39 protein-coding genes, 1 tRNA gene and 1 pseudogene (2 of these 41 running past the window's edge) are annotated in these 57,671 nt (G+C 45.0%); 25 read left to right on the top strand and 16 right to left on the bottom strand.

Translation table 11 applies throughout. The features are described from left to right. The 5 genes from OZ401_RS09200 to OZ401_RS09220 form a co-directional block, all read right to left on the bottom strand. Window positions 1–486, bottom strand: the beginning of a protein-coding gene (locus tag OZ401_RS09200) for a peptide ABC transporter substrate-binding protein (protein ID WP_341467935.1). It extends 1,260 nt beyond the left edge of the window; 486 of the gene's 1,746 nt are visible here — the first part of the coding sequence; its start codon is at window positions 484–486; the stop codon falls past the left edge of the window. Window positions 487–500: 14 nt separating this feature from the next. After that, on the bottom strand, window positions 501–2,894 hold the full coding sequence (locus tag OZ401_RS09205) for a GAF domain-containing protein (protein ID WP_341467936.1): 2,394 nt from the start codon (window positions 2,892–2,894) through the stop codon (window positions 501–503). A 65-nt stretch (window positions 2,895–2,959) separates the two neighbouring features. Beyond that, window positions 2,960–3,994, bottom strand: coding sequence for a glycosyltransferase family 4 protein (locus OZ401_RS09210; RefSeq protein WP_341467937.1), 1,035 nt, complete (start codon window positions 3,992–3,994; stop codon window positions 2,960–2,962). Then, the gene (locus tag OZ401_RS09215; protein ID WP_341467938.1) at window positions 3,991–4,383 is read right to left on the bottom strand and encodes a hypothetical protein; all 393 of its coding nucleotides are present in this window, start codon (window positions 4,381–4,383) and stop codon (window positions 3,991–3,993) included. Before OZ401_RS09215 ends, OZ401_RS09210 begins: the two co-directional genes overlap by 4 nt. A 53-nt stretch (window positions 4,384–4,436) precedes the next feature. Continuing rightward, window positions 4,437–4,509, bottom strand: a tRNA-Gly gene (locus OZ401_RS09220). 266 nt (window positions 4,510–4,775) lie between these two features. On the opposite strand from OZ401_RS09220, the gene OZ401_RS09225 reads away from it, so the two are divergent. The 3 genes from OZ401_RS09225 to OZ401_RS09235 are packed head-to-tail and all read left to right on the top strand — an operon-like array spanning window position 4,776 to window position 8,288. Then, a complete protein-coding gene (locus OZ401_RS09225; protein ID WP_341467939.1) occupies window positions 4,776–5,276 on the top strand; it encodes an HNH endonuclease in 501 nt (166 codons plus the stop codon). A 59-nt stretch (window positions 5,277–5,335) separates the two neighbouring features. Beyond that, complete coding sequence (locus OZ401_RS09230) at window positions 5,336–6,274, top strand: ABC transporter ATP-binding protein (RefSeq protein ID WP_341467940.1); 939 nt, start codon at window positions 5,336–5,338, stop codon at window positions 6,272–6,274. A 10-nt stretch (window positions 6,275–6,284) separates the two neighbouring features. Beyond that, window positions 6,285–8,288, top strand: coding sequence for a PAS domain-containing sensor histidine kinase (locus OZ401_RS09235; RefSeq protein ID WP_341467941.1), 2,004 nt, complete (start codon window positions 6,285–6,287; stop codon window positions 8,286–8,288). On the opposite strand, the gene OZ401_RS09240 is transcribed toward OZ401_RS09235, so the two are convergent. Both OZ401_RS09240 and OZ401_RS09245 read right to left on the bottom strand, forming a co-directional pair. Beyond that, window positions 8,285–11,284 carry a DEAD/DEAH box helicase gene (locus OZ401_RS09240; RefSeq protein WP_341467942.1) on the bottom strand — a complete coding sequence of 1,000 codons (3,000 nt, stop codon included), beginning with the start codon at window positions 11,282–11,284 and terminating at the stop codon, window positions 8,285–8,287. The two genes, OZ401_RS09235 and OZ401_RS09240, sit on opposite strands and share 4 nt — an antisense overlap. A gap of 163 nt (window positions 11,285–11,447) precedes the next feature. Further along, window positions 11,448–11,738 (bottom strand): hypothetical protein, encoded by a 291-nt coding sequence (locus tag OZ401_RS09245; RefSeq protein ID WP_341467943.1) that lies wholly within the window; start codon window positions 11,736–11,738, stop codon window positions 11,448–11,450. A gap of 263 nt (window positions 11,739–12,001) precedes the next feature. Between OZ401_RS09245 and OZ401_RS09250 the strand changes: the two genes are divergently transcribed. The 4 genes from OZ401_RS09250 (at window position 12,002) to OZ401_RS09265 (ending at window position 18,931) form a co-directional block, all read left to right on the top strand. Beyond that, window positions 12,002–15,115 carry a hypothetical protein gene (locus OZ401_RS09250; RefSeq protein ID WP_341467944.1) on the top strand — a complete coding sequence of 1,038 codons (3,114 nt, stop codon included), beginning with the start codon at window positions 12,002–12,004 and terminating at the stop codon, window positions 15,113–15,115. Between the two features lie 152 nt (window positions 15,116–15,267). Then, window positions 15,268–16,776 (top strand): FTR1 family iron permease, encoded by a 1,509-nt coding sequence (locus OZ401_RS09255; protein WP_341467945.1) that lies wholly within the window; start codon window positions 15,268–15,270, stop codon window positions 16,774–16,776. Between the two features lie 218 nt (window positions 16,777–16,994). Next, complete coding sequence (locus OZ401_RS09260; RefSeq protein WP_341467946.1) at window positions 16,995–17,753, top strand: hypothetical protein; 759 nt, start codon at window positions 16,995–16,997, stop codon at window positions 17,751–17,753. A gap of 17 nt (window positions 17,754–17,770) precedes the next feature. Further along, entirely contained in the window at window positions 17,771–18,931 is a 1,161-nt protein-coding gene (locus tag OZ401_RS09265; protein WP_341467947.1) for a hypothetical protein, read from the top strand. A gap of 48 nt (window positions 18,932–18,979) precedes the next feature. On the opposite strand, the gene thrB is transcribed toward OZ401_RS09265, so the two are convergent. Further along, window positions 18,980–20,014 carry a homoserine kinase gene (thrB, locus tag OZ401_RS09270; RefSeq protein ID WP_341467948.1) on the bottom strand — a complete coding sequence of 345 codons (1,035 nt, stop codon included), beginning with the start codon at window positions 20,012–20,014 and terminating at the stop codon, window positions 18,980–18,982. Window positions 20,015–20,164: 150 nt separating this feature from the next. On the opposite strand from thrB, the gene OZ401_RS09275 reads away from it, so the two are divergent. The 10 genes from OZ401_RS09275 (at window position 20,165) to OZ401_RS09320 (ending at window position 34,281) form a co-directional block, all read left to right on the top strand. Further along, entirely contained in the window at window positions 20,165–21,172 is a 1,008-nt protein-coding gene (locus OZ401_RS09275; protein WP_341467949.1) for an NAD-dependent epimerase/dehydratase family protein, read from the top strand. 23 nt (window positions 21,173–21,195) lie between these two features. Then, window positions 21,196–22,320, top strand: coding sequence for a DegT/DnrJ/EryC1/StrS family aminotransferase (locus OZ401_RS09280; RefSeq protein WP_341467950.1), 1,125 nt, complete (start codon window positions 21,196–21,198; stop codon window positions 22,318–22,320). Window positions 22,321–22,602: 282 nt separating this feature from the next. Next, a complete protein-coding gene (locus OZ401_RS09285) occupies window positions 22,603–23,664 on the top strand; it encodes a GNAT family N-acetyltransferase (protein ID WP_341467951.1) in 1,062 nt (353 codons plus the stop codon). 98 nt (window positions 23,665–23,762) lie between these two features. Then, window positions 23,763–24,821 carry a GNAT family N-acetyltransferase gene (locus OZ401_RS09290; RefSeq protein ID WP_341467952.1) on the top strand — a complete coding sequence of 353 codons (1,059 nt, stop codon included), beginning with the start codon at window positions 23,763–23,765 and terminating at the stop codon, window positions 24,819–24,821. A 139-nt stretch (window positions 24,822–24,960) separates the two neighbouring features. Then, window positions 24,961–26,001, top strand: a complete 1,041-nt coding sequence (locus OZ401_RS09295) for a GNAT family N-acetyltransferase (RefSeq protein ID WP_341467953.1) — start codon at window positions 24,961–24,963, stop codon at window positions 25,999–26,001. A gap of 197 nt (window positions 26,002–26,198) precedes the next feature. Beyond that, entirely contained in the window at window positions 26,199–27,296 is a 1,098-nt protein-coding gene (locus tag OZ401_RS09300) for a GNAT family N-acetyltransferase (RefSeq protein WP_341467954.1), read from the top strand. 46 nt (window positions 27,297–27,342) lie between these two features. Beyond that, window positions 27,343–29,211, top strand: a complete 1,869-nt coding sequence (gene glmS / locus OZ401_RS09305) for a glutamine--fructose-6-phosphate transaminase (isomerizing) (protein WP_341467955.1) — start codon at window positions 27,343–27,345, stop codon at window positions 29,209–29,211. Window positions 29,212–29,470: 259 nt separating this feature from the next. After that, window positions 29,471–30,670 (top strand): TIGR04053 family radical SAM/SPASM domain-containing protein, encoded by a 1,200-nt coding sequence (locus OZ401_RS09310; protein WP_341469870.1) that lies wholly within the window; start codon window positions 29,471–29,473, stop codon window positions 30,668–30,670. Window positions 30,671–30,979: 309 nt separating this feature from the next. After that, a complete protein-coding gene (hemG, locus tag OZ401_RS09315; RefSeq protein ID WP_341467956.1) occupies window positions 30,980–32,356 on the top strand; it encodes a protoporphyrinogen oxidase in 1,377 nt (458 codons plus the stop codon). 95 nt (window positions 32,357–32,451) lie between these two features. After that, window positions 32,452–34,281, top strand: a complete 1,830-nt coding sequence (locus tag OZ401_RS09320) for a peptide ABC transporter substrate-binding protein (RefSeq protein ID WP_341467957.1) — start codon at window positions 32,452–32,454, stop codon at window positions 34,279–34,281. A 92-nt stretch (window positions 34,282–34,373) separates the two neighbouring features. Here OZ401_RS09320 and OZ401_RS09325 read toward each other — a convergent pair whose 3' ends face one another. From OZ401_RS09325 to glgB, 3 genes are all read right to left on the bottom strand, one after another. After that, a complete protein-coding gene (locus OZ401_RS09325; RefSeq protein WP_341467958.1) occupies window positions 34,374–34,817 on the bottom strand; it encodes a cupin domain-containing protein in 444 nt (147 codons plus the stop codon). Window positions 34,818–34,839: 22 nt separating this feature from the next. Beyond that, window positions 34,840–36,015 (bottom strand): RuBisCO large subunit C-terminal-like domain-containing protein, encoded by a 1,176-nt coding sequence (locus OZ401_RS09330; protein ID WP_341467959.1) that lies wholly within the window; start codon window positions 36,013–36,015, stop codon window positions 34,840–34,842. Between the two features lie 107 nt (window positions 36,016–36,122). After that, on the bottom strand, window positions 36,123–38,072 hold the full coding sequence (glgB, locus tag OZ401_RS09335) for a 1,4-alpha-glucan branching protein GlgB (RefSeq protein ID WP_341467960.1): 1,950 nt from the start codon (window positions 38,070–38,072) through the stop codon (window positions 36,123–36,125). A gap of 1,277 nt (window positions 38,073–39,349) precedes the next feature. Here glgB and istA point away from each other — a divergent pair. Both istA and istB read left to right on the top strand, forming a co-directional pair. Continuing rightward, window positions 39,350–40,873, top strand: coding sequence for an IS21 family transposase (gene istA / locus OZ401_RS09340; protein ID WP_341467827.1), 1,524 nt, complete (start codon window positions 39,350–39,352; stop codon window positions 40,871–40,873). Beyond that, window positions 40,870–41,667, top strand: a complete 798-nt coding sequence (gene istB, locus OZ401_RS09345; RefSeq protein ID WP_341467826.1) for an IS21-like element helper ATPase IstB — start codon at window positions 40,870–40,872, stop codon at window positions 41,665–41,667. The genes istA and istB overlap by 4 nt, the downstream gene beginning before the upstream one ends. 175 nt (window positions 41,668–41,842) lie before the next feature. Here istB and OZ401_RS09350 read toward each other — a convergent pair whose 3' ends face one another. Beyond that, window positions 41,843–44,692 (bottom strand): Tn3 family transposase, encoded by a 2,850-nt coding sequence (locus tag OZ401_RS09350; RefSeq protein WP_486599296.1) that lies wholly within the window; start codon window positions 44,690–44,692, stop codon window positions 41,843–41,845. A 248-nt stretch (window positions 44,693–44,940) separates the two neighbouring features. Here OZ401_RS09350 and OZ401_RS09355 point away from each other — a divergent pair. The 5 genes and pseudogenes from OZ401_RS09355 to OZ401_RS09380 all read left to right on the top strand — a co-directional run bounded on the left by OZ401_RS09355 (window position 44,941) and on the right by OZ401_RS09380 (window position 51,940). Next, a pseudogene (locus OZ401_RS09355) lies at window positions 44,941–46,115 on the top strand (IS256 family transposase). Between the two features lie 508 nt (window positions 46,116–46,623). Further along, the gene (locus tag OZ401_RS09365) at window positions 46,624–47,718 is read left to right on the top strand and encodes a hypothetical protein (protein ID WP_341467962.1); all 1,095 of its coding nucleotides are present in this window, start codon (window positions 46,624–46,626) and stop codon (window positions 47,716–47,718) included. Between the two features lie 112 nt (window positions 47,719–47,830). Continuing rightward, window positions 47,831–49,069 carry a glycosyltransferase family 4 protein gene (locus tag OZ401_RS09370; protein ID WP_341467963.1) on the top strand — a complete coding sequence of 413 codons (1,239 nt, stop codon included), beginning with the start codon at window positions 47,831–47,833 and terminating at the stop codon, window positions 49,067–49,069. Window positions 49,070–49,083: 14 nt separating this feature from the next. Then, the gene (locus OZ401_RS09375; protein ID WP_341467964.1) at window positions 49,084–50,340 is read left to right on the top strand and encodes a glycosyltransferase family 2 protein; all 1,257 of its coding nucleotides are present in this window, start codon (window positions 49,084–49,086) and stop codon (window positions 50,338–50,340) included. Window positions 50,341–50,509: 169 nt separating this feature from the next. Further along, complete coding sequence (locus OZ401_RS09380) at window positions 50,510–51,940, top strand: B12-binding domain-containing radical SAM protein (RefSeq protein ID WP_341467965.1); 1,431 nt, start codon at window positions 50,510–50,512, stop codon at window positions 51,938–51,940. A gap of 138 nt (window positions 51,941–52,078) precedes the next feature. On the opposite strand, the gene OZ401_RS09385 is transcribed toward OZ401_RS09380, so the two are convergent. From OZ401_RS09385 to OZ401_RS09400, 4 genes are all read right to left on the bottom strand, one after another. Next, window positions 52,079–52,387: a hypothetical protein gene (locus OZ401_RS09385; RefSeq protein WP_341467966.1), complete on the bottom strand. Its 309-nt coding sequence runs from the start codon at window positions 52,385–52,387 to the stop codon at window positions 52,079–52,081. Between the two features lie 4 nt (window positions 52,388–52,391). Further along, complete coding sequence (locus tag OZ401_RS09390; RefSeq protein ID WP_486599297.1) at window positions 52,392–54,059, bottom strand: ribonuclease J; 1,668 nt, start codon at window positions 54,057–54,059, stop codon at window positions 52,392–52,394. Window positions 54,060–54,177: 118 nt separating this feature from the next. Next, on the bottom strand, window positions 54,178–54,846 hold the full coding sequence (locus tag OZ401_RS09395) for a hypothetical protein (protein WP_341467968.1): 669 nt from the start codon (window positions 54,844–54,846) through the stop codon (window positions 54,178–54,180). 18 nt (window positions 54,847–54,864) lie between these two features. Continuing rightward, a complete protein-coding gene (locus OZ401_RS09400) occupies window positions 54,865–55,647 on the bottom strand; it encodes a uracil-DNA glycosylase (RefSeq protein ID WP_341467969.1) in 783 nt (260 codons plus the stop codon). 322 nt (window positions 55,648–55,969) lie between these two features. On the opposite strand from OZ401_RS09400, the gene OZ401_RS09405 reads away from it, so the two are divergent. Further along, window positions 55,970–57,671: the 5' portion of a RelA/SpoT family protein gene (locus OZ401_RS09405; protein ID WP_341467970.1), read on the top strand. The gene runs 641 nt beyond the window's last position; only the first 1,702 of its 2,343 coding nucleotides appear in the window; its start codon is at window positions 55,970–55,972; its stop codon lies beyond the right edge, outside the window.

The following is a 57,671-nucleotide window of genomic DNA, read 5'->3' on the forward strand; positions in this document are numbered from 1 at the left end:
CGGTGCGCCACTGTGGAATTTCAAGCCGGGACGTAACCGGAAAGTAAAGACAGTTCCATCCGCGCTGACATCCGGCATAGCGAGGGCAAGGTCGGGAACCGGATTCATATCTTTATCGAGTGTTAGTAGCCCACTAAAAATCTGGCGTGTAAAGAAACTAGAAACAGTATCGCCCGCAAGCGCCGGATCAAGGGTGCTAATATTCCCACCGATCAAGGTCAAAGTCTGGTTTGATGTTACCAAATTAGGCGGGGATGTAGGAGTCGGCACAGCAACGTTAGTGGTGCGTGGTGGTGTAGCTGTAGCAGCGGTTGTTGCAGCGGTATTTTTTACACCACTGGTAGATGCAGTCACCGGAGCGGTTATGCCCGGTGTTACCGCTTTGTTATCTTCTCCGCAAGCCAGCAATAATTGTGACAATACCAATAAGATCAGAAGCCAGCCCACAGACTTTTTTAAGCTGAGACGTAGTCGCGCAGGTCTCATCTTGTCAAACTTCCTCATGCAATTAATCCGGTATCAATCTCATTATCATTAATGAGACCATAAACACTATTAAATGTGATAGTAGCGGTTGCCCACCCATTGATATTTTCCATTTGGAAAGTACCTTGTAGGTCTTTGGTTACAAGGGTGTGTACAATCTGCAAACCCAAACCGGATTTTGTGCCGGAAGGGTCAAATTCGGTGGGATAGCCTCTTCCATTATCACGGATGATGACGTGGGTACGCCCTTCGCTTATAAAAGAACTAATACGCACCTCACCCTCATTTTTGTCACGAAAACCATGGAAAATTGCATTGGAAATCAATTCCATCACCAGAATTGCGAGTAAGGTAGCTTCTTTACTGGCAATAGGCACTTTACTTTCATCTACTTTGAACCGGATGCGTTTATCCGGCTGCACAAGGCTGACGCTGGCAATATCGGTTATTTCTTTAGCAACCGCGTTTACTGTAGTTACGCCGATATCCTCGCGGCATAATAAATCATGAACTGCTGCAATGCTTTGAATACGCGCTACGCTCTCCGAAAGCGGTTGCACAACCTGTGGATCATGTACCCGGCGCATTTGCATCGAAAGTAATGCCGCTACTGTTTGCAGGTTGTTACGTACCCGATGGTGCATTTCCTGTAATAAAGCCGATTTGATGGTCAAACCGCGCTGGGCTTCCTCATAGAGACGTGCGTTCTGTATGGCGATTGAAGCTTGATCGGCAAAGGAAGAGATAATCTGGATTTGCTCCTCATTAAAATGACGCTGCTGCCGGGTATAAACGCAGATTACACCCAATATAACCTGTTCCGCTCCGACCAGCGGTACGCACATAGCAGCACGATATTGGTCATTAATCAGATATTCTTCGCCCGGATGCAATTCAAAGTGAGCATCCCACACATGTTCAGAGTGGTTGTATTCCGCAGCACGCCCCACGGGACCTTCGCCCAATTTTACCTGCATATTTTTAACATAATCACCGCTAAGCCCATGGCTGGCGACAATCGTTAGGTAATTGCTGCCTTCTTTTAGCTCATAGATGGAAGCCATTTCGGCTTTTACCAGTTCTGCCGCCTGTTGTACCATTAATTCCAGTACCGAGTTAATATCAAGCGTGGCGGCAATGAGTTTGGAAACCCTTTGCAAGGTGGAAAGTTCCTGTACTTTTTCGCGCAAACGCTCATCGGTTTGCTGATATAGTCGGGAGTTTTCGATTGCCAGCGCAATTTCGCCTGCAACCATTTCTAGAAAGCGCACTTCTTCGGTAGTCCAACTGCGATAAATGCGCGATTGAACTCCGATTACGCCTACTAATTTCTCACGGGTGTATAGGATGATAGGTACGCTCAACATTGAACGTGATGAGTCTTCCTCTAGTTGCGGAGAATATTGAAAGCGGCTATCTGCCCACATATCGTAAACCGATATTGGTCGCCCTTCTTTGGCAGCAATGCCCGTAATTCCTTCACCTAGCAATACTTCCATCGTGCCAATGCTACGCTGGTTAAGTCCATGCGCCGCCCGTAGCACCATTTTTTCCTGCCCACTTTGCGATTCACGTTCATAGACATAAATACTACAAATATCACAGCCCATTACTTCTGCAACTGCCTGCACGGTAAGATCAAGCACTGAATTTTGGTCAAGGCTACTATTTACGGCGTTATTAACTTTGTGAAGCGCTTCTAGTTCATCCAGTGAACGCCGCACTTGTTCTCGGAAACCGCCACCTGAACGAGATAAGGGGCTGGCGTTCAAGTCTTCCGCCGGAGAATGGTGGGAAGAAAGGGAACGCATTACCAAACGGTCATGCCCTTCCATATAACCCTTTAATAGGCTGGAATATACTTGGCGGTTAATTTTGTTCATTTGCCGAGTTAATTCCATTCGAGATTCGGCATCATATTCAAGAATAGTGCTGATAAGTAGTTCGGCGTTGATTTCCTGAAAATAGGAAAGTGCCTGTGAACTAAGATCATCTACCGGAATTTCTACCAGCGCCCATTTTGCTCCCTCCATGCTCATAAATTCGAGGAATCCTTCAAGGTCATCGGTTCGTAGCGCGTCGATTAGCTTGCTAAAATAACCGGGGTAAATATTATGCGCTGAAAAACTGACCGATGAATTTGAATTTTCTTCGCGAAGTTGAAGGGGATAGATAGGTCTTGGAATATTTTCGATGTAGGTAAGCGTGGCAATGCTCGCTTCACCCGGTATGTAATCTGTGCCTTCTAATTGGTAAGGTAGTTGACTTATATTGTGTGTTTTAGCTTTGGAAAAAGTTTGGGCGACTCCATTTTCCCATTCTTCACGCCAATGTTCCTCGACCTGAGCTTTTATAAGGTCTAAGGAAGTAACAAGCCTACTCACATTATCAACTTTGATTGATGTCATTTATAAAACTCCCTCGAAACTATTCCAGAGATTTGTAGAACATTATAGCATGTCGGGGAAGATTCTTAATTTATTTGGGTAAGAGTATTGGCAATTTGTATCCAAGTTGGAATCTGGCTTGAGGTTTTAAAGCCAGCCTCGCCCATTTTGGCAGCTAAACCCCGGTCTGAATATAAACGATCTAATTTGTCGGCAAATTCGATAGGGTTGCCACAAATATAACCGTTTATCTCATTTTCTACAAATTCCAGTACGCCGCCGCTATCGGGAGCAGTGAGTACCGGCTTATAACTACGCATTGCTTCAAGTGTGGCATAGCCATAATCTTCATCTAGCGGCGCATAATAAACTGCCAACGCCCCTGCATATAATTCCACCGCTTTTTCCTCGCTTATGCGCCCTGTAAATTCTATCCGATGGTTTATACCAAGTGCGTGCGCTTTCTCCTTCAGTTTTTGCGCATCTGGACCTGCTCCGCCGATAATAGCCCGAACTCCACTACGACTGCGCTTGATTGTTTCCAGCAAAATATCAAGCCGTTTTGCGCTATCCAGCCTGCTTAGCGAGAAAATGTAATCCCCATACCCACTATTATGGTAAAGGGTATGTTTAAGAGCGGGGTAGAGTGGTGTAGCAGACAACCCATTATAACGAAGCAATCGTTTTGCAACGTTTTTAGAAATGGTGAAAACGGCGTTGGCTTCTCCGATACCCAAGGAGTCAGTTTCCATTACTACTCGGCGAGCGCGCCTATCCTTATCACTCAAACCAAAATCACTTAAGGGTGTGCCATACCAGTCATAAGCTTGGCGATGCTGATGAACTAACCAAACAACTTTTCGAGGATGGCGTACTGCCCATGTAGGAAATTTAGTGCAGATAACTAGATCAACCACTCTGCCGTTTAGCTTTTCGAGGTCTAGAGTACGCCACAAAACAGGCTGGCGTTCAAGCTCATCTCGTGGATACCATTTGAAGGGTAGCGAGACAATTTCCACCCGGTGTCCGATTTCCCGCAACGCACTCGCCAGCCCATCCACCAATTCTTCTGCCCCACCACGCACAAAAGGAACTTGGCTGGCGCATATGACTATGTTCATGCTTTTTGCTTCAGTTGTTCTTCCAGTGAAGCAATTCGCTGTTCCATATCATGTCCCTCCCGCGTTAATTGCTCAAGATAGGCATTGAGTTGTAACAAAGCGCGGGTGGTAGCGGCATTGTAATTATTTTGTTGCTCTACGATGGGGTTAATATACCAGCGCAACAACAGGCGGGTTATGCGTTTGGCATATGCAATCGCCCGCCCGATTAGGGGTGGTGTGCCCCATGTAATGGGAAGATGGGCGCTGACATTCCAAAGCTCATTTGCTTGTTTTATCACGCTGCGTAGTTCGCTCAGTTCCGAACCGTGTAGCCTTTCGCGGCGTAAGCGTACTTCTTCTCGCAAGCGGTTCAATACTTCTGCTACATTCTCATCCGATGTTTGCAATTCTCCCCCTCCTGAAACAAAAAAACCCTTCCGGTTGGAAAGGTCTTAAGAAAAGCGGGAGACGAGACTCGAACTCGCGACATTCTGCTTGGGAAGCAGACACTCTACCGACTGAGTTACTCCCGCATGTAACTTTATGATTATAACAGAGCTATAAAAGCCAGTCAATTCTTTATCGGGAAATCGGAAACATTGCAACATAGTGTTGACAATAGCTAATTGGACTCATACAATATATAGGGGCAAATCAATATGGATTGCCCAATCTACAGCTCTTAAAAAAATGGGATACTTCATTGAAAGCCGGTAGTCATTGTAAGGCTTGCCGGTATAGTGATTACAACGCGATGCAACTGCCACTTGTAGGCGCGCTGAGTCAAGAAGGATAGCCAATGAGCAAGGTTTTAGTGCTGAATGCTACTTACGAGCCTATCAGTTTTGTTTCTTTAAGGCGAGCGGTCGTACTGCTGCTAAAAGAAAAAGCCGAAGTAATTGAGGCGAGTGTGGAGCGGCAACTAAGAGCGGAAAGAGCCTCTTTCCCTTATCCGCTGGTAATTCGTCTCGTGACTTATGTTCCGGTTCCTCGTTTCTTTAATCTCCCACTTTCCCGACGCAGCCTTCTATCACGTGATAACTATACTTGCCAGTACTGTGGGGTTGTGGATAATCAGCTTACTATTGACCATGTTTTACCCAAGTCGCGTGGTGGTAAAACCGAGTGGACAAATGTTGTTGCTGCCTGTGTAAACTGCAATCGGAAAAAGGGCAACAAGTTACCGGCAGAAGCAAAAATGTACCCCCGGGTTGCTCCCGTAAAACCGGCATATATTACAGTAGTTTTGTTAGGTCAAGCCAAAGGTAACGAGACCTGGGCTAGATATATAAGAACCTGATAACTTGGTCGGCGGGTTGTAACTTGTTCTGTTTATTGCCCGCTTATTTCTAAATCTCAATGATTAAAACCGAACGGCTCTCCAAGCGATTCGGCAGCTTAAATGCCGTCGAAAACCTGACAATTGAGGTAGCAGATGGCGAAATATTTGGTTTTCTAGGTCCAAACGGTGCTGGAAAAACTACTACTATTCGTTTGCTTTCCGGTTTAATCGAACCCAGTGGCGGTAAAGCATGGGTCAACGGCTTTGAGTTGGGTAGTCAAAACGATAAAATACGTGCTTCTATCGGTTTGCTCACTGAAACGCCCGGTTTGTACGAGCAATTATCCGCTTTAGATAATATGCTTTTCTATGCCGAGTTGTACACTCTTTCGAAAGCTGAGGCGCGACAGCGTGTACAGGAAGTGCTTGAATGGTTATCCTTGTGGAATAGGCGGGATGATCAGGTTATTACTTTTAGTAAAGGCATGAAACAAAAACTGGCAATCGGTAGAGCTTTATTACATCGTCCACAAATCTTGTTTCTGGATGAACCAACTGCCGGGTTGGATGCCGAATCTGCCAAAACTGTACGGGATGCGATTGTTACTTTAAAGAATACAAAACGCACGATTTTTCTTTCTACCCATAACATGGATGAAGCTGACAAGCTTTGTGAGCGCATTGGGATTTTCAAGAACCGCTTGATTCAAATCGATTCTCCTAGAAACCTTCGCCGTCGTTTTGGGGTCAATTCTCGAAGAGTTAGAGTACAATTGCGTTCGGAAGTTGCGGGGCTGCAATCAGAAGTTAGCAAATTACCATTTGTGCAGCAAGTAGCACTGGAATCTATTAATATAGATGCACAAAACGTTTATAATATGTACATATCGCTCGATGACCCTGATAATCAGAATCCACAATTGGTAAAATGTATTGTTGAATTTGGGGCTGAGATTCAGTATGTAGAAGAGCAAACGGCAACTCTAGAAGATGTCTATTTAGATCTAATACGTTAAAACACACTAGATGATTGATTCGTCCAAAACTATTCCACAATTAGATTTCCTCACTTTGCAGGCGCTCGTAATGCACGCTCCTATCGGGATGCTTGCCACTTTTGGTCCTGATCACCGAATTGTGGTTGGAAACGAAAAATATCTTAATTTAGTCTACTGGAGTACGCCGGAACAGATTATCGGTCATACAGTTGCTGAAATATATGGTTATCATACCGATTCTGAATCCCTTCTTGAAGCATTAGATTACATTTATCAAAATAATGAACCGCTGGATCTGCGTGATATTAACTACATGATACCGCAGACTGGTCAAAACCCTAAACCACTTTATTTATCTATACATATCTGCCCATATACCTCTCCTGATAATCCAGAGCAGGCAAACGGGTTAGTGCTTTATTTTATTGATACTACCAATGAAGTGCTAAGCAAGAAGCACCTCCAAGATGCTGCTTCGGCTGATTACGAAAAAGCACGAGAAATGGAAATTATTTTTAATAATATCAAAGACGGGGTGATGCTATCGAGTTCACATCGCACTATTATATGGATGAATCCTGAAGCCTATCGCTTGCTAGGAGTAGATAGAGATTACATTGCTATAGATCCCGGTCTTGAGGATAGCAGGTTTGTCCCTTATGCGTTGGATGGACAAAATGTAGATCAATATGACCTGCCTGCCCCTCGTGCGCTGCTTGAAAAACGTACAGTTGAGGGTGAACTTCTCTGGCAACGTACTGATGGCTCAAAAGTAGCTATGAACATGATTTCGGTTCCAATTATAGATGACGATGGTCAGTTAACGATGATAGTGTCCGTCTTCCGGGATATCGGACCACGTCTTGAGGCAGAACGCCTTCAAAAAGAACTGCTTCAAAATCTCGAAATGGAGCGCAGCCGTTTGGATGCCATCATAAATGACGTTGGCGCAGGGTTGGTGGTGGTTGGGCTGGATGGCAATATCATTTTAATTAATAAACGTATAACCAAACCAACGGGTCATTCCGGTAACTATTTTGTTGGAAAGCCACTTGAAGTTTTGGTGGACGAATTCAGCCCACTAATAAGTGATATAGAAGGCTTTAACATAAAAGTCAAAAAGATACTTTCTGCCCCTGAGAAAAGCCAAGAATTCGAAATCAGGATGCTTGAACCATTGGGAATGGATTTACAACTGGTTACATTCCCGATTATGGATAACAACCACGAAGTAATGGGTTGGGGTGCGCTTATTGAAAATATCACCAAACAAAAACAATTACAACGACTTAAAAGCCAATTTGTAGCTGCTGCCAGCCACGAATTACGTACTCCAATGACTGGGATTGTTGGTTTTGCCGAGTTGCTCTTAACTCGTGAAGTTGAACCTACTTTGCGCCGCAAATGGCTTCACAATATTTATCAAGAAAGCATGCGGGTAAGCAAAATAATTGAAAGTATGCTAAATATATCAAAAATTGAGGCAGGCGTACTTGAACTTACCCGAAACCACTTTAATCTTTATACCTTGCTACAAAGTGTTATTGAGAATGTTTTGGCTTCACATCCGGAGCGTAAAATTGACGTTACTTTGAGCAGTGCCAAAGTGTCAGAAGCCAGTATCCATGCTGATAGAGAAAAACTGAGTGATGCTCTAAATCGATTGATCAGTAATGCTCTTAAATTCAGTGACAAAAGTAAGCCAGTAGAAATAAGCGTATCTTGTTTAGTAGGCGAATATTTCGAGAATTTAGCTAATTTGCCCCAGTCCGTGTCCTCAGCGGCTTCTCAAAGCTCTTGGTTTATGGTGGCTATCCGCGACTTCGGAATCGGAATTGATCAAGAAGATTTACCCAATATTTTCGAGCCTTTTTACCGCACTAAAAATTCTTCCGAACTTGTACAGCGCGGTAGCGGGTTGGGCTTAGCGCTTACCAAGAAACTGATTGAACTACATAACGGGCATTTATGGGCTACCAGTAAACCGGGAATTGGCTCTACCTTTTTTATAATGTTACCGTCGTTCGATTAAGTCCGACGGTTTCGTTTGCGAGAGAAGCGACGACGGTTGGTAGTATCAACCGCTACTTCATCAGTTTCTTCGTCTTCCTCCTCAAGAAGTTGCATGAGCTTGGTTTGAGCTTCCACGCTATCGTCCTGTTTAGGTTGCTCATCATCATCTTGTGCTTCTAGCTCCTCTTTTACCACGCCAAAGCCGACATTATAAATTTGCTCGACAACACCCCTCCGCATCATATGGCGAGCTTCCGCCAACACTGGTATCAGATTGTTGTCCGGGTCGTGCATTCGCAGCATGTCCTGTACCTGACGCATCAAGTCAAGAGTCTTGTTAAAGGTAATAATGATATCGCCTTCTGCCAGTTGCATTTTTTCCAGAATACTGGTAAGGCTAACCCCTCTACACCATGCTCTTGCCGCCCCGAAGTAGTAAATATTATAGCCATTCGTGATTTGCAATTCATTCTGACGTTCAACGGCAAAAACTTCTCGTTCAAGCTCATCGAGTTTTTTACGCAATTCGTTTAGAGGTCTCGAAAGTACAAAGCGATTAAGAAATTCAAAATCACGGTCGTAGGCAAACCAGCTAAACACCTCAGCCAAGTCTTGCGGTTGTAACCCTTCCAGCCAACCCCGACTAACCATCTCGATTATTATTAAGCCATTGGTATCAAAAACATCTCTTAACCACAAACTTTTACTAGAGGGATAGCCTTCCTTATCTATAAAATTAAAGCGTTTAAGAACCGAAATCAAGCCCTTAAGCGTACCCCGCAGCCTACCTTCCTCGTAATGCTTGCGCTCATCGTAAAGTTTTTGGGCTTCGTCGCGTGCCAGCAATAATCGCGCCGAATCTTTTTGTAGCGAGCGGTGTTTTTTCCGTACATCGCAACTATGGCAAGGATGTTTTTGTTCTTGCTCTTTTAATTCCAAGCTTTGCTCTTTAGTCTGCTGAGCGCGATTCTGAACTTTTATAAGGGTCGGGGTATATTTATTTGAAGCTTCCTGACGGGCTTCTCGTAACCAAGTTGCCAGATCGGGCAGATTGATTTGGCGCAATTGCTCGGCAATTGCATTTAATTCCTCAGCCGTTGCACATTCAGATATGCTGAAATTTGAACGTTCGATTTTCAAGAGAGAATCAGGCAGGGTAATTTGGAAACGTTCGGGGGGCATATAATCAATTGTGCGATATTCTTCCAGTTTGACCGTTTTGTCCCCGAATATGAATAAGCCGATGCCACCTTCGCTGCTTCGCCCTAGGTATATGCCCCAGCCATTCTGCTCACAATGAATCAATGTACCCGGTTGGAGCGTGCGGAAAATTTGGCGAAGCGTTTCACGCATTGGGCGATGCCAAGGCGCTTCGTCTAATTTTTTTCTCAACCGGATTTCTTCTTCTATTGCCCGTCTTTCCTCATTGCGGTTTTCCTGAATTTTGTGTCCGAGACTGTCATATTCATGCAATAACTCTTCGCCTTCGGGTAAACCGATAAGGCAACCGACCTTTGCTAGATCATAAGTCTTTTGAGTATGTTGCACTTCTAGAGCTAATTCCCGTAAGCGTCTGCTCTGCTGAAATTCCATCAGACTATTGCGCAGGATTTGCAAAATGCGCTCACCGGCGGGAGGATCATACAGATTTAATACCGAGTTATAGCGTACAGAAAAAGCGCTTTCAATCGGTAATAACGGACCTGTGGCGATTAGAATCGTTTCTTCAAATGTAATCCAAGGGCTGTATGGTACTACAACGTGTCCTTGTATATCGAGTCCACGCCTACCGGCGCGACCCGCCATTTGCTGGAATTCGTTAGGTATAAGCGGGCGACGGGTTTGCCCATCAAACTTTGTTAGCCTGCCAATAACTACCGTTTTTGCCGGCATATTAACCCCTAATGCCAGTGTATCGGTAGCAAATACCACGTTCATCAAGCCCTTGCTGAATAATTCTTCTACAAGTTGCTTTAGGATCGGCAACAACCCCGCGTGATGAAAACCAAATCCGCGCCTTACCAACGTGATGATAGTCTTGACCTGTTGAATTTTGCGGTCTTCTTCTTCCAAATAATTGAGATAACGTGTACATACTTCATCAATTTGCGCTAGGGTTTTGGGGTCACGGGTGGAGCTATGTCGGTTTAGTGCCACTAACTCGGCAGCTACTTCGCAATCGTTTCGACTGAACATGAAATAGATCGCAGGCAACATTCCACCCTGTTCTAGGGCTTCAACTATGTCACGCTGGGTAGGTTCGGGGCGCTCACGTTTGCGTTCATCCGTTTCTGGGTCTCGTAAATCGCGAAGTCGGTTGCGGAATCCGCGCTTGGCTTCCCCACCTACGCCCTTGAAATCAACGACTTTCTTGCCTTCATTATTAATGATTTGATTTAGCTTGCCATCGAGGAAGTAATATAGGGCAAGCGGAATACTACGTTTGGAATGGCTTATCAGCCGAGTGGGTCGGTGGGTTTGGCTTATCCAACTTGCTACTTCCTGAGCATTGCTGATTGTAGCGGATAAACATACCAATTGAATGTTTTTAGGACAGAGGATAATAGACTCTTCCCAAGTTGTACCACGTTCGCTATCTGCAAGGTAATGTATTTCATCAAATACTACGCAGGTGGTATGCGTAAATTCCGAAGGTGATTGTAATAGCATGTTACGCATCACTTCGGTAGTCATAACAATAATGTGACCATTGGGGTTTTCAATAATATCGCCTGTCAGCAACCCAACTGCATCACCATATTGTTCACGCAAGTCCTTAAATTTTTGATTGCTGAGGGCTTTTATAGGGGTGGTATAGAATACACGTTTACGTTGAGTGTATGCTCGAAAGATACCAAATTCGGCAACAACTGTTTTTCCAGTACCGGTGGGGGCAGTTACCATTACCGACTCGCCTACTGCCAGTGCCTGGATCGCCTCTTCCTGAAATGGGTCAAGGGGGAAAGGATAACGCTTCCGAAATTGCGCTATCATCTCTTCACTTTCTACGTCCAAGTTATCCTCTTATCACGGACTTAATTAAGTCTCCTTTTTTATATTACTTCAAAACATGATAATAATGCTTCACAGGATAAATGTAAAGTGAAATTGGATTTCAGCTTACAATCCATTTGAAGAAACCTTATAAATTTATCAGAATTTGTTTAATATTATTTTTTTAGTTACCCGGACCAAACCCACCCCTAGTAATAAAATAGTAAATAAAAGCTGCCGTTACCCCTATTCCAAATACTAGCAGGCTGGCGGGAATAACTTTTGTTGAAACCGGATCAGCATAGGATGCTCTTGGGGGAAGGGGAGAAAGGTTGTTAATATCCCAATTTTCTTCCTCTTCATCCTTGCGCCTACTTGCTGGACTGTATTTAACGCCTAGCAAAATTACAACCGTTAAACCGGCGGCTATTAAACCAAAAAATACTAACTCGCTAATATTATTAACACTGGGCATACAACCCCTCCATTAGCAAAAGGTAAATAACAGGTAAATAATATTATAGCATAAAGCTCTTGGTAAGTGTCATGCAAATTACAGCTTAGTAATTGATTTTGTAGTATTTTGTAATAGTTACTTTACTAATCAAATCTATAATTAAGTGTACTGCTAATTAAGTGTAGGCGTATCAGAGTTTTGAGCATTACTGCATTTCTGAAACAGGCGTTATAGCATCATCCTAATATTGTAAATGTATATATCCGGGGGGTTTAAGAAAATTGAGTAGCTCTAAAATGTCCTTGCCTTTAAGTGGGTTAAGTAAACGGAAATGGTATATTGCAGGAGCGTTAGCTGTCGCCAGCCTCGTCAGCATTTTAATCATTACGTTAGCAGCCACTCTTTTCAAAGTTCCTGAAGTAATTGCAGCGCCTAGCGTTTCCTCAACCGCTAATCTAGTACTTGGTCAGACTGATTTTACTACCAGCAATCTTCTTAGCGCAGCGGGCATCTCCTCTCCCAGCGGACTCGTAATTGACACTCCCCACCACCGTCTATTTATTTCTGATACAGGCAATAATCGGGTTTTGGGTTGGAATATAAGCACTCCTATAGTAAGCGGCCGCATGGCAGATATTGTGCTTGGGCAAGCTAATTTTAGAAATAACCTTGCTCCTGCCCCAACTTCCTCAAGTATGAATGCCCCAACTGCGCTGGCGCTGGATTCATCCGGCAATCTCTATGTGGCGGATAGCGGAAATAACCGAGTTCTGGTATTTGCCTATAACAGTACATTTTCATCATATACCGGTAAAGCCGCCGGTTATGTACTAGGGCAAGGCGGCAGTTTTATCACCAAAGGTAGTGGCGCAACTGCCGATAATTTCTCCAATCCGAATGGGGTAGCAGTCGATTCGTCAGGGCATCTTTTTATAGCTGACTCAAGCAATAACCGTGTTCTGGAATATGATACCCCTTTGGTAGCTAGTCCTGCCGCCGACCGTGTTATTGGACAATCAGATCTTACTTCTAATTCAGCAAATCAAAGTGCTACTCCCGGAATAAATACTTTATCAAATCCGCGCGGTCTAGCTGTTAACGGTTCAGGCGTTTTGGCAGTTGCCGATAGCGATAATAACAGGATTTTACTTTATACCAGTCCTCTTTCAGCAACCTATAATCTCTCAGCTAATAATGTATTTGGTCAAGGAGGTTATTTTACCTCCAACTCTGCAACTAATCCCCCTACTAATAAGAGTTTAAACAGTCCTAACAGTGTTGCGTTTGATGCTAATACTCCTCAGAATTTGTATGTGGCAGATAAATTGAACCACCGCGTTTTAAAATTTAATAGCCCCTTCGCTGGCGACTCTCAAGCTAGTTTGGTTTTCGGGCAACAAGGAAGCTTTACTACCAAGACTTCCGGCACTGCAAATGATAGTATTTGGGGACCGCAAGATGTAAAAGTTGATGCTTCAGGCAACTTGTTTGTGATAGATACGGTAAATAATCGGATGCTGGAATATACCAGTCCCTCAACTGTACCGCCTGCTGCTGATTTTGTACTCGGTCAAACCACTTTTACATCTGGGGGTGCTAATGCACTTGCAGACTCTGCTATGCTAAAAACCCCCGGTGGCGTAGTTTATGACAAAGTACGAAATCGCCTCTATGTAGCCGATACCGCAAATCACCGGGTGCTGGGCTGGAACTCAAGTTCACTGGCAAATAATAACGCGCCTGCCGATATTGTAATCGGTCAGCCTAATTTTTGGAGCGTAGCTATGCCAGACCCTCCAACCGCCTCCTCCTTGAGTTTACCTAAGGGTCTTGCGGTAGATGTCGATGGCAACCTCTACGTAGCTGACAGCGGTAATAATAGAGTAGTGCTCTATCTGAATCCCTTTGCTACCGATACTATAGCCGATCGTGTCTTTGGACAACCGGACTTGACAACTTATAATGATAACTGGACACCCTCTCAAACTACTTTACGTAATCCGGGTTGGGTAGCTGTAGATTCTAGTGTAAACCCAAACCGTCTCTACATTTCTGATACCAAAAATCAACGGGTTTTAGCTTATCCTACTCCTAAGGTAAGCTCTGTTCCAAGTCTGGTAATAGGAAAAACCAGTTTTATTGATGCACCAATTCAATATTCTGACCCAAGCACTTCATCTAATACCTTTGAAACCAGCGGTATTGTGGTTGATGGGAAAGGTAACCTCTATGTAAATGATTATTATCGCCATCGCACTCTATTCTTCCCCACTCCTTTTGACTCAGGAGGAACAACCGCTACCAAAGTTTTGGGTCAACCTGATATGGTCTCTGCCACTGATTACCCGCTTAATGCGTATGCCGATACTATGTATTACCAACGCGGTATAGCTATTGATCCCAATGGTAATCTTTTTATCGCCGATAGCGGTAATGCGCGCGTACTGTATTGGAGTTACAAAGGCTCTGTGATTCCAGCTACCAATGGGCAAGCCGCCGATGGGGTTTTGGGACAATCAGATCTTACTTCCAAATCAGCAGGCTTGAGCAACAGTAAGTTTGGTCTGACTGATAAATTAACCAATGCTATGGAAGGTCTTGCAACCGACGCTTACGGTAGGTTGTATGTTGTGGATAGAAGCAATAATCGGGTATTGCGCTTTAGCACTAATCCGCCAAGCGATGTAAAATTTACGAGCCACCCCACCACAGTTCCTGCCGATGTTTATTCGACCGCAATACATGTTCAGTTGGTTGATGCTAATGGCAATCGGATGGTAAGTGATACCGATAGTATCGTTAATCTTACCAGTTCAAGTGGTACCGGTTCTTTCTTCACCCTTGCTAATGGTAGTTATTCTAGCATAGCCTCTGGCGCAGCCACCATTCCGGCGGGCACTGTCGGAATAGATGTTTATTATAAAGATTCCACTGCAAATGCTTCTGCTTATACCCTGACAGCAAAGCTCGGTAGTAGTACCGGAGATACTTTTTTAATGACGGTAAATGAAACACCGAAAACCTTAGTATATAAAAATACAGATGATGGTGCTAAAGGAACTTTCTCATACGCAATTGCTAACGCCAACTCCGGTGATACCATAACTTTTAGGCTTGAGGCTAACCAGCCGATTACATTTGTGTCCGGCAGTACTCTGCCTGTAATCAATAAGGAGCTTAAAATTGGAGAGTTAACCGATTGTATAAACGGGCCTAGTATTGTTATTGACGGTACAAACTTGACGAGTCATGCTCTGAGCACCCAGTATAGGCTGCAAATAATTGGAGTGAAGTTCAAAAAAATGAAGCTGGTGACTAATACCTTTGTAAATTCGGGTGGAACATTTGAAAACATATTCAAATGTACTTCATTTGATAATAGCAGTAGTAGCTAGGTTGTAGTAATCCCCAAAAGAGTAGCTAGAAATGAGCTTGCGATTATATGCAGGCTCATTTTATTGTTAGCCTTGACAATATAAAAACATTAGCATATACTAACAATGATTAATCCGGCTATTAACCAATAAATGTGTGGGAGCCAGACAAGATGAATTCCGCTATCTTTGTGAAACCTTCGAAAATCCGGTTGTGGGTACTAATATTATTGCCTGTTCTTCTTTTAAGTTTTCTTGCAATTCCGGTGCAAGCCGCCAGTCCAGAGGAAGAGCTTCAGCAGCTTAACACCAACGTAGAAACGGCGCTTTCACTGGCTAAGTCAGGAGATTTAGCGGCGGCGCAGAAAGCCTACAAGACTTTTGAAAGCTCATGGAGTACGGTTGAAGACGGGGTAAAGGAAAAATCCAGACAAACTTACCTTGATATTGAAAACAAAATGCGCGATATTACCGAAGCCTTTGCCACACAGAATGCCGCTAAAGTGGCTGAAACGCTGGACAATCTGTACGATATAAACATCGCCTTCATTCAGAGTAGCGCATCCGGTGATAGCGCCACAGCAGTTGATAGCACGCCTACGGTAAGCACTGTGCTGGGCAAGCTTGATGACGCTCGCAATTATGTTATCAGTGGTAACTATGCCTCTGCGCTAAACGAGGTAAAAGAGTTTCAGGTGGCATGGCTAGAGGTGGAGGGGCAAATAAAAACTCGCTCGGTAGAGGCATATACCGGTACTGAAAATGATATGAGCCTAGCTTTCAACTTGCTTTCTCAAAACTCACCTCAAGCTAAAGAAGTTTTGGATCGAATGTATGCGCGGCTGGAGCCATTTAACAATGCCGGGAACTATGGCATATTCGATGCGGTAGCAATAATTTTGCGGGAAGGTCTGGAAGCTCTGCTGGTTTTGGTTGCCTTACTGGCGTTCTTGCGAAAATCGGATAATAAAAGCGGACAGAAATGGGTTTGGAGCGGCGCTATAGGGGGGTTGGGAATAAGCATTGTGCTGGCGGTACTGATTCAGTTGATTTTCACCAACGCTTTTAGCGGCGGCAACCGGGAAGTAATGGAGGGCTTTGTCGGTTTATTTGCAGCGGCAATGCTCGTCTATGTTAGCTATTGGCTGCATAGCAAGTCTAACATAAGGGAATGGCAACGCTATATCAGTGCAAAAACCAGCAATGCGTTGGCAAAAGGTAGTTTGTTTGGTTTGGCTTTGCTGGCATTTTTGGCAGTGTTCCGGGAAGGCGCTGAAACCGTATTATTTTTGCTTGGCATGGCAGGCGCAATCAGTCTATTTGACCTGCTAGTCGGTTTGGGCATTGGGTTGGCAATTATGCTGGTAATTGGTATTTTAATAATGGTAGTGGGAGTACGAATACCTTTACGCCCATTCTTTATAGTAGCCAGTATTCTGGTTTTCTACCTTTGCTTCAAATTTTTAGGAACGGGTATCCACTCTTTGCAAGTAGCCAATGTTATATCGTCTAATACCAATACATTCTTGCCCACTAGTGACTTTTTTGGAATTTTCCCCACATGGGAAACCACCATCCCGCAATTACTTTTGCTCGGTGCAGGAGTTGGGTTCTGGTTTGCGGGAATACGCCGTTCCCGCTTGAATACCCTGAAACATGCTTCAATTCAGGCTTCGAAATAATATTTGCAATTGCTGCCCCTTCCAGTTGGTAAGGGGCATTTTTGTTGCTCGCCCCATGTATTTTGAGTTCCAAATTTACAAAAATAAGGTAAGAACCCTATATGAGTTCTTATAAAAATATGTTAAAATCTGGCTACCTCAACACCTGAGAACAGCAAAATTTCAACTTGCCCAAAGTCAACATATGAATTGGGTGACCTAACAAAAGGGTGCGAAATATGAATTTCACGGTGATACTTCCGCTGCTCGCCAGCATCGTTAGTTTCCTCTTTGCTTTGATGGTATTTGACCAGTTTATCCTGCGTCACCGGACATACCAGATCATTTGGACTATTGGTTTATTGTTGTTCTGCCTTGCTGCCTTTTCCCAATTTCTAGGATCTTCTAACGGTTGGATAGAATACACCAACTACTATCGGCTTTGGTATTTGGCAGGCGCGATGGGTACAAGCTCATTTCTTGGTATGGGTACAATCTTCCTGATTGCTTCTCGTAGAATTGCCCTTCCCGTTTTGGGTGTGCTGCTTATATGTTTCATTGCTGCGGGAGTGTTGGTATTTACAGCGCAGGTTGATGTATCTCAACTTCCAGTTAATTCAACCGATGAGATTACGGGTAAAGCCTTTCCCAGTTATGTTCGTGTACTGACTCCGTTCTTTAATATTTTCGGGGCAGGGTTTCTTTTATTTGGTGCAATCCAAAGTGCGTTCGTTTTCTGGCGTAAACGCATTAGATTTTACAGGGTATTGAGTAATATTTTTATTGCGTTGGGTGCTTTTGCTGCCAGTAGCGCCGGTGTTATAACTCGTTTTAACTTGAGTGGTTCTGATGCCTTTTCCTTGGCGACCTTGCTAGGTGTGACTTTTATATTTATAGGCTTTCTTATTAGCATTGAGGTTTTCGAGGAAGTACGCATTCCTTTCACCCGCATTCTACTCAAACGCCGTAGCGGTGTATTGCGCAGTTCAAAACAGTAAAAGGAAGCGCGAACTAAATGGATTCAGCTTACGAAGAATTTTGTCTAAACACCCTACGTGATTTAGTTTCTATCCCGACTGCCTCGTTTTTTGAAAATAATATCCTAGCTTATATCGAAGCTTTTCTAAAGCAATACAGTATTCCCTATACGGTTGACCGTTGGGGGAATATTCTGGCGCATTATTCTAAGGGTGAGAATATTCGCCCGCTAGCCCTGATGGCGCATACCGACCATCCCGCGTTTGAAATAACCGCAGCAAACGCTCCTGAAAGCCTTCCAACCGCAAACCTGACTGCTCTCTTGTTAGGTGGGGTTAATCCGCTTTGTTTTGAAGGAGCGCCGCAGGTTAAAATTTACAGCCTTGATTCTTCCCAGCCTTTTGTGGCAGGGAAAATAGTTGGCTACAAAGCTGAGGCTCTACCTCCTCGTAAGGTTGAATTGTATATTCACACTGAGATTGAACTACCGGAAGGCTATAAATTTGGGATTTGGGATTTACTTGATTTTCAAATTAGCGATGATTTTATTTATGCGCGGGTTATAGATGATTTGGTTGGTTGTGCCTCTGCTCTTTTAACTTTACATAAAGTTGCAACTGACGATGCTGAAGTCAATTTATACGGTGTTTTTACCCGAGCCGAAGAAGTGGGCTTAGTTGGCGCAGATATGGTTTTTCAATCCGGCGCTTTACCGCTAGATACTTTGGTAGTTTCGATTGAAGCCAGTAAGGCTTTGCCCGGTGCAATTCAAGGTGAAGGACCTGTAATCAGAACAGGTGATCGTTTTTCTACCTTTGATTCAGAAGCAGAGTTTGTTTTGAATCGAGCCGCTCTCAAGATGGGCTGTGATTTAGTGGCACGTGCCCCTCAACCTGTCAAAATCCAGCGACAGTTAATGACCGGGGGACGATGCGAAGCCAGTTCAGCTATTTTGAACGGTTATAAGGCAACCGGATTAGCTTTTCCATTGGGCAATTATCACAATGTCTCCGATGACTCACCGGGCAAGCCTTATCTTGCAACTGAAAATATCCACGTTCAGGATTATTTGACGGGGGTTAAATTGTTGCAACAGGCTGCGTTGCTTATGGTGGATTTACCGACTATGCGTGCTGAATATATCGCCAAAGAAAAGCCGGATTTTTCACTCGCCGCCCGTCTAGAAGAATTCTTGTAGTAGTAGAGGCACAATCTCATGCAGATAAGGTTGTGCCCACCCTTTTACCTATAGCTCGTACCCGATTAGCGGCCCACCCAGCGCAATTTCTAATTGTTCGGTACGCCCATTTAAACCCAATTCTCGTGCTGTTTTCAGAAAAGCCTCATGGATTTGCGGGACTCTTTCGCGAGTAGTAAAGGCTAACACCGCCGACCCCGCACCACTGAGTGCCGCGCCGTATGCACCCGCTCTTTGTGCGCCATCAATCAAAGCAGGAAGCTGCGGGAAAATTTGACCACGATAAGGCTGATGCAAGCGGTCATTCATTGCTTCTGCCAGCCATTCCAATTTTCCACCGGGAGCAGTGAAAGCGGCTATAAATAAGGCGGCTCGGCTGGAGTTGTGGGCAGCGTCTTGCATTGTAACGCTTGGCGGTAAAACAGCACGTGCTTCTTTGGTGCTCATTTCAAAAGACGGTATAAATACTACCGTTGTCAGATTTGCGGGAGTGGGAAGGGATACAACCAATGGGTTACGCCAAGCCGGACCACCATCGATGTTTTTAAATTCTGCGGGGGCTGTATCCTCATGCTCGTTATCACTGGCATTGGAACCAAAATATGGGGCAGCGGCGGCAGGCGCTGAAACCGCCAGTGTCAAACCGCCTAATAATGCTGCTGATACATTATCGGGATGACCTTCTATTTCCGTAGCGAGTCTAACCAGTTGGTTAGTGGAAGGGTAATTGATACCACCATAAGCGCGACGGCAAAGCGCATCTGCTCCAACCAACCCGCCTACGATGGCGGCGGCGCTACTTCCCAAACCCCTACCCAAAGGAATCCGGTTTTCAATTTCCAGCTTAAAACTGGGCACTTTATAACCGGTATAACCCTCGTAAACTCTAATTGCGTCATATACCAGCTTACAACGTTCTTTTAATAGTTTATCGGCTCCCTCGCCTCTTACAACCAACATCTCCCCTTCATGGGTTCCACTTTCAAATATAAAATCGGTGTATAGCGCCAATGCCAATCCAAAGGCATCGAATCCACAACCAAGATTTGCAGATGAGGCTGGAACTTTTACTCTGATACGCAATCGTTTTCTCCCTTTACCTTGCCAGGCTATTTCTAAATATAATGCTGAATTATGATAAAGCCGCGCTTGCAGCCTGTCAACAAGGCGGGTAATAGATGTTATATAATGGTTTAGATTAGCTACTGATTTTCTAACGAAAGGGGCTTTAATTTGCCGGATTTTAACCAACATAATTATCTGACCGCATATAAAGGCAGTAAAGTTCTCCTTACCGGGGGAGCGGGATTTCTTGGTTCAAACATGGCGCACCGCTTGGTGGAAATCGGAGCGTATGTAACCTTAGTTGATTCGATGATCCCAACCTATGGTGGGAATCTGTTTAATCTGAAAGATATTATCAGTAAGATTCACTTTAATATCTCGGATGTGCGCGATCAAAATTCCATGTCCTATTTGGTAAATGATATTGACTATATTTTTAATTTAGCAGGTCAGATTAGTCACCTCGATAGTATGTCTGACCCCTTTACCGATTTGGAAATAAATTGTCGCAGTCAGTTAGCTCTACTAGAAACTTGCCGCAAGATAAATCCCACCGTTAAAATAGTGTATGCGGGAACACGGCAGATTTATGGCAATCCAGATTATCTGCCGGTAGATGAAAATCATTTAGTTCGTCCTGTGGATGTAAATGGGATTAATAAAGCAGCAGGTGAGCGTTATCACTTGTTGTACCATAGCGTTTATGGGATGCGGACTGCCTCTCTACGCCTGACCAATTGCTATGGTCCCCGGCAGTGGATGAAAGATAATCGCTTGACCAGTCAGGGCTGGTTACTCCGATTGATACTGGAAAATAAGGAAACCCAGTTATTCGGAGATGGTTCTCAGCTTCGAGATTTGAATTATGTGGATGATGTGGTTGATGCTTTCTTAAGAGTCGGTGCGATAGAAGCAAGTAACGGTCATTTTTTTAATCTGGGTGGTGCCCCCTACTCTTTGCTGCAACAAGTAGAAACTATGATTGAGTTAGCAAAACGGGGCAGTTATCGGCTTGTACCTTGGCCGCCTGCGAAAAAAGCTATCTCGATTGGAGATTATTATGGCGACTATCGTAAAATAAAAGCAATGCTCGGTTGGGAACCCACTATCGATTTGCGTACCGGACTGAAGCACACTATAGAATATTATGATAAATACAAGGAATATTATTTTTAATAATACTCAGAGGAGTTATTAGTTTGGCTAATGTTGTAGGTAACATTCCAATATTTGAAACAAAAAGCCAGTATAACCTTTTGCGGAAGGAAATCGATACTGCAATCGAGCGGGTTTTAGAGCGCAGCTTTTTTGTTTTAGGCGAAGAGTGTAGCGCATTTGAAAAAGAATTTGCTGAATACCTTGGGGTAAAGCACGTATTCGGCGTTGCGAACGGTACAGATGCAATTCAGCTTGCCTTGATGGCTTGTGGCGTTGGTAGCGGTGATGAGGTAATTACCACCCCACAGACCGCCCTGTTTACTCTGCTGGCAATATCGGCTACCGGCGCAAAGCCGGTGCTGGTTGATATTGACCCTGATACAGGTTTGATAAATCCCGAATTAATCGAAGCTGCTATAACCCATCGCACGAAAGCCATCGTGCCGGTTCATTTGTACGGACAGTCCGCCGATCTCGATCCCATTGTGCAAATTGCAAATAACTATAGTCTCTTTATTGTTGAAGATAGCTGTCAGGCACACGGCACAACTTATAAAGGGAAATATACTGGCACAATTGGGCATGTCGGAACTTATAGTTTTTATCCTTCCAAGAATCTCGGCTGTTATGGTGATGGTGGCGCAGTTGTTACTAATGACTCGGAAATAGCCGATAGGTTGGTGCGTTTACGCAATGGGGGACAGCGCGAGCGCTATAACCATGAACTTATGGGTTTGAATAGTCGTTTGGATGAAATACAAGCGGCGATTTTGAGGGTGAAATTGCCTCATTTGAAGGCTTGGAACCTGGCACGGCGTGAGAGAGCCGCTCTTTATAACCGCCTTCTGGAAGGATTGCCCCTAGAAACCCCGCTCGAAAAAGGTTATGGGCAACATATCTATCATTTGTATGTATTAAAATTGTCATCTACTATTGTAAGAAATACATTTCAAATTTATCTAAAAGAACTTGGAATTGGCACAGGCATACACTATCCAATTCCGGCACACTTACAAATAGCCTATGAGTGGCTGGGTTTGGGTAAAGGCAGTTTACCGCAGGTTGAAGATACGGCTGACCGGATAATAAGCTTACCTATTTTCCCCGAATTGCCCCTTGAGCATGTAGAGTACATCGCCGAAAGCATTCAAAACTTCCCCTTTTAAGCTATTTATTTAAGAATCTGGTAAGGCTGTTTTACAGCCTTTATTGCCCTGCTCAAACTAAAATTACTATCTAGTAATTAAGTATTGCAGCCTAACAAAATTTAATGAGCAACTGCTATATTGCCATAAGTATACTTAGTGTATATCATATTTGTATATATGTCCTATAGGGCTTAGTCTTTAATAGCTTATGGTGAGTTTCATTTAATGTTCAACAGTTTAAAATCCATTGCCACTCCCTCTACAAAGAATATAGTTATCAGCTCAGGAGACACGTCCGAAATGAATAGCCTAAGAATTGCCACTATCTCTAAACCTACGCCCGAACAATGGGAAAGTATCGAAAACAACTGTGACTATGCTACTTTCTATCAAACCCATATGTGGCATAATGTACTCTGTTCAAATCCTAACCCCTATCGTGACAATCAAATTCCCGAAGATGCTTCTCAACTCATTCGCTTTAGCGATGGAGTAGAAATGCTGCTGCCTCTGGTTAGATACAAAAAGCTCAAAGGCATTTTTCACATGTATTCTATGTCACCAGATAATGTCAATAGTAGTTTTCTGAGCAAGGACGAGATAACAGCCGAACACGAACAGGTATTGGTTCAGCATCTACGCCGCTATAACCTCTCTTGGCGGCAGAACCCGTTCAAACCCTTGTCATTCTATTCTGGCTTTGATTGTGAGGAAGACAACATTTGGGTATTAGATATGCGTGGAGGGGTTGAAGAGCTTAGGAAAAGGTGGCAAACATCTCACAAAGATTTTCTAAAGCATGCGCGCCAAGCTTCCAACCGAGGTGTTACAGTAGGTAAAGCCGAAACACTAGAGCAATGGCGAGAGTTCTATGAGGTGTATCTGGAATCTACAAAACGCTGGGATTATCCCAAGATATACTCTTGGTCTGTATTTGAAGCATTTTACAATCAAGCTTCTGATAAAGTTCAGTTATGGGCAGCTTGGGCGGATGGCAAAATAATAGCAGGACAAATAGTCTTTTACCATAGTCGTACTGTTACTGCCTGGCTTAAAGGTGGGTTAAAGGAATATTTTCATCTCAAAGCCCCCAAGTATCTCGACCTACAACATTTAGAGTATTACGCCCAAGAAGGCTATTGGTGGTATGACATGGGTAGTGCAATCGACCCAGGTATTGCTGAGTATAAGGCTCGTACAGGGTGCGAGAAAATGGAAGGTGGATACCTAACCCATAAGAACCCCTCGTTGAAGGCATATGAGCGAGTACGGTGGGAATCAATTAGCAGATTACAACCCTTGAAAGGGCGTTTGCAGAAAGCTATTCCTGGTTACAAAAAATTAATCGGAGTTGGGTCATGACTACACTTTTGAGGATAACAACACAGCTCAGCAAGTTCAATGCTAAGAAGAGTTTATACAAGTTAAGGTCATATACCACTCTAGGAGACACGTCCGAAATGAATAGCCTAAGAATTGCCACTATCTCTAAACCTACGCCCGAACAATGGGAAAGTATCGAAAACAACTGTGACTATGCTACTTTCTATCAAACCCATATGTGGCATAATGTACTCTGTTCAAATCCTAACCCCTATTGTGACAATCAAATTCCCGAAGATGTTTCTCAACTCATTCGCTTTAGCGATGGAGTAGAAATGTTGCTACCTCTGGTCAGATATAAAAAGCTCAAAGGCATTTTCCACCTGTATTCTATGTCACCAGATAATAAATATGGTAATTTTCTAAGCAAGGACGAGATAACAGCCGAACACGAACAGGTATTGGTTCAGCATCTACGCCACTATAACCTCTCTTGGCGGCAGAACCCGTTCAAACCCTTGTCATTCTATTCTGGCTTTGATTGTGAGGAAGACAACATTTGGGTATTAGATATGCGTGGAGGGGTTGAAGAGCTTAGGAAAAAGTGGGAAACATCTCACAAGGGTTTTTTGAGGCATGCACGCCAATCCCCCAAACTTGGTGTTACAGTAGGTAAAGCCGAGACACTAGAGCAATGGCGAGAGTTCTATGAGGTGTATCTGGAATCTACAAAACGCTGGGATTATCCCAAGATATACTCTTGGTCTGTATTTGAAGCATTTTACAATCAAGCTTCTGATAAAGTTCAGTTATGGGCAGCTTGGGCGGATGGCAAAATAATAGCAGGAAATATTGTTTTTTGCCATAACCATACTGTTACTGGATGGATTCACGGTTCATTGAAGGAATATTTTCATCTCAAAGCCCCCAAGTATCTCGACTTACAACATTTAGAGTATTACGCCCAAGAAGGCTATTGGTGGTATGACATGGGTAGTGCAATCGACCCAGGTATAGTTGAGTATAAGGCTCGTTTAGGGTGCGAGAAAATGGAAATTAGCCATCTGATCCATAAGAACCCTTCATTGAAGGCATATGAGCGAGTACGGTGGGAATCAATTAGCAGATTACAACCCTTGAAAGGGCGTTTGCAGAAAGCTATGTCAGCCCGTCAGGAAAATAATGGTGGGAGCTAAATTCTAGCTCTCCTTTATGCTGATTTTAAATTATCTTTGCTAACTTCAAGGCTTATGACAAAAAATCGCATAATATTACTCAATTTCTTTATTTATTTGTTCTAAAAAGTCAACTAATTGCCTAGGAGATACATTCAAAATGAGTGTTCTAAGAATTGACAGTATTTCCAAACCTACTCCCGAACAATGGGAAAGAATTGAAAACAAATGCGACTATGCTACTTTCTACCAAACCCATATTTGGCATAAGGTTCTCTGTTCAAATCCCAATCCTCATTTTAATAATCTAGTTCCAGAAGATGCCTCTCAACTCCTTCGCTTTAGTGACGGAATAGAAATGCTACTGCCAATGGTGAAGTATAAAAAGTTCAAGGGAATTATTCACCTTTACTCAATGTCACCAGATGATAGACCCGCCAGTTTTCTAAGCGAACATGAGATAACAGCCGCACACGAGCAAGTACTGTTCCAGTATCTAACCCGCTATAATCTCTTATGGAGGCAAAGCCCCTTTCGCCCGGTGTCGTTGTACCCCGGTTTCGAGCGTGAAGATGAGAATAACCATAATATGATAATAGATATGCGGGGCGGTACCGAGTCGCTTAAAAAAAAGTTTAATAAAGAATTTCTCAGGCAGGCGCGCCAAGCGCCCAACCGTGGTGTGACTGTAAGCATCGCCACTACGCTGGAGGAATGGCGTGAGTTCTACCAATTGTATCTAGAATCTTCCAAACGTTGGGATGGTCCTATGCTATATTCTTGGTCTGTGCTTGAAGCGTTTCACAAGCAAGCCCCAGATAAAGCGCAGCTATGGGCAGCTTGGGCAGATGGGAAAATGGTTGCGGGCAATATGGTCTTTTGCCATAATCATACTGCTACAGCATGGTTTAAGGGTGGTCTAAAAGAATATTTTAATCTCAAAGCCCCCAAATATCTTGACCTTCAGCGTATAGAATATTACGCCCAACAAGGCTATTGGTGGTTTGATATGGGTAGAGGCGGAGATGACCCGGGTGTTATAGACTATAAAATAGGTCTAGGCTGTGAGAATATGGATGGTAGTATATTGACCCATAAAAGCTCTTCTTTAAAAGCATACGAGCGCGTACGTTGGGAAACAGTTACCAAGCTAAGGACTGCAAAAGGACGTTTACAGAAAGCTATTCCTAGCCATCAATAAACAGCACAAAGTATGCAGCACATTTATAGTTCAAAGCAGCCTTGTTTCATATTGTGAAGTTTAACTAGTTTTAGGAGAGTCGGTCTAATCCAATTTTTACAAGTCCAGATTAGCTTCAAAATATTTGGAAAACAATCAAGTTAGGCATGTAAATAATTGGCTCAAGTTTAGTACCGATTAGGAGTTAATAAAAATAGATGAGCATTAAAATAGTTAAAGTAGAAGAAGCTACCCCACAGCAATGGGATCGAGTGACTAACCATTGTGAATATGCGACCTTTTTCCATACCAGAGAATGGTCTGAGATATGGAGAACGTATCAATCCGGGAAACTGCGTAATGCTACTAAATATATAACATTTAATGATGGAACTGAAGTGCTTTACCCCATGATGGTACGAGATATCAGCTTTGGTTTGATTAAGCAATATCTATCTGCCCCTGAGTGGAAATATGGCGGATGGTTGAGCTTGAGTCACCTATCTGAGGCGCATCATAATGCTCTTTATGCTTATGCAACTAGTATGAACATACTCCTTCGGCAAAATCCTTTTGATCAAAGTTTTCCTACTAATAGTATTCCTTGGAATTTAACGGATTATACGCAAGTTATAGATTTGCGACCGGGCTTCGAATCAATTAAAGATTACTGGTTTAGAGAACACCGATCCGCAATAAGAAATGCGGATCGTGCCAGAAAGGCTGGGGTAACTTTTGAAGAGGGTACTACTCTTGAAGACTGGCGAGAATATTACAAGGTTTATGAAGCCGCAGTAGATCGTTGGGGTGATAATATACAAGGGGAAAAATTTGACTGGCGCTTGTACGATTCGATTTTGAAGAGCGGTACTAAAAACGTAAAAGTATGGATAGTTAAGCTTGATGGTAAAATAATTGGTGGCGCTGTTAGATTTTATCATAACAAACATGTTGTATCATGGAACAAATCGGTTTTGCGGGATTATGCCAAAAGTTATGCCTCGAACTTGTTGGATTATGAATTAATCAAACAGAGTTGTGATGGCGGCTACTGGTGGTATGATTTAGACACAAGTGGGGGTATCGAAGGAGTAATAGCTTATAAAGCCAGTTTGGGTACAATTTCACTTAGCGCTAATATGTTATTTCACGATACTTCGATGAAACGGCTAGCAAAAACTAGCAGAACTGCTTTACTCTCAATGAGTCATAAACTGTCTAAAACTTTCCACAAACCGGAAGTTTTAACACCAAGCATAGATGCTGGATATTCTGGAAAAGTTGAAGAGCAAGATCGGTTAGAAGTAACCCGATAAGCCCAATGTATCCGAATATCTATAAGCTTATAAGGAGAAGTTATTAGTGTGTGGAATTATCGGATACGTAGGTTCTAAACAAGCGTTGCCCGTTATAATTGAAGGGTTGCAACGTTTGGAATATCGTGGTTATGATTCTGCCGGTATCGCTTTAATAAGTCCGGCAGGTAATATTGAAGTCAGAAGAGCCGTCGGCAAGCTACAAAACTTGGTTACTCAACTACAGGAGGAGCCAAAACCTCTTAAAGGTTCGGTTGGAATGGGGCATACTCGCTGGGCAACCCATGGCAAGCCAACCGAACTTAATGCCCACCCCCATCGCGGTCCCCAAAGTAGAGTTGTAGTTGTCCATAATGGAATTATCGAAAACTATGTGCAACTGAAGCAAGAATTAGTGCAATCCGGTTATTCTTTTAATTACTCCAGTGAAACCGATACCGAGGTTATCGCCCACCTACTAGAGAAATGTATGTTGCGTGAGGGTGATACTTTGGAGCAGGCTACCATAAAAACCCTGAACCGCCTAAAAGGAACAGCGGCAATTGTAGCAATCAGCCTCGATGACCCCGAAAAAATTGTAGCAGCACGTTTAAGTAACGCCGGTGCGGTGGTTATCGGCTACGGCGCTGAAGTGGAACACGAGATGTTTATTGCCAGCGATATACCGGCTATTTTGCCTCATACAAGGCGTATAACCTTCTTAGAGAGCAATGAAGTTGCGGTACTCAACACCGCTGGCGTAACATTTTTTAACTCAAAAGGCGAAGTTATATCGAAAGAAATAGTTACCGTTAATATAGATGCTATAAGTGCTGCCAAAGGTGGCTACAAGCACTTTATGCAGAAAGAGATCTACGACCAACCACAGGCGCTCAGTGACACTTTGTTAGGCAGGGTAGATTTAGAGAACGGTAATGTTAAGCTCGAAGATTTCAAGTTCAGCAAATCGGACATTGCAGCGATTGAAAAAGTAACTCTGATAGGTTGCGGTACAAGCTGGCACGCTGGATTAGTAGCGAAATTCTGGATTGAAAGTCTCGCTGGTTTACCCTGTGATGTGGATTATGGCAGTGAATTTCGTTACCGTGACCCGATATTAACTCCTAACCATCTGCTGGTAGCAATTACGCAGTCCGGAGAGACGGTTGACACCCTTGCGGGAATAGAAGAAGCAAAACTCAAAAAGGCTAAGGTTGTTTCGGTAGTTAATGTAGTAGGTAGCCAAGCAGCGCGGGTAGCAGATGGCGTAATTTATATGCACGCTGGTCCGGAGATCGGAGTCGCCAGCACCAAAGCTTTTATCACTTCGCTGGCTGATTTATTCTTATTGGCAGTATATTTGGGTAGAGAGCGTGGCAAACTTGGCGCCGACCGCGCGCAAAGCTTGCTCCAATCGTTGGTTGAGATTCCGAATCTCTTAGCCAATACGCTACTTGAAAACTCCATTTATGACCAGATTTCTAGAAAGTTTTATACTGCCAAAGACTTTCTATATCTCGGTAGGGGTATTAATTATCCGATTGCACTGGAAGGCGCACTCAAGCTTAAAGAGTTAAGCTATATCCATGCGGAAGGTTATCCTGCCGGAGAATTAAAGCACGGACCGATAGCGCTTATAGACGAGGGGTTGCCGGTAGTAGCAATTGTGGTAAAAGATGGGCTGTATGACAAGGTGGTTTCGGCGGTTGAGCAGGTAAAAGCCCGTGATGGCTTTGTACTGGCTATTGCGAGTGAAGGTGATGAACTGATAGCAGGTAAGGCAGACAAGGTTATTTACATACCTAATACTGACCCGCTTTTGATGCCCTTGCTCACAACTATACCGGTGCAACTGCTTAGCTACCATCTAGCTGAAATTCGTGGTTGCGATGTGGATCAACCGCGTAACCTAGCCAAATCTGTAACCGTAGAATAAGCACTTATAATAAAAAACCAGTACGCCGCTATGTGTAAATATAGCGGTTTTTTTATTGAAGGGAAAAGTAGTTTAGACTCTGAATTATTTACCGGAAATATACCAGTTTTTACTTAGCTGTTGACTTGGGTATGTTAAAAAAAGTGTAATATGTTTTTACTTACCACTTACTTGTCTGTCGTGTTTAATTCCACAAAAATTATTATAGTATTTGAGAGGGGTTTTCGCGATGCATCCAATACGCCAACCTGCCCATTTAATACGTCAACCTGCCTATGATTTAAAAGAGCGACCCTTCATGGTTATCTGGGAAACAACTCAAGCCTGCGACCTAGCCTGTAAACATTGCCGTGCCGAAGCCCGCCCAGACCATAATGATCCTCTTGCTCTTACTTTTGAAGATGGCTGCCGCTTGATTGATCAAATTGAGAGTTTCGGTACGCCACGCCCCCTGGTTGTATTTACAGGCGGCGACCCATTTAAACGTGAGGACATTTTCGAACTAACCAAATATGCCTCCGCCAAAGGGCTTCCGGTGGGTGTATCCCCTTCCGGTACGCCGTTGTTAAACTTTGACAACCTTACTAAGCTAAAAGAGGCTGGCGCGAGAGCAATTTCCCTTAGTCTTGACGGCTCCACTGCCGAGATTCACGATGAATTCCGCCAAGTTCAAGGCTCTTATGACTGGGTTATCAATGGCTGGAAAAACGCCCGCAAGATCGGCTTAAAATTGCAGGTCAATTCTACGGTAACTCGCTATAACCTTGATGATCTACCCGCCCTGTTTGCGTTGGTACGTGAGTTAGGCGCTATGACTTGGAGCCTTTTCTTCCTCGTACCGATGGGACGCGCAATTTCGGAAGACGAAATCTCTCCTGAAGATTACGAAGCGGTGATGAACTTCCTTTACGATGCCTCCAAGTATATCAGCGCAAAAACTACCGAAGGGCATCAGTACAAGCGCGTAGTGCTACAACGTGCTGCTCTTGAAGCGCGTGGCTTAGCCCCGGAAGATTATCTGCCTCTAAACGACACCTATCGGAAGTTGAAAGCCGGATTAGCGGAAGTGACCAAGAACACCCCGCAGCCTGATCCGGGTGACCATATCCGCCGCACGCCTATGCATATCAACTCTGGTGACGGGTTTGTGTTCATTAACTTGCGAGGCGATGTATATCCTAGCGGCTATCTGCCGGTTATCGGTGGAAATGTACGCGAGAAATCTCTGGTAGAAATTTACCGTGAGAGTCCTCTCTTCCAATCACTGCGCGATAAAGGTCAGTTAAAAGGTCGCTGTGGCGAATGCGAATTCAAGTTTGTTTGTGGCGGCTCCCGCTCCCGCTCCTATGCTATGACTGGTGATGTGCTTTCGGAAGAACCATTCTGTGTGTACGAACCGGGTAGTTTCCCCTTTGCCAACGAGATAAAAGAACTAGAGCTGGCAGTAGCTAAAGGTTAATTCTGTATCTGGCAGGTGATGGCGAATTTGACTTCTCTCTCTTCACAGAGAGAAGTCAAACCTGACAGGTAAAAGCACGGTAAAAAGGTTGAATGTTGTTCACTTTAGCTTGAAATAAAATTCGCTGTAGTCTGTACTACCTACTACTTTATCACCTACAAGTATCATAGTGTTGAAATATAGCTCCATTCTTGCTGCATTAAATCTCAGCTATTAATATATTCTGGCATAAAATCCGGTTACGCCATCCGGCGTATTTACATTTACATTGCCATTTTTCTGGTAGTTAAGCAAAGGGGGATAGAGCGCGTGAATCGTGTGGTAATTATCGGTGGTGGTATTACTGGCTTGGCGGCTGCTTGGGAATTACAGCAACAGGGTATTGATTATTTGTTGCTCGAAGCCTCCAATAAACTTGGCGGCAAAATAGCAACCGAACGAGTGGATGGCTTTATCATTGAAGGTGGGGCTGACTCATTCGTTACCTATAAGCCGGCAGGGGTGCAATTGTGTCTGGAAATGGGGCTGGGCGATAAGATTATCGGTACGAGTCCCACTACCAAAAGCACCTACATCGTCAGAAATGGCAAACTACACGATATTCCACGCGGGTTACGTTTGATTGTCCCTCTCGATGAGCAAGGCTTACGAGAGTCTGATGTCATTTCCGAAGATGCAAAAGCGCGAATGCTGAATGAGGTAAATATACCGCCTCGAACCGAGGAAGGCGATGAAACGCTTGCCTCTTTTGTAAATCGCCGCTTTGGTGAAGAGGCGCTGGTAGTATTTGCCGACCCTATGCTTGGGGGTATCTACACTGGCGACCCTGATACGATGAGTATGCAGGCTACTTTCCCGAATTATCTTCAAATGGAGAAGAAATATGGTAGTCTGATTGCAGGTCATAGGAATGCACCTCCCCCACCACCAGCCAAATCTGACGTGCCTAAAAGTATATTTGTTTCAATGCGCAACGGTATGGGTGAATTGATTGATGAAATCAGGGCGAGGTTAACCGGCGAAATTCTCACCGGGCAAAGAGTAATTCGTATTGACTCGGAAGGCACTGTATATACTGACACTGGTGAGGTATATAAAGCCAGTGCGGTTGTGGCTACTATACCCTCTATATACCTGCGGGAAATGCTGCACGACTCAGCGCCCCAATTAGCGCAGGAGTTGCGCCGAATCAGAACTGTAAGTAGCGCCACTATTTCAATGGGCTTTAAAGAAAGTGAATTAGCGCGACCTCTAGACAGCTACGGCTTTGTAGTAGCAGGGGATGACCCTACGCCACTACGCGCTAGCACTTGGAGTAGTACCAAATTCGCCGGACGCGCCCCGGAAGGTTACGCCCTTTTAAGGGTATTTGTGGGCGGACATCGCAGCCCTGAACTGGTCACACGTTCTGATGAAGAATTGATTACATTGGCACTTGCTGAATTGAAAAAACTGTTAGGAATTGAAGCCACCCCGGTTATTTCCAGAGTATTCCGTTGGATAAATGCGAATCCTCAATATGAAGTTGGTCACTTGGATAAAGTTGCCAACATCAAGGCTACTTGCCCACCTTGGTTGGTTCTGGCAGGGGCTGATTTCGAGGGTGGTGGCATACCTGATTGTATTAGAACTGGGCGCGAGAGCGCAAAACAAGCGCTTGCTTCTAGGCTGGTATCAAATCTCTAGCCTTTAGTTATGCTGAAATTTTAATTCTCTGCTTGTAAAGCAGAGAATAAAATAGAAATTTGAAACCAAAGCGCTGTACCCTTGGAGGAGATAAGATGAAAGATAAGCGCGCAGCACTGCTCTTAGCAGGCGTGCTACTACTGACCACGTTACTTTATGCTTGCGGTGATAGTCCCACCGCTACCGTCACAACAACTGCGGCTGCTACTACGGTTGCAAAGACGACTGCTGCTGCGACTACCGCAACAACTACAGCAGCAACCACAACTGCGGCTGTCACAGCTACCACTGCGGCTGCTACCACAGTTGCCAACGCCAAACCGGCAGTGTTTCACTGGGCGAAAACCGGCGAGCCTCTGACCCTTGACCCTGCCTATGTTACTCTTACCGATGCGATCGGTAGCCAACTTGCCGATAATCTTTTTGAAGGTTTGCTCGAACTCAATCCTCAAATGAAGGTTATACCGGCTTCGGCTGAAGCCCTCCCAACTGTTTCGGCAGACGGCAAGTTATATACTTTCAAGCTGAGAAAAGACCTGAAGTTCAGCAATGGCGACCCGCTTAACGCCACAGATTTTATCTATAGCTGGAACAGAGTTGCTCGGAGTGGTATAACTGCTGCTGCTGGTAGCGCTTTCAGTTTGGTAGATGGTTTTGACACGGTCTGGAACCAGAAAGATGAAGCCACCAGAACCGCTATGACCGTTTCCGGCTTTAAAGCGGTTGATGACTACACCATCGAAATAACCTTGAAGAAACCGGGCACTTACTTCCTGACCCAGAGTACCTTACCGGGCTTTTATCCGGTCAATCGCAAGGTCATTGAGGCAAACCCTGCCAAAGTTGGTGAGCCTAACAAGTCCTTTATGAGTGCCGAAACTGTTGTAAGCAACGGACCGTTCTTGATTAAGGATTGGAAGCGCGATACTACCATTCGGTTAGAGCCAAATCCGTATTACAGTGGCAACCCGAAACCAAGTGTAAGCGCTGTGACTATCGATGTAATCAAGGATGCCACTACCTCCAAGCTCAAATATGATAACGGCGAACTGGATGAAGTCGGTGTGCCTCTCGCAGATATGCAAACCGCTCCCAAAGACCCCAAGTACAAGGATGCCTATGTGCAGGTTCCGCTGGCGCGTACCACTTGGTTGGCTTTCAATATGTCAGGGGATAACGTTTTCAGCCGCAACCTCAAACTGCGTCAGGCTTTTGCCTACTCGCTGGATTTAACCCTGATTACACAAGGCGCGCTTAGTGGTAGCGCCTTCTCCGCGACCAGTTTGCTACCTAAAGGTTTTCCCGGTTATCACGAAATGAATAATTTCGCCTATAATCTGGATAAAGCCAAGCAACTATTTAAAGATGCCGGTTATGATACCCCTGAGAAGATTAAAACTCTGGAGCAGGAAATTAATAACTGGGGTAACGGCGGACTGGGCGGCGGTTTGGTAAATAGCGGTGACCGCAACGCTAACAAGGTAATGATGGAAAATATCCAACAGCAGTTAAAAACCGCTTTTGGTGTGGAACTGAAAGTAAACCTTGTAGCTACCTTGAAGGAATTTGTTCAGCGTCGCGATCAGAATCATGAGTTCCTGCTTTACCGAGGAAACTGGGAGGCAAACTATCCTGACCCGCAGACCTTCTACGAGTCAACCTTCTTTAGCACTTCCAGCGGTAACTCCAGTGGGTACAAAAATCCGCTTTACGATGAGCTAGTTACAAAGGCTAACAGCGCCAGCGATAGCAGCCAACGCTACGACCTCTATTATCAAGCGGAACAGGTACTTCAGAATGATGTAGCCTATATACCAATGTATAACGCCGTTGAACCCCGCCTAATTAGACCCACAATTCAAAATTGGGGTTATAACGCGCAGGGTCCGATGAAGCTTAAATACATGCAGATAAAACCATCATAACTTAAGGCATCTACCTTCCTATTTTCAAAGTCCTTCTCAATATGAGAAGGACTTTTTTTATTCATAGCCATCATAAGGAATCAGTTGAGGGGTTATACTCGAATAAATTCGGCTATTTGCGGGTTACTGCGTAATTCTTCAAGGTTTTCGGCATTGGGCAGTTGTGGCTTGTCACGCTCAATATTGACTAAGCAGAGAAAACCAAGCGGTTCGTTATTGGTAGCGCGGAACTGGTGCCACGTATATGAGGGGATTTGCAAAACATCAAAACAATTAAGTTCAATTATTTGATTACCTAGCAGTGCTTTGCCGCTACCGCGAATAATCATTACCACATGAATATGCTCATGGCGTTCGAGGGTTGAGTTACCTTCTGAATCAATTTCAAAATAGCGCCATTGTACCGGAAGAAGTGGGTCACCCTCAAATAGAACCTGACGGGTGATACTTTTGAAATGCGCCCCTTCTTCTTTATAGGCAAGCAACGGAACGGACTCCCATTTAAATTCAGCTTGCCAATGTTTTACCTGATTCATAGCTTGATTCATTTCCTCAAACCTAATGGGCAACTGCTCTGCGTTCCTCACCAAAATGTTGCCGGATACCTTCCATAAATACTGAGGCGCTTTTCTCCAAATCTCTGGAATGTTGCATCAACGCCCCGCCAATCAGCATCACGGTATCTTGACCAAACGATTGTGCCATCGCTTCGATACGGTCGAGCCGCATCCCGCCACCCGGACATGGAAAAGATGGTTTGATATGTCCCAATGTGCCACGCAATGCGATTGCGAGGTCTTGGCATTCTTCTTCGGTAACCGCGAATCTGCCTCCAGAATTTATGAAAATTGAGATGTCTGCCCCGATAAGCCGGAAGATTGTGCCGAGCAATACAGCCGGGGTCATTCCATGGGCAGGATCATGAAAATGCGTGCCGGTAAAGCTTGGGTGTGTCATGATTGCCAGTTTGTACTTACGCGCCAAAGCTCGCACAGTATCCACACCTACCAACAAGGGCGCAACCAAAATTCCTTTTATATCGAGGCTTTTTGCCAGCGCAACCTGCTGTTCAATTTCATCAAAACCGCCTGAAATCATGGGGAAGAAAAGGGTATTGCCTCCGGTCTTGGCATTTGCCTCTCTAACCGCTTCTTGGAAACGTGGTACTCGCTCAACGAAGCGATGGTATGCCATATCTGCCATACCGTGATCTTCCTTGATTATATCCAACCCACCGCGTGCATACTCGCCTGCCATTTTGGCAAGTTGGTTTGTGGAAAGTCCAAGCGGTTTAAGGGCGGTACAAGCGAGCGGACGTTTGTATGTTCCAGTCAGGGCGCGTATTCCCTCTATACCATAAGCGGGACCACCAAAAACTTCGAGTAAGGCTGAAGTTAGATCGAGCTTGATAATTTTGATACCTTTTTTAAGCGAAATGTTGCCGTAAATTACATTTAAAAACTGGGGTATAGAAAAGGCGGTATTATCGCTGCGATAGCTGATAACCACATCGTGCTGATTTCGAGTGTGTGGAACTAGCTCAATCGACTCAATCCAGCCGACAATACCACGCTCATGAATTTCATCTGGAATGCAGTCGTGTGGGATTTCTACGCTCTGTTCGACCGTAATATCTCTGGCATGTTCATCGATGCTGCGATTATCATATACAGTTATCCGGTATGTAACCGAGAATCGCTCATCGGATTCTTTTCTTTTTAAAGCCTCATTCATGCATTTCTTCCCGCTTAGATGGCATTTTAAAACATTAAAACAATTTTATAATGGGAAATGTAGCAGATAGTGAGGGCAATTACAACCCTCACTATAAAGCTTCTGTCTTACGGTCTTGGGCTTCGCAAAATGATTGTACTGAGTGGCGGTAAAGTAAGCTTTACCGAATGATAATGTCCGCCCCATGCCACATTTTCACTGTCTAACCCGCCGCCATTTCCCATGTTGCTACCCCAGTAGCTTTCCGAATCACTATTCAAGATTTCTTGATAATAACCGGGTTTTGGTACACCAATGCGATGTCCCTGTCGTGGCACAGGCGTAAGGTTACAAGCAATAATAAGCTCATCATTGTGGTCTTTAGCGCGGCGTAAGAAAGCAATGGTGCTATTATCCACATCGCTTGATTCCAGCCACTGGAAGCCTTCCCAACTTGTATCAACCTCATATAGCGCCGGTTCGTTCCGGTAAAGGTGCAACAAATCCTTCATAAACTTTGATAAACCGCTGTGAGTATCATATTGAAGCAATTCCCATTGCAACGCCTCACGTTCGTTCCATTCCTTCCATTGCCCGAATTCGCCACCCATAAAGAGCAGTTTTTTACCGGGGTGAGTGAACATATACCCGTAAAAAGCGCGCAGGTTAGCAAATTTCTGCCACATATCTCCCGGCATTTTATCCAGCAAAGAGCGTTTAAGGTGCACTACCTCATCATGTGATAGCGGTAGGATAAAATTTTCACTGAAGGCATACATCAATGAGAAGGTCAGGCTGTTGTGATGATAGCGGCGATATATGGGTTCGTTCTTCATATATTCGAGCATATCATGCATCCAGCCCATATTCCACTTCAGGTCAAACCCCAGACCTCCCGCGTAGGTAGGCCAAGAAACCATAGGCCAGTCGGTTGACTCTTCCGCACAGGTCAAGGTATTTGGGAACTCAAGGTGTACTCGTTCATTAAAGCGTTTGATGAAGTCGATAGCTTCAAGGTTTTCTCTCCCGCCATAGCGGTTGGGTATCCATTCTCCCGGATTACGAGCATAATCCAGATATAGCATGGAGGCTACCGCATCGACTCTTAGCCCATCGATATGGTATTTGCCTAGCCAGAATAGAGCGTTGGAAAGCAAGAAGTTGCGTACTTCATTGCGACCGTAGTTAAAGATAAGCGTACCCCATTCGGTATGCTCGCCCTGACGTGGGTCGGAATGTTCGTATAAATGCGTACCGTCAAAGTAACCCAAACCGATAGAATCTTTGGGGAAGTGTGCCGGAACCCAATCTAAGATAACGCCAATATTATGCTGATGACATTTGTCCACCAGATACATGAAATCATATGGATCGCCAAAGCGGCTGGTTACCGCATAATATCCGGTAGTCTGGTATCCCCATGAGCCATCAAAAGGATGTTCGGTAATGGGCATAATTTCGATATGGGTAAAACCCATTTCTGTAATATATTCCACCACTTGGTCTGCCAGTTCACGGTAGGTTAGATAGCTCTCATCGTGGCTACTGCTATTCCAACGCCGCCGCCATGAACCAAGATGTAACTCATATATAGATACAGGCTTGTAAATATTATTATGCTTAGCGCGTCCTTCGTTAACCCATTCCTGATCTTGCCACTCATACTTATCAAGTTCAAATACTATCGAGGCAGTTTTAGGGCGCATTTCGCTGAAAAAACCGTAGGGATCGCATTTCTGGACATAGAAGCCATTGAAGTGGGATTGAATACCATACTTATATTTTTCTCCTGCGCCAATTCCCGGAATGAAAAGTTCCCAAACTCCCTGCGACTCATGCTTGTGCATAAGGTGTTTAGTTTTATCCCAACTGTTGAAATCACCGATTACTGCTACCCAATCAGCATTAGGCGCCCAGAGTAGGAAATTGACTCCTTTTACCCCATCACGTTCAATAATATGAGCGCCGAATTTCTCGTAACTCTTGAAGAAATTCCCCTCACCAATAAGTTGCATATCAAAATCAGTAAGGATCGAACCAGAAAGGAGTTTTGCATCCTGTTCTTTAATTTCCGCCATATAATTATCTCCGGTTTGGGTTAATTTAGAACTTTTCAAGAATAATTCTCTTATTATAATGAGACTTCACCTAGTTGTCACGTTTCTAACAATAATCAAAAAAGGACGTAACAATTCAGCCCAAATCACAGGTATAGGCTCGGCAGTACACGCGGATGTTCGGTTCCGGCGAATTTCAGACAAGAGAACAAATATTCCTCTCGTAGCATCCTTTCAGCTTTAAACTCCTATTTCACTTTGCCGCCATACTAACTGCCTGTTCGTAAACTTACCCTTGAGCTGGTAAAACTTGCTGGCGAAATCTGCCCGCCTCCACCTTGCACCTCTCCCATCTTTATGGGTAGGGTGGGTCGCCAGCGCGGTAACTGATTACTCAATCCCGTTTCTGTCGACCTCCCTCCAAACCACTCATACTACTTTCGCAGTAAGTGGCTTTCCCATTTTCCCTCATCTTTAGCTAAAGCTACCGATGAGTGCGGTAAAGCTAGATTTGTTTAATGCACTATGTGCTACTCCTCTTAGCTTTAACGCTGGAAAATCTAGCAGGCTTCGCCCTGTATGCGGTTTTCCCGCATTCCGTGAGTGGTGCGCAACTACCACTGACTACTACCCTGCTTCCGTAGTCTGGGGTGATATTCAGACCCTGTGGTCATAGCCTTTTTGAACAGGCTTTCACCCTCGGACTATCCCCGTTTAGACTTCAATCCAGATGCGATAGGTTTAGGTAGTCTTTTCGGACCTTGTCTTGCTATGCAAGCTGTGTCGCCAAAGTGAGTATCTCCACCTTGAAAGGCCGAAATGGAGATTTCAGCGAGACTGGGTGTCACCATCGTTCCCAGCCGGTGTGTAGTTAACCCACACGTCCTGGACTTTAAGCAGTCTAGCTTTTACCATGCCTATCTTGTTCTGAGAAACGCTTAGGTTTGATGGAACCCTTGCTTTCCCTTTTCACATCGTGCTGTGTTTCCCCATTGGTCTTTCGACCGCCGGGTAAGATGCTGAACAGTTCCCCTACCCACAGGGAACGGGGTGTTTGATAGCCCCGCTGAGATTAAGTCCCTTTTAACGGGCGCACCCTTCCGTACACATTGGAAAAATTTCGGGCGGTAAGGTTTTTACTGTTTTAATCGTAATTGTAGAATACGGGAAGGAAAGGAAAAGGATTCCGGGATAAAAATGCCGTTTTGGGTTTCTCTTAGAAGACCAATTTTGTAGAATAGTTGTTCTAGCAACACTATTGGCAAGAAGGGTGAGAAGAGAGGAGCTACGAGAAGGAGATGTTAGAAGTTATGGCCAGAAGCGCAATAAAGTACCACCGGAAACGAGGGGACAACTACAACGTAATTGCGGGCAAAGTGCAACATGATGCCCGTACCGTAAAAAGAGTGCTAAATGAACCTAGCGACAAGGTACAAACCCGCCCCAATCGTGAAAGTAGTGTGGCAGTCTTCAAAGAACAGATTGAAGGCTGGCTAGAACAAAAACTACAAGTGAAAAGAATGCTGGAACTAGCGTGGGAAGATCCCAAACAGCCCTACTGTGGCAGACCCACCGCCTTCTATGACTATGTGCGCAAGCTCAAAAAAGCCAGAGAGAACCAGGCTCATCAGGTACAGATACGTTTTGAGGGCTTACCTGGAGAGTTTTTGCAAATAGACTGGGGTGAAATTCGGGGAGTGCTGTTCAGTAAACAAGATAGTGTACCCCAAACCTTCTACTTTTTCTGTGCCCGGCTGAAATACTCGCGTTTTATGTATGTGAGCTTTCAGAAAGATATGGCCGAAGAAACGCTGGTGCGCTGCCTGGTGGAAGCCCTCAACCGGATGGGGGGAGTACCGTGGGTAATTACCACGGATAATATGAAGACGGTGGTACTGAGGCGAGATGAAAAGAACCAACCAGTGTGGCATCCGGTGTGGCAGAAACTGGCACTAGAATTCGAGTTTCACCCGGAAGCCTGTGCCCCGGCCAGCGGAAACCAGAAAGGTGCCGTAGAAAATTTGGTAAAGTATACCAAAAACAATTTTCTAGCTGGTCGTACATTCTACGATGCGGCGGATCTGGTAAGGCAGTTGGAAGAATGGTTAGGGGTAGTGAATTACGAGCGTACATGCGCAGCGACCGGGGAAATTCCGGGTAGCTTACTGGAAATAGAGCGTAAACACTTCAGCCCATTGCCTGCTAGTGCCCGGGATTACGGTTTATTTACCAGCCTGGTGGTAAACCGGGAAGGGGTAGTCATTTTTGAGACCAACAAATATAGCGTACCGGCGGAACTAATGGGACAAACCCTGACAGCCCGGATACATCGGGAATGGCTGAAGTTATGGCGGGGTACGGAACTGGTGGCACAGCACCCCCGTTGTTATTCCCGAAACCGCCGCTTAGTAATACCGGAACATTACACCCAAGCTTTTGAGATCAAACCCAGAGCCAGAACCATGGTGTGGCGGGATTGGTTGTTAAATTTAGGACCGCAAGTGTACCAGTATGTGGCGGTAATCTGTCGACGGCAAAGAGCCACCATGAGTGAACAAATCCACCAACTATACGCGCTGGCCCAGCAGGTAGGGCTGGAAGAATTCCAGGCGGCGGTGGAATTGGCAACGGAACAACAGCTTTACGGGGCGGAATATCTCAAGGGTTTATTACTCAAGCCAGCGGGTTCAGGCAGTAATGCCGCTACCCTCAAGCCCACTCAACCAGCGGTGGAACGGCTACTCAGTGAATACGAACCACTGGTGGCCAACCGTTTTTCGGCCATACCTGAGGAAAATGAAATAGAAAGGGCGGTGGGATGAATAGTCTGGAACATAAACTCACCAGCCTAAAACTGGGCAGGGTAAAACAGGTATACAGCGATTGGATTGAACGGGCACGCGAAACCGGAATGGATTACGGGGAGTTTTTAGAAGAATTGTTAAGCGAAGAGTTGCTATCTCGTCAGGAGAACCAACTCAAAAAGCGTTTGCACTCAGCCAGTTTCCCTTTTGAAGCCAGCCTGGAACAATTCGATTTCAGTCGCCACCCGGAACTGAAGCGCAGCGTGATTTTACGCTATTTCGACAGCAGTTTTGTAGAAAAAGCTGGGAATTTACTCCTAATCGGGGCAAGTGGGCTTGGGAAAACCCATCTTTCGATTGCAGCCGGAATTAAGATGGTGCAGTTGGGTTACACCGTAAAGTTCATTACGGCTCAACAACTGGCGAACCAAGTGATTGCGGCTAGCACTCGCCAGGAAATAGCCAGGATTTTAGAGCCGCTTTTGAAATGTCAGGTGTTGGTATTAGACGAACTGGGCTATTTACCGATGGACGCACGTGTAGGTCCGGCCTTATATGAGCTGATCAGCGGACGTTACCTCAGAGGTGCTACGATCATTACCAGTAACAAAAGCCTTTCTAACTGGGGCGAACTGATCGAGGGTGGTGATACTGCCTTGATGGTGGCGATTATTGACCGTTTATTGCATCACGGAGAAGTTTTTTATTTAAGAGGTAGCAGTTACCGCACTTTAGGAAAGGAGAGTTACGGCTTAGAGCGTCGGCAACTTCCACCAGAAGAAAAGAAACCGGAAGCGGGAACTGGTTCTTAAAGATTTCAAGAGGCTAAGATTATTTCAGCCTAATAAGAGCTGGTTGAGCGCAAAAGCTTGGCTTTTGTGCGAACGCCAGCGTGCGACAGGCCACTGCCTGGAGCTTTTTCTTAAAAAAGTGGGTTAAATTCAGATGCATTTTTAGCCCGGAATATTAGGTCTTGACAACCGCAATCTACAGTAATTCCCTCAATTTAGTCCGCCCCAACTCTTCTTCCATATTAAATTGGTACCTTCCGTAAGGGTTCACATGTTCGCTTCGAGTAGGGGAAAGGTGCGGATAGTCGACTTCTTCAGGAGGTTGGTTTCCTGTTTTTAGTTGCTCTAATATTTCAGTCATATACACTGTGTTCCAGATTACTACCGCGTTGGTCACTAGGTTGAGGCAACTGGCCTGGTTGGCTTGGGCCTCTAATTGACGCTTGCGTAACTGTCCACGATTGGCAAAGAAAATAACTTCCCGGAGAGCGTGTAATCCTTCCCCCTTGTTTAGCTGAGCCTCAATCCGGTGCTGGTATTCTTCGCTCTCATAATAGCGCAAGATAAAAATGGTTTCCACAAGCTTCCCATATTCTTCCAGGGCTTGTGCCATCGCGTTCTTCTGAGGCAGGGATTGCAGCTTACTGATCAGAAGCGAAGCTGTCACATAACCTAGCTTTAATGACCCGGTTATTCGTAATAATTCATCATAATGCTTAACAATCACACGCTGCTTTAAAAGGTTTTTAATCAGGGGTTTTAGCACCGGGTGTTCTTTTAAGCGACCTAAGCGGTACAAGCGTTGTTCACCCATATCCCGAATGCGCGGCGAAAACTGTAGTCCCAACAGTGAAAACAAGGCAAAAATAATGTGAGTGCTGCCCGCTGTATCAGATGTATGTTCGTAGAGCGGTAGTTCTGTTTCATTGTTGAGAATTTCATCCAGGATATAAAGGGCATCCCGGTCGGTGCTGACTGTCGGTTTACTACCATACTGCGAGTTTTCATCGGAGGTCCAGGTATAGAAAGGCAGCCCCTTGCCATAACCGAAATACTTTGGTAAGGCCTTGGCTTTGCGATTAGAAAGGGCTACTGGAAAGCGCTGGCCATCCGAGGAAGAAAGGGTGCCGTTGCCCCAATGGCGGGCGAGCGGCTGGTGGTGCTGGAAGTTCACCAATTTAGTAATGGCGGGACGCAACGTTTCTTCTCTTAAATACCAATGGGTGTAATAAGCCAAACGCTCTTCTGTGAAATCTGTAGCCTTTTCCATTCGCGCCAGACTGAAATTGCAAGCCTGGGTCAGGATAGCGATATAGAGATGGGCTTTAGCCTCGGCATCACAGAGTTCATGCCCACTGGCGTGTACAAAACAATCGCTGTATTTAGTCCAACTATCCACCTCGATCAACAGCGCAATCAGTTCCACCCAGGGCAACCTTTGGTTGATCTGGTGCTGGAGCTCACTGACCCGTTTAGGTAATCCGCTCGCTTCCAAAGAGCTAAGCACGAATTTTCCCTCTTCGATGCGAACTTTGGTCTCCTCTTTACCTAGCCGCTGCTCCAATTTGGTCATCGCCGTTTCCAATTCCGCCGCAAGCAAGTTTAATTGTTTGGCCCCATCTTCAGTAATACCGAGTTGGCGGCACACTTCCGGTCGCAAACCAGGCCACTGTTCGCGCGGAATAAGATAGGATTCGAGGGTGGCATAGCGGCGACTACCTGTCACCCAGACGTTGGCCGAGCGTAGCGCTGCCCGCAGTTCCCATAACACGGCCAGTTCATAATATTCTTTATTGATAGAGCCATTGGGGTTCAGGACATAGTTCATCCATTTGCCAGGCACAAAAGGGAGGGTCGAGTGATCGGAAAGGTGTTTTTTGCGAGAGGCATTGAATTGGCACAGGGTCTTTATGGCTTGCAACAGCGGGGCAGTGGCTACGTTCGAGTGAAAAGTGAAAGCTGCCAGAAACCTGGGTGAGAAATGACGAATAGCCTTGTAGCTCTTTAGCAGGAAATCATAGTGGGTATTGTCGATTGGGCGCACCAACATGGTGCATTCCTCTACCGCTGCCTCCAGTGCCGCTCGAGGTAAATACTGGAAAATAGACTCGCGCAGTTTGTCGCCCACAATTTCCTCGCTCAGCACAAAACTGCCAAGAGCCTGAAAATGACGCACCTTCTCGTCCATGGCCCTGGCCTTATTCAGGCGGAACTCTTCCAAATCGTTGATGGCCCTGGAATTGGCTTCCTCCAAATAACCAATGAAGAGATCCAGCGTTTCATCGATGATGTCCTCGTAAGATTGAACCACGAAAGCCAGCAGAATGGGCAGGCGGCGTTCAGTTTTTAACCTGGACAATAAATAGGGGGTGGATTTTCGACCTACTTGGGTGAGAAACTTGCGCCGGTTGGGGTTAAGTCCGGTAAGCTGCCACGTATCCACGCCCGCCTCCCGCAGGAAATCCAGTTTGGTAAGGTTCTCAAGAATGAACTTGCTGCTGTTGGCGGTAGCGCCTTGCCGTAACCATTCCAGCCGGGAACTGCCTAACTCTTTATTGGCTTTGAGGAGACCATCCAAAAAAAGAATGCGTTCCTCGGTGAGCAAAGGCGCCAGTAGTCGGTAGGTTTCGAGGGTGGCTTTTTCTCTGGCGCTGTCCACCAACTGCGCCAGACGGGTAATCCCTGGACGAACCACTTTAGCGGTGTGGAGTTTCTGGGTTGCTAGACCCAAGAGAGTAATCGGTCTGTCATGTTCCAGCGCCCGCTTGAGCAGCCATTCCGCCAATTCTTTCAAATCATTCTCGGTGGCTTCTCGGTAACCCAGGTATTCCTGCACCTCGCGGGTATGCTGGGTGCGAGTTTTATCACGCTGCCCATAATTGGCTAAAACCTGCGGCTCTACTCCTACTTGTCCGGCCAGGTAGCTGACGATCGAAGCCGGAACCGTTTGCAAGTCATTGGGACAAAAGCCCAGGTAGCGTAAAGCCGTCAGTTGCAGAGCCCAGCCGAGCTTATTCTCATCACCCCGATGTTGTTTGATTTGGATATGATCCGCTTCGGTGTAGTAGACAGAACTAGATCGGACAGTAGTGACTTAACTGACAAGAGCGGTAGTAACCGCCTGACTATTAGGGTGTGTTGTTTCTATCAGTTTATCCAATCGTTTCTGATCGAGAGTGTATCCTAACGTGTGTAAAAGGAAAAAGCTGATGGTAAGATAGCCGAAAATAAAAACAGCTATTAAGGAGAAAACCAGTGGCGGCTAACAACAAACCAGCAAATCCAGCAAAACCCATCAATTTGCCATCAGTAGAAGTGGTCCAGCAAGAACTGGACAAGGCTAGCTCCATCGAAGATTTCTTTGGTCGGGAGGGGATTTTCGCCAAACTGTTCGCTCGCACCCTGGAGCAAATGCTGGAGGCGGAACTGACCAACCAGTTGGGTTATGAGAAATATGAGGCTAAAGGTCGTAATAGTGGTAATAGCCGAAACGGCAAAGTTACTCGCCAGCTAAATTCCTCAGCCGGTAGCACCACCATCCAGGTGCCAAGGGATCGCAATGGCGAGTTCGAACCCACCCTACTCAAAAAGTACGGTCATAACACCAACGAACTGGAAGAAAAGATCCTGGGTCTGTATGGCAAAGGGCTCTCTACCCGAGACTTGCAGGAGACTTTACAGGATCTGTATGGGGTGGAAATCTCGCCCGCTACCATCAGCGCCATGATCTGGCCGATGGTAGAAGCCTGGCAGAACCGGCCACTGGCAGCTATTTACCCGATCATCTATCTGGACACCATCTTTGTGAAAATGCGCCGGGAAGGCAAAGTCGAGAATATGGCAGTTTACAATGTGTTGGGGGTCGATCTGGAAGGGCGGCGCGATATTCTGGGTCATTGGGGAAGGAGCTAAATTCTGGCTGGGAGTGATCAGTGCTCTGAAAGGGCGTGGGGTCGAGGATATTTTTATCGCTTGCGTGGACGGGCTAAGCGGTTTCAGTGAGGCGATCCAGGCGGTCTTTCCCTACGCCCAGGTTCAGCGCTGCATTATTCATCAAATCCGCACCAGCCTGCTCTATGTGGTCTGGAAGGATCAGAAAGCCTTTATGGCTGACTTGACAAGGCGGCTACTCGGGAAGAAGCCGAACTCAACCTGCTAAATCTGACCGATAAATGGGTGGGAAGTATGCCATTGCGGTAAAGAGCTGGGAGAACAATTGGGCGGAGCTGTCCACCTATCCACCTGATATCCGGCGGCTGATCTACACCACGAATTCCGTCGAGGGCTACCATCGCCAATTGGGTAAAGTGATCAAAACCAAGGGGGCTTTTCCCTCCGCGGAGTCAGTAAGGAAGTTATTTTACCTGGCAAATTGTGATATTACCAGCGATTGGACCATGCCGATACCTAATTGGGCATGTATTTTGAACCAGCTTTCGATCTGTTTTAAGCAAAGAGTAACTATTTGAATTCAGCAATCAATTCCATTTACACAAAACTATTGACATACCCTCAAGTCGAGCCACCTTTTCAGTAAGGAGGGCTACTTGGGCTTTGACAGCGGCATTTTCGGTTCTTAGTTGCAATTCTTCTTCTGTTCTCATACCTTTTATTTTACAGCCTTGTCAAGGACATGAGTAATTACTTCCCTTCATTGCTTCCAGTCCTTTCACATACTAATCTGCTTTTATTCTACCCATTTCTTTTTAGTTTGTGGTCTAGTCTGAAAGGGTTCACTCCACTTCGGAAATCTCACCTATATACGGATTAATTTCTTAAAGTTCATAAACTTCAGAAAGCCCAATAATAACGGTTAGCTCATTTAGATTTCAAATATGTAATCTGGCATATAAGCTATTTCACATCCTTATTAATCGTACAAATTATACTATTCTCAATAGATTTTCTCCTGTATATACAGGTGGCGATTGATAATTAGGGCTAATCGAGCACATACTAGAAGTAGGAATTTGAAGATTGAATAGGACAGAAAATAAAGCTTATATTACTGTCGAAGAACCTTTGATTTCTTCCTCCAATCATTTCAGGTGGTACGAAACGACTCCCTCACGTTTGCGCCTGAAAAGTGAAATTAGCAAGCTTGAAAAAAATGGACACCGTTTGGTAGAAAAGGAAGAACTGAAAGAGTTTTTTCGACTTGAAGTTCAGCCTGCCGGGTATGAGGATTATCTTTTAATCTTTTCTTGCGCCGATGGTTTTCCCTCACGTGCTCCTGAATTGCAGATTAAAAGAGCAAATAATGAGGAAGTTCCTTTCAAGTCAGAAGTTTTGCGCTATTGGAATGATCGTTGCACGCTGGCGATGGTGGTTAAAGAGTTTGTTGTTTCAAAGCATGGGTTTAGCTTTGACTCTTTTTTGAATCTTTTTGGACAGGCGCTTCGCTTTTTCCTTAAGCCGATTTCTTTAGGGTTTATAGCGCTGGCTCTGTTTATCATTTTGCTGGTAATTTATATCGCTGCCATCGTTAATGAGCAGGGACCAAGCCAATTGAGAGTTACTACCGATCTTGAATTAACCAGAAACGTCTCCATTGGGGATTTAACTGTAGGTGCGTCTAACATCTCAAATTTGAACAATGCCGATAACCGAGCTAAAAATCAGCCTACCCGCACTGCGATAGGTCAGGAATTGAATCAGGCTAAAACCCAACAAGCTACTGTAATCGCACGGGCTACTCAGGTGGGCTTAGAGATGCTTACCAATAGCGCCAAGCTATTGGTTTATACAGTACAGACCAGTGACCTTAAACGTGCTACACCTACACCACCCCCTAATCAGGGATTGCCGCAGGTTCCACAACAAGTAGCCCAACCAACAGCAACTCCTGTGCCGGTTCAGACTACTGTGACAACGGTTGTGCCTACTACCGAAAGCGCTACTGTCGCCACAACTGAGCTTGTTACAACTGTAGTAGCTTCAACGACACCAGCACCGACCAGGGTTGTTGTTACAACGACACCCGCACCCACGACAAACCCTGCGGGAAATTCGGCAACTACTACGGCTGCGCCAAAAACGACAACAGTTCCGGCGACTACCAAAAAACCTTAAGGGAAGCTAAAAGGAAGCTTTTCGCAATACCGATCATACTTGGTTGAGAATATTAAGTGAAAATACGTTAGTCGAAGTTGATAATCACTAACTAAAGGAGTTATAAATTTAAATGAGTCGTCAAAACCGCGTATTGATGGTTTTCAATGCTAAAGTAAATGAACGTAAACAGCAACTTAAAAAACACGGCAGAGGCGCAATTCCTTATTCTGATTATATTGCGTTAACCGAAAATGTTGATGTTGATTACATTGATAGAGAAACAATTGATTCTATCCTGTGGGCTAAGCTGGTACGTCGCTTTCTGGGTTATATGATGGCGCTGGTATTGGTGGCTTTTGTGAAGAGTCGGAAATACGATACTATCTATGCTGACTGCGAACCGATTGGGTTACCGCTTGCTTTCCTTTTCAAATTATCAAAAAGCAAAAAAAGACTTTTATTCATTGCCCATTGGCTTACTCCTTTCTCTCGGACGGTTTTTCTTGATTATTTGAAAGTGCAGAAGCAAATTGATACCGTCTTTGTACATACTTTAGCACAGCAAACTGTCGCTATAGCTCGCTGTGGCTTTGCCTCCAAACAAATCCAACTTATCCCTTACCAAATCGATACCGAATTTTGGAGCCAGCAAGCCTACGAAACGCAATTGGCAAAAGAGAATCGTAGCCGACCTGTACCTGAGAAGCCCTATATTTGCAGCGCCGGTTTGGAATGTCGTGATTACGGTACTCTAATCAAAGCGATTGAGGGTCTTGATATTGAATTAAAACTGGCAGTTGGTAGCCACTGGTCGAACACCACCGGCGCAGGCTTGGAAGGTGAGTTGCCGCCCAATGTTAAAGTGAAATTCTATAATTACACCGAATTACGCGAATTGTATGCAAACGCTGCCTTAGTAGTAGTGCCTACCCGCGATGTTGACCATGCTGCAGGTATTACTGTTATTCTCGAAGCGATGGGGATGGGGAAAACGGTGATTTCTACTCGTAGCGTTGGACAATCGGATGTAATAAACGATAAACGCTCCCATAGCAGAGGCGATTTCAAGCGGATTTCAATCAGTACCTTCCTTCGTATGTTTGCCTCGGATGAACTCAGCGATTTACAAACCGGGTTTTATGTGAACCCCGGTGAAGTTGAGGAAATGCGAAGGTCTATCGTTCATTTAATGGAAAACCCCGAAAAGGCGAAACAAATTGGACGCAATGCTAATTTGGTAGTAAATGAAGTAATGACGGTGGGGCATTTCAAGGATAGAGTGCTTGCCCATGTTATCGGCTCAACTTACGTGGCGGATACACGAGTCGGAACGAATCCGGAACTATTTCGAGAAGCGGTTATGCTATAGATTCGCAGGTAATTTTGGTAGCTTTAGCCTCTTATAAGCATAGCTGTAAAAGAAAATATGAGGAAGGGCTGAACTTAGCACGCGAGGATTTGGCGGCGGCTACTTCTCAAAACTCGAAACTCTGGCAGACCTGTCAGAGTTTTAATATCTATTCTCCTATTTTCCGTTTTCTGTTATTAAAAGTTATATCCCTCAATAGTCTATATCGTTTTACCTTGCTTTTGCTCATGGCAATGGCAGGTAAAACCCGCCGGTTGACCGAAACGATTAGTTATTATCGAGGGTTGGTGGTAGGGCTAGGTTCCATTGAAGCCTTTCGCACCTATACAAGGGCGCTTCCAAGGAGCAATTCAGACTCTGCTCAGGGTATCAGCCTTATACTTTGCACCCGCAACCGCGCTGCTTTCCTGCGCACTTGCCTTGCCTCAATCCTTGCGACTGAATATCCCGAACTTGATTTATTGGTAGTTGACCAGAGCGATAATAATCACTCAGAGTTAGTATTCCAGGAATTTTCCACCGATAGCCGGGTACGTTACCTTAAGCTCGAAAGTAAGGGTAGGAGTAGAGCCTTTAACGCCGCTTATCCGCTTGCTCGTTACTCCATAATAGGGATATTTGATGATGATTGCCGTCCTGAAAAAGACTGGCTTAATAATATCGCAGCAATTTTCCGCAATCGCCCGGAAGTGGGAATGTTAGTAGGGCAAGTGTTACCTTCGGACTATAACCCCCAATTGGGTCATATTCCTTACTTTCTGCTGCCTCACGCCCGTTATTGTGGCATTCAACGTTTATTAGAGCCGGGCGGCGCAGGTATGGGCGCAAATATGATCGCTCGTCGCGAAGTGTTTGAAGCTTCCGGGTTGTTTGATGAACAGATCGGTCCCGGTACTCCTATCCCCGCTTCCGATGATTTTGATCTAGTTTTCAGAGCGGTACGTACCGGCTTTCTGGTATTTCAATCACCTGCCTCTACTATCTGGCATGACGGGTTTCGCGCGGGTGAAGACCTTTCAAAGCTGATAGATGGCTACCAACTTAGCGGTAGCGCAGTGTGTATGAAGTACGTAAGGGCAGGAGAGCTAAAGGGCTTGCTATTGTTATTAGGGCTGCTGTGGAATTCGGTAAGTTACCTGACTTTGCGCCTGCTAAAAAGGCAACAACCTTTAGGTTTACGCGCTTTAAAAGCTAATCTCAAAGGCGTTTGGGTCGGACTTAAGATGCCGCTTGACTTAAAAAACCGTGTATTTATCGAAAAGCCTCTTTAGATTCTTCCTACAAATACACAAGAACTAAATAGTATTCAAGTGTAGTTATAGCTACTGACAATGCCCTTGTTCACAAATAGGATTATATGATGTGGAAACTAGGATCATTGTTTATCCCACTTTACATAAATAAATACCTTGTACGCAATATCTGCCTCAAGGAGGTTATATGAAAACGCACTCTCAATATACAAGCCTACCTTTGGCTTCTCTTTTAGATGAAAGCAAACCTGCTCGTTCTTTACATGTACATTTTATCAATCCGCCTGTACCTACTCTAGATAAAAGTTATGCCAAGTTACTCACCTTCAACACCATTCCGTTGGCGCTACTCTACCCTGCCACAGTTCTCAAGCAAGCCGGACATCATGTGACGATTAACGATGTGAAATCCGGTGAAAAGCTTCAGATTCCACGCAGCGCGCATATTGTGGGTATCACTACCGATACTGTGCGCTATTATGATGCCATTGCCATTGCGCGTCTTGCTAAAAAGATGGGCAAAATCGTGGTGATGGGTGGAAATCATGTGACTTTTGATACCGAAAAAACCTTGCGAACCGGGGTGGTGGATTTTATTGTACGCGGTGAAGGGGATGTAACTATACTTAACTTGGTGAATGCCCTGTCTCAAAAAGACGGCTGCGACCCGCACACAATTAATGGCGTAAGTTGGTACAACAAAAAAGAAGATGTGGTTGTTAACAACCCTGCCGGTCATTGGATTCAAGACCTCGACGCTTTGCCCTTGCCAGATCACAGCATCTTGAACAATATGGAACTGTACCGCAAGAAAGGTTTTAACCGCTTTGGTAAATTGGGCAAACCGCAATTCCAGATTTCCGGTAGTCGCGGTTGTCCTTATGAATGCTCTTTTTGCATCGTTACTTCGGTTTACGGCGCGAAATGGCGGCATCGTAGCCCCGATAGTATCTTGCATGAGGTTCAGCAAGCCTTGAAGCTCGGCTTTGATACCATATTTTTTACCGATGACATTTTCAGCATCAACTACAAGCGGACTATGGAGTTTTGCGAGGAGGTTTTGCGCCGGAACATGAAGTTTTCTTGGACTTGCCAGTGTTCATGCGACTCGATAGCGAAACATCCCGATATGGTTGAACTGATGGCAAGAGCGGGTTGCGAAGCGGTTTTGTTGGGGGTGGAGAGCATGGATGAGAGCGCTCTGACGCTTTATCGGAAACGCGCCACCGTTGACAACAACTTTGAAGCGGTCAAGAATCTCAAGAAGCACAATATTATTAGCTTGGCATCTACGATTGTGGGAACACCACAAGAAACCCATGAATCAATTAATCGCAACTTCGGTTATTTGATGGAGCTTGCCCCTGAAATGCTCTGGGTTAATATTCTTACTCCCTATATTGGCACCGACGATTGGGAACTCTATCAGGATCGCATTTTCGACCGGAACTGGCAGCATTACGATGTTTATCACAGCGTGATGAAGCTAGATAACCTGTCGCCAAGTGAGGTAGAGTTCGCGCAACGCCGGATGATGACCATGTACTATACGCGCCCTAAATATATGTTTCGCACTTTGCCAAATCTTTTTAACAAACAACTTTGGTCAAATAACTAACCGCAATAAAGCGCATTAAAAGAGGATGGTCGGGTTATATCAGTACCATCCTCTTTTTATTTATCAATAAATGTAACGATTCACCCCCTAACCCTCTCAAGGGGGAAGGCGCGCAATCTGTTCACTGTTTTGACGACCCTATTTTGGCTCATCCTCATCTTTTTTAATATCTTCCAGTTCACGACGAAATATCTCTTTATAAGCATTCGTCCGGTCAACAGGATGACGCTCTTTCACAAAGAGGAAAAGCACCGCGCCAATCACCAAGCAAGTTAAGGCAGATACTTCTAACACACCGGAAGGAATACCCAATTGTTCGGTTAGTTGGTCATAAACTAGAGTCAGGAATAAAGCCAATCCCACCAGAATATAACTTGTAATTCTAGCCCAACCGGGAGGTTTCCTGTCGGCGTTCGGTTGCTTGGAAGGTTCGTTATTATTTTGCATTTTCTTAGATTTTCATTACAACAGGCAAAACAACCGGGCGTCGTTTAGTCTGCATATAGAGCAAATCTCCCACAAAGTCTTTAACCTTGCGTATAGTGCCCGCTTGATCTGACAGCAAGTCTTCATCGCCGAAACGTTGCTCTACTTTTTGCTTTACGAAGTCCATCAATTCTCCGGCTTCACGCACATAGACAAAGCCCCGACTCACCACATCGGCAGGTCCTACCAGCAAACCGGACTCTTGATCTGCAACCAGTACCACCATCAATACCCCGTCACGTGCCAGTAAGCCTCGGTCTTTGATAACTATATCGCCGATTTCTCCAATGCTTGAGCCGTCGATGTAAACTGCCCCTGAAGGTACAGTGCCGGTAACTCCTCCAAAGTTTGGACCAACTTCCACCACTTTGCCATTTTCGGCGATGAAGATATTTTCAACGGTATAGCCCAATTCTTGCGCCAGTTTCGAATATAACGCTAGATGGCGTGGTTCGCCATGTATGGGCATCAAGTAGCGGGGGCGTACCAAGTTTATCATCAATTTGAGTTCTTCTTGGCTGGCATGCCCGGAAACATGGACGCGCTGGATGGTACTATAAGTTACATCTGCCCCTTGCCGGATTAAATTGTTAATGCAATTACCAACCGCCGTTTCATTGCCCGGAATGGGAGTGGCGGAAATTATAACCATGTCGCCCTGCTGAATGGTCAAGGTCTTGTGCTCACGATTGGCAATCCGACTCAAAACTGCCATTGGTTCCCCTTGCGCACCGGTTACCACAAAGGTCAATTGCGACGGGTCATATTTGGAAGCTTCGCCCGCTTTTATCAAGGTGTTTTCGGGAATATCTAAATAACCTAACTCACGCCCCATTGCTACGTTATTCTCAAGACTTCGCCCGACTACGACTACTTTTCGTCCGTATCGGTAGGCTACATCGACCACTTGCTGCACACGGCTGATAAGCGAGGCAAAGGTAGCCACGATTATGCGCCCTTCCGCTTCCCGGAAAATCTGATCGAAGGTTTGGGTTACGGCGGCTTCGCTAGGCGTGATGCCGGGGCTTTCTACATGAACGCAATCGCTCATCAACAGTAATACCCCACGCCGTCCAAACTCGGCGATTTTACCGAAATCGGTGATTCTGCCATCCACCGGAGTTTGATCAAATTTGAAATCTCCGGTATGGACAATCGTTCCAGCCGCAGTGGAAATAGCCAGACCCACGCCATCCGGTACGCTGTGCGCTACCCGGTACGGCTCAATCGTAAAACTTCCCGCTATAATTTTGTCATCTGGGCTAATAACACGCAGGTTAGCGGTTTCAATTAATTTGCGTTCTTTTAGTTTTACTTTGACCAGCCCGGCGGTAAGCGTGGTGCAGTAGATTGGAATTTCTATCCCCAGTTGTGGAAGCAGGAAAGCTAACGCTCCAATATGGTCTTCGTGACCATGAGTGAGAATGATCGCTCTGATATATTCCTTTTTATCATCGAGATAGGAAATATCAGGAATTACGAGGTCAATACCATGCATTTCCTCGCTCGGAAATCCCAAACCTACGTCCACAATAATCAGATCGTCTCCATATTCGAAGACAGTCATATTTTTCCCTACTTCGCCGACACCGCCAAGTGGAATAATTTTTATTCGATCAGTTGTATCCAAAATGTTTAAGTACCTCCAAAATATATAAATAAGGGTTAAAAAACAATGTGAGGTCACTAACCTCCAATTTCCAAGAATAAACAGTTTTCAGATGGCGGCCCAATCGCCTTGAATTGCCTGATTACTGTTTGAGATAGCCCCTGATTTCGGCAAGAAGGTTAGCCCGGTCGTCCAAAGCCGGGTATAACAGCATCTGGTCGGGGCGGCGTGCTTGCGGATATAGCACTCTAGTCCAAAGGTTTAACGCTCGCCCATCGGCATGGGTAGCGCGTGTTTGAATAAGAGACAACCCTTGCTTGCGACGCTGACGGGATAGCTTGCGTTCTTCACGATTTGCATTGCGATCCGGTTCACTCAGAAATGTACCGGAGTGGTTTTCTTCAGACGCTATTTCGGGAATATCGTGAGTGCTGATGCTGAGACGGGCAACCGAATCTTCCTGAATAGATTCTAGCACATCGATTCTGCTGACTTCAGACCAGCGATAATAAATCCGATAACCCGGCGCGGTTATGCCAATGCCATTATCAGAAACTTCAATATGGGTAAAGAGTTCTACCAGCAAATACCAGCACACCGGAATACAGGCAAGCGCTACAAGACTCAATAATAAAGCCGGGAGGGTGGTATTCAGGTTTAAACCAAAGAGAAGTAGGTCGGTATCTTTTTTAGGTGAGTTTTGCCACAGACCAAACGCTTTTCGGGCAGTGTACAAGAAAAGAATCCCAATTGTGGTCAGCAATATTCCAGCCCGCACTTTCCCTTTGTTTGAAACCCTGTACACCTTCATAACTTTGACTCGTTTCAATCAGAACAGGGTTAACTGCTCGGCGGGTGGCTCATCCTGTTTTTTTTTGCGTGTTTTAGCGGCTTTAGGGGCTTTTTCTTCTTTAGGAATATCCACTACAGGTTCTGTATTAACGCTGGGTGGGGTCAACTCGGAACGCTGCTCTGCTATCTGTACCGATATTTCGGGAGTGGCTTCTTCTACAGGCGTGTAGGTCTGCCCCCATAATTCGGTAAGGGCTAATTCTTCTGCTCTTTTTAGCAAATCGGGAATGGTATAGGCATCTTCTCTGAACATTTTGTAAGTGCGGTCACGGTCGCGCAGAGCTGCGGCAGGATGGAACATCGGCATAACAATACGCCCGTTATCTTCTTTAGGCTTGCCGTGAATCTGGCTGATTCGTTCGTTGGGGAACCAACGGCGCATCGAAAATCTTCCGAGCGTAACGATTAAGCGAGGATTGAGGGCAGCAATCTGACGATCAAGATAACTTTTGCAAGCGGCTATTTCAGAATCCTGCGGATCACGGTTATCGGGTGGGCGGCATTTAACTACATTGGCGATAAACACGTCTTGACGGCTATAACCAAGCGCGACAAGCATTTTTTCCAGCAATTGCCCGGATTGCCCAACAAAAGGCTTGCCCTGAATATCTTCATGATAACCGGGCGCTTCCCCAATAAACATAATTTTTGCTTCGGGGCTTCCTTCGCCGGGAACAGTTTTAGTGCGTCCTTTGCAAAGAGGGCATTTGGTACATTCTGCCACCTCCTCCGCTATTTTAGCCAGTATCTCCGCCGACATTTATTAGTGGTCAACTCCGAATTGAAGCTTATAGATTTTTAGCATTGTAATATTCACTATCGAGTAAATTATACTCTATTTTGGAGTAACCCGGCAAGCAATTGACATATCACAAGGTGGAGAATATAATTTTAATTGGATTCATTTTCCGGTTTTGTACTGGATTCAGATATTTGCCTCTTTTGCCGCATCCGAACTTAGGGTGGTAGTATTACGGTAGTTGCTCGGCAGAGTTAATAGTTTGTCGCCGAGCTTCTTTTAATTGATAATTACTCCGAGCCTTCCCCTGTTACATACGGCTGAAGCGGAAGGATTTTAGCTGATGCATGATTCTGATAAAACGGCTCCAACTGTAAAATCTGGCGTTATTGAGCGGCAGGTAGAGCAGAATGGGCGCTCAACTGAAAAAAAGATTGCAGGAGCTACTGTAGAAATACCCGATACTACTAAATTGATTGAGGCTGTTTCAGCCAGTTTACCTGAGGCTGACCTTGCAATTATAGAACGGGCTATTCATTTTGCTGCTTCTGCTCATGCCGGACAATATCGCGCCAGTGGCGAGCCTTATGTAATACACCCAATTGCAGCAGCTACCACCATTGCTGAAATGAAACTTGACCGCGATTCGGTAATCGCTGCCCTTCTCCATGATGTTCCCGAAGATACCCACGTTACCATCGAACAAATTCATGATGTTTTCGGCGAAAAGGTTGCCAAGCTTGTTGACGGCGTAACCAAATTAGGGAAAATCAAATGGGATCCGGGTACTGAGCATACCACTAAGGCTATGCATGAGAAACAGGAACAGGCGGAGAACCTGCGTAAAATGTTTCTGGCGATGGTGGACGATGTGCGGGTTGTGCTGATAAAATTGGCAGACCGCCTTCACAATATGCAGACTCTCAAGTTCAAGTCGCGCGAAAAACAGATAAAGATTGCCACCGAAACCCTCGAAATCTTTGCTCCTCTCGCCAATCGTCTTGGTATTTGGAATATAAAATGGCAACTGGAAGACCTTTGCTTTTACTATCTACATCCTGATAATTACCAAGAAATAACTCTTGCTATTTATGACCAGCGCGAGACCCTGCAAAGCTACCTTGAGAAAGTTATAAACACGGTTGAAAAGGCATTTGAAGAACAGGGTATCCACGTTCTGGAAGTAACGGGCAGACCGAAGCACATTTACAGCATTTATAAAAAAATGATGCGTAAGAGTCGCGCTTTTGACCAGATTTATGATTTGCTGGCAATTCGCATTATGGTTGAGGATGTGCGCGATTGTTATGCCGCGCTTGGCGTAATTCATACGCTTTGGCGACCGATACCCGGCGAATTTGACGATTACATAGCCAACCCCAAAGAGAGTATGTATCAATCGCTTCATACGGCGGTGTTGGCTTTGGATGGGCGTTCGCTGGAAGTGCAAATACGCACTAAACAGATGCACGAAGTGGCAGAATACGGTATCGCGGCACATTGGCGCTACAAAGAGGGCGGCAAACGGGATGTTGAGTTTGAGGCAAAAATCGCTTGGTTACGCCGTCTGATAGATTGGCGCGAGGATTCCGGCGATAACTCGGATGCTATGGATTTTGTTGAAACCCTCAAGTCTGATGTATTTCAGGATCAAGTTTATGTATTTACCCCTCGCGGCGACATAATTGATTTACCTGCCGGGGCAACTCCGATTGATTTTGCCTACCGGATTCATACCGATATCGGACATACTTGCGGTGGCGCAAGGGTAAACGACCGCCTAGTGCCGCTCAGTTACCAATTGCAAAACGGCGAAGTGGTAAAAATCATTCAGGTGAAGAATCGCAAGGGACCGAGTCGCGATTGGTTGAATCAAGCGCTAGGTTATATCAAAACGGCGGGAGCACGCGATAAAGTTAAACAGTGGTTCCGCAAGCAAGAGCGCGAAGATAACCTCTCTCACGGTCGGGATATTCTTGAAACCGAACTTAAAAGGCTTGGCTTGGATAACATCAGCTTTGAAAGTGTTGCCAGCCATTTCCCTA

Source organism: Candidatus Chlorohelix allophototropha, from assembly GCF_030389965.1.
Taxonomy (GTDB): Bacteria; Chloroflexota; Chloroflexia; order Chloroheliales; family Chloroheliaceae; genus Chlorohelix; species Chlorohelix allophototropha.

Coding starts and splice junctions, on each gene's coding strand:
- OZ401_RS09400 (WP_341467969.1), bottom strand. CDS start 55,647: ATGTCGGCGGAGATACTGGCTAAAATAGCGGAGGAGGTGGCAGAATGT.
- glgB (WP_341467960.1), bottom strand. CDS start 38,072: ATGGCGGAAATTAAAGAACAGGATGCAAAACTCCTTTCTGGTTCGATC.
- OZ401_RS09325 (WP_341467958.1), bottom strand. CDS start 34,817: ATGAATCAGGTAAAACATTGGCAAGCTGAATTTAAATGGGAGTCCGTT.
- OZ401_RS09370 (WP_341467963.1), top strand. CDS start 47,831: ATGAGTCGTCAAAACCGCGTATTGATGGTTTTCAATGCTAAAGTAAAT.
- OZ401_RS09205 (WP_341467936.1), bottom strand. CDS start 2,894: ATGACATCAATCAAAGTTGATAATGTGAGTAGGCTTGTTACTTCCTTA.
- OZ401_RS09300 (WP_341467954.1), top strand. CDS start 26,199: ATGAGCATTAAAATAGTTAAAGTAGAAGAAGCTACCCCACAGCAATGG.
- OZ401_RS09320 (WP_341467957.1), top strand. CDS start 32,452: ATGAAAGATAAGCGCGCAGCACTGCTCTTAGCAGGCGTGCTACTACTG.
- OZ401_RS09395 (WP_341467968.1), bottom strand. CDS start 54,846: ATGAAGGTGTACAGGGTTTCAAACAAAGGGAAAGTGCGGGCTGGAATA.
- OZ401_RS09290 (WP_341467952.1), top strand. CDS start 23,763: ATGAATAGCCTAAGAATTGCCACTATCTCTAAACCTACGCCCGAACAA.
- OZ401_RS09330 (WP_341467959.1), bottom strand. CDS start 36,015: ATGAATGAGGCTTTAAAAAGAAAAGAATCCGATGAGCGATTCTCGGTT.
- OZ401_RS09285 (WP_341467951.1), top strand. CDS start 22,603: ATGAATAGCCTAAGAATTGCCACTATCTCTAAACCTACGCCCGAACAA.
- OZ401_RS09255 (WP_341467945.1), top strand. CDS start 15,268: ATGAATTCCGCTATCTTTGTGAAACCTTCGAAAATCCGGTTGTGGGTA.
- OZ401_RS09385 (WP_341467966.1), bottom strand. CDS start 52,387: ATGCAAAATAATAACGAACCTTCCAAGCAACCGAACGCCGACAGGAAA.
- OZ401_RS09210 (WP_341467937.1), bottom strand. CDS start 3,994: ATGAACATAGTCATATGCGCCAGCCAAGTTCCTTTTGTGCGTGGTGGG.
- OZ401_RS09235 (WP_341467941.1), top strand. CDS start 6,285: ATGATTGATTCGTCCAAAACTATTCCACAATTAGATTTCCTCACTTTG.
- OZ401_RS09260 (WP_341467946.1), top strand. CDS start 16,995: ATGAATTTCACGGTGATACTTCCGCTGCTCGCCAGCATCGTTAGTTTC.
- OZ401_RS09380 (WP_341467965.1), top strand. CDS start 50,510: ATGAAAACGCACTCTCAATATACAAGCCTACCTTTGGCTTCTCTTTTA.
- OZ401_RS09230 (WP_341467940.1), top strand. CDS start 5,336: ATGATTAAAACCGAACGGCTCTCCAAGCGATTCGGCAGCTTAAATGCC.
- OZ401_RS09265 (WP_341467947.1), top strand. CDS start 17,771: ATGGATTCAGCTTACGAAGAATTTTGTCTAAACACCCTACGTGATTTA.
- OZ401_RS09295 (WP_341467953.1), top strand. CDS start 24,961: ATGAGTGTTCTAAGAATTGACAGTATTTCCAAACCTACTCCCGAACAA.
- OZ401_RS09245 (WP_341467943.1), bottom strand. CDS start 11,738: ATGCCCAGTGTTAATAATATTAGCGAGTTAGTATTTTTTGGTTTAATA.
- istB (WP_341467826.1), top strand. CDS start 40,870: ATGAATAGTCTGGAACATAAACTCACCAGCCTAAAACTGGGCAGGGTA.
- istA (WP_341467827.1), top strand. CDS start 39,350: ATGTTAGAAGTTATGGCCAGAAGCGCAATAAAGTACCACCGGAAACGA.
- OZ401_RS09225 (WP_341467939.1), top strand. CDS start 4,776: ATGAGCAAGGTTTTAGTGCTGAATGCTACTTACGAGCCTATCAGTTTT.